This window comes from Treponema primitia, from assembly GCF_046533075.1.
In the GTDB taxonomy this organism is placed as follows: domain Bacteria; phylum Spirochaetota; class Spirochaetia; order Treponematales; family Breznakiellaceae; genus Termitinema; species Termitinema primitia_B.
Genome location: NZ_JAJQRB010000042.1, coordinates 1 through 51874 on the forward strand (window position 1 = coordinate 1; position 51874 = coordinate 51874).

The 51874-nt window shown below is 51.3% G+C and carries 37 protein-coding genes, 1 tRNA gene and 1 pseudogene; 11 read left to right on the forward strand and 28 right to left on the reverse strand.

The features are described from left to right. The first annotated feature begins 299 nt into the window (after window positions 1-299). The 3 genes from LQZ19_RS07575 (at window position 300) to istB (ending at window position 3028) form a co-directional block, all read left to right on the forward strand. Window positions 300-482, forward strand: a complete 183-nt coding sequence (locus LQZ19_RS07575) for a hypothetical protein (RefSeq protein ID WP_411047065.1) — start codon at window positions 300-302, stop codon at window positions 480-482. A 268-nt stretch (window positions 483-750) separates the two neighbouring features. Beyond that, window positions 751-2298, forward strand: coding sequence for an IS21 family transposase (istA, locus tag LQZ19_RS07580; protein ID WP_411047066.1), 1548 nt, complete (start codon window positions 751-753; stop codon window positions 2296-2298). Continuing rightward, a complete protein-coding gene (gene istB, locus LQZ19_RS07585) occupies window positions 2288-3028 on the forward strand; it encodes an IS21-like element helper ATPase IstB (RefSeq protein WP_411047067.1) in 741 nt (246 codons plus the stop codon). Before istA ends, istB begins: the two co-directional genes overlap by 11 nt. Window positions 3029-3093: 65 nt before the next feature. Here istB and LQZ19_RS07590 read toward each other — a convergent pair whose 3' ends face one another. The 21 genes and pseudogenes from LQZ19_RS07590 to LQZ19_RS07690 all read right to left on the reverse strand — a co-directional run bounded on the left by LQZ19_RS07590 (window position 3094) and on the right by LQZ19_RS07690 (window position 29533). Further along, complete coding sequence (locus tag LQZ19_RS07590) at window positions 3094-3399, reverse strand: hypothetical protein (protein ID WP_411047068.1); 306 nt, start codon at window positions 3397-3399, stop codon at window positions 3094-3096. Between the two features lie 106 nt (window positions 3400-3505). Then, window positions 3506-4312 carry a leucine-rich repeat domain-containing protein gene (locus tag LQZ19_RS07595; protein ID WP_411047069.1) on the reverse strand — a complete coding sequence of 269 codons (807 nt, stop codon included), beginning with the start codon at window positions 4310-4312 and terminating at the stop codon, window positions 3506-3508. 52 nt (window positions 4313-4364) lie between these two features. After that, entirely contained in the window at window positions 4365-5030 is a 666-nt protein-coding gene (locus LQZ19_RS07600; RefSeq protein WP_411047070.1) for a hypothetical protein, read from the reverse strand. A 1018-nt stretch (window positions 5031-6048) separates the two neighbouring features. Then, window positions 6049-6222 (reverse strand): annotated as a pseudogene (locus LQZ19_RS07605) (tyrosine-type recombinase/integrase); the annotation flags it as partial. Between the two features lie 110 nt (window positions 6223-6332). Then, a complete protein-coding gene (locus LQZ19_RS07610) occupies window positions 6333-7304 on the reverse strand; it encodes a DUF4340 domain-containing protein (RefSeq protein WP_411047071.1) in 972 nt (323 codons plus the stop codon). Further along, the gene (locus LQZ19_RS07615) at window positions 7294-8910 is read right to left on the reverse strand and encodes a GldG family protein (RefSeq protein ID WP_411047072.1); all 1617 of its coding nucleotides are present in this window, start codon (window positions 8908-8910) and stop codon (window positions 7294-7296) included. Before LQZ19_RS07615 ends, LQZ19_RS07610 begins: the two co-directional genes overlap by 11 nt. 3 nt (window positions 8911-8913) lie before the next feature. Next, window positions 8914-9675: an ABC transporter permease gene (locus LQZ19_RS07620; RefSeq protein WP_411047073.1), complete on the reverse strand. Its 762-nt coding sequence runs from the start codon at window positions 9673-9675 to the stop codon at window positions 8914-8916. Then, window positions 9672-10691 (reverse strand): ABC transporter ATP-binding protein, encoded by a 1020-nt coding sequence (locus tag LQZ19_RS07625; protein WP_411047074.1) that lies wholly within the window; start codon window positions 10689-10691, stop codon window positions 9672-9674. The genes LQZ19_RS07620 and LQZ19_RS07625 overlap by 4 nt, the downstream gene beginning before the upstream one ends. 17 nt (window positions 10692-10708) lie before the next feature. Continuing rightward, complete coding sequence (locus tag LQZ19_RS07630) at window positions 10709-11635, reverse strand: ribonuclease Z (protein WP_411047075.1); 927 nt, start codon at window positions 11633-11635, stop codon at window positions 10709-10711. 89 nt (window positions 11636-11724) lie between these two features. Next, window positions 11725-13407, reverse strand: a complete 1683-nt coding sequence (locus tag LQZ19_RS07635; RefSeq protein ID WP_411047076.1) for a serine/threonine-protein kinase — start codon at window positions 13405-13407, stop codon at window positions 11725-11727. An 11-nt stretch (window positions 13408-13418) separates the two neighbouring features. After that, on the reverse strand, window positions 13419-14639 hold the full coding sequence (locus tag LQZ19_RS07640; RefSeq protein WP_411047077.1) for a zinc ribbon domain-containing protein: 1221 nt from the start codon (window positions 14637-14639) through the stop codon (window positions 13419-13421). A 2-nt stretch (window positions 14640-14641) separates the two neighbouring features. Further along, window positions 14642-15391: a PP2C family protein-serine/threonine phosphatase gene (locus tag LQZ19_RS07645; RefSeq protein WP_411047078.1), complete on the reverse strand. Its 750-nt coding sequence runs from the start codon at window positions 15389-15391 to the stop codon at window positions 14642-14644. After that, window positions 15388-15903, reverse strand: coding sequence for a double zinc ribbon and FHA domain-containing protein (locus LQZ19_RS07650; protein WP_411047079.1), 516 nt, complete (start codon window positions 15901-15903; stop codon window positions 15388-15390). The genes LQZ19_RS07645 and LQZ19_RS07650 overlap by 4 nt, the downstream gene beginning before the upstream one ends. Next, on the reverse strand, window positions 15900-19400 hold the full coding sequence (locus LQZ19_RS07655) for an AAA family ATPase (RefSeq protein ID WP_411047080.1): 3501 nt from the start codon (window positions 19398-19400) through the stop codon (window positions 15900-15902). The genes LQZ19_RS07650 and LQZ19_RS07655 overlap by 4 nt, the downstream gene beginning before the upstream one ends. Next, window positions 19393-22641, reverse strand: coding sequence for a protein kinase domain-containing protein (locus LQZ19_RS07660; protein WP_411047081.1), 3249 nt, complete (start codon window positions 22639-22641; stop codon window positions 19393-19395). The genes LQZ19_RS07655 and LQZ19_RS07660 overlap by 8 nt, the downstream gene beginning before the upstream one ends. Window positions 22642-22696: 55 nt before the next feature. Continuing rightward, window positions 22697-24586, reverse strand: coding sequence for an SUMF1/EgtB/PvdO family nonheme iron enzyme (locus LQZ19_RS07665; protein ID WP_411047082.1), 1890 nt, complete (start codon window positions 24584-24586; stop codon window positions 22697-22699). Further along, complete coding sequence (locus LQZ19_RS07670; protein WP_411047083.1) at window positions 24558-25052, reverse strand: hypothetical protein; 495 nt, start codon at window positions 25050-25052, stop codon at window positions 24558-24560. Before LQZ19_RS07670 ends, LQZ19_RS07665 begins: the two co-directional genes overlap by 29 nt. 134 nt (window positions 25053-25186) lie before the next feature. Next, window positions 25187-26548: a PFL family protein gene (locus LQZ19_RS07675; RefSeq protein WP_411047084.1), complete on the reverse strand. Its 1362-nt coding sequence runs from the start codon at window positions 26546-26548 to the stop codon at window positions 25187-25189. A gap of 2 nt (window positions 26549-26550) precedes the next feature. Then, complete coding sequence (locus tag LQZ19_RS07680) at window positions 26551-26820, reverse strand: ACT domain-containing protein (protein ID WP_411047085.1); 270 nt, start codon at window positions 26818-26820, stop codon at window positions 26551-26553. 25 nt (window positions 26821-26845) lie between these two features. Then, the gene (locus LQZ19_RS07685; protein WP_411047086.1) at window positions 26846-28786 is read right to left on the reverse strand and encodes a tetratricopeptide repeat protein; all 1941 of its coding nucleotides are present in this window, start codon (window positions 28784-28786) and stop codon (window positions 26846-26848) included. A 24-nt stretch (window positions 28787-28810) separates the two neighbouring features. Beyond that, window positions 28811-29533 (reverse strand): tetratricopeptide repeat protein, encoded by a 723-nt coding sequence (locus tag LQZ19_RS07690; RefSeq protein WP_411047099.1) that lies wholly within the window; start codon window positions 29531-29533, stop codon window positions 28811-28813. A gap of 165 nt (window positions 29534-29698) precedes the next feature. Here LQZ19_RS07690 and LQZ19_RS07695 point away from each other — a divergent pair, with 165 nt between their 5' ends. The 3 genes from LQZ19_RS07695 to pdxY are packed head-to-tail and all read left to right on the forward strand — an operon-like array spanning window position 29699 to window position 32167. Continuing rightward, window positions 29699-30346 (forward strand): metallophosphoesterase, encoded by a 648-nt coding sequence (locus tag LQZ19_RS07695; RefSeq protein WP_411047087.1) that lies wholly within the window; start codon window positions 29699-29701, stop codon window positions 30344-30346. Beyond that, window positions 30343-31269, forward strand: a complete 927-nt coding sequence (locus LQZ19_RS07700) for a transcriptional regulator (RefSeq protein ID WP_411047088.1) — start codon at window positions 30343-30345, stop codon at window positions 31267-31269. The genes LQZ19_RS07695 and LQZ19_RS07700 overlap by 4 nt, the downstream gene beginning before the upstream one ends. Window positions 31270-31312: 43 nt before the next feature. Next, the gene (gene pdxY / locus LQZ19_RS07705) at window positions 31313-32167 is read left to right on the forward strand and encodes a pyridoxal kinase PdxY (RefSeq protein WP_411047089.1); all 855 of its coding nucleotides are present in this window, start codon (window positions 31313-31315) and stop codon (window positions 32165-32167) included. 4 nt (window positions 32168-32171) lie between these two features. Here pdxY and LQZ19_RS07710 read toward each other — a convergent pair whose 3' ends face one another. The 5 genes from LQZ19_RS07710 to LQZ19_RS07730 form a co-directional block, all read right to left on the reverse strand. After that, on the reverse strand, window positions 32172-32912 hold the full coding sequence (locus tag LQZ19_RS07710; RefSeq protein ID WP_411047090.1) for a ComFC family protein: 741 nt from the start codon (window positions 32910-32912) through the stop codon (window positions 32172-32174). A gap of 361 nt (window positions 32913-33273) precedes the next feature. Continuing rightward, the gene (gene mutS, locus LQZ19_RS07715) at window positions 33274-35991 is read right to left on the reverse strand and encodes a DNA mismatch repair protein MutS (RefSeq protein WP_411047100.1); all 2718 of its coding nucleotides are present in this window, start codon (window positions 35989-35991) and stop codon (window positions 33274-33276) included. Window positions 35992-36033: 42 nt separating this feature from the next. Continuing rightward, window positions 36034-36579 (reverse strand): OmpH/Skp family outer membrane protein, encoded by a 546-nt coding sequence (locus LQZ19_RS07720; RefSeq protein WP_411047091.1) that lies wholly within the window; start codon window positions 36577-36579, stop codon window positions 36034-36036. Window positions 36580-36591: 12 nt separating this feature from the next. Next, complete coding sequence (bamA, locus tag LQZ19_RS07725; RefSeq protein ID WP_411047092.1) at window positions 36592-39108, reverse strand: outer membrane protein assembly factor BamA; 2517 nt, start codon at window positions 39106-39108, stop codon at window positions 36592-36594. Next, on the reverse strand, window positions 39108-43577 hold the full coding sequence (locus LQZ19_RS07730; RefSeq protein WP_411047093.1) for a translocation/assembly module TamB domain-containing protein: 4470 nt from the start codon (window positions 43575-43577) through the stop codon (window positions 39108-39110). Before LQZ19_RS07730 ends, bamA begins: the two co-directional genes overlap by 1 nt. Window positions 43578-43684: 107 nt before the next feature. On the opposite strand from LQZ19_RS07730, the gene tmk reads away from it, so the two are divergent. From tmk to LQZ19_RS07745, 3 genes are all read left to right on the forward strand, one after another. Further along, the gene (tmk, locus tag LQZ19_RS07735; protein WP_411047094.1) at window positions 43685-44338 is read left to right on the forward strand and encodes a dTMP kinase; all 654 of its coding nucleotides are present in this window, start codon (window positions 43685-43687) and stop codon (window positions 44336-44338) included. Window positions 44339-44376: 38 nt separating this feature from the next. Beyond that, window positions 44377-44973 carry a hypothetical protein gene (locus tag LQZ19_RS07740; protein ID WP_411047101.1) on the forward strand — a complete coding sequence of 199 codons (597 nt, stop codon included), beginning with the start codon at window positions 44377-44379 and terminating at the stop codon, window positions 44971-44973. 62 nt (window positions 44974-45035) lie between these two features. Next, window positions 45036-45120: transfer RNA gene (locus tag LQZ19_RS07745), tRNA-Ser, on the forward strand. A gap of 216 nt (window positions 45121-45336) precedes the next feature. On the opposite strand, the gene LQZ19_RS07750 is transcribed toward LQZ19_RS07745, so the two are convergent. Further along, the gene (locus tag LQZ19_RS07750) at window positions 45337-45480 is read right to left on the reverse strand and encodes a hypothetical protein (protein ID WP_411047095.1); all 144 of its coding nucleotides are present in this window, start codon (window positions 45478-45480) and stop codon (window positions 45337-45339) included. Window positions 45481-45483: 3 nt separating this feature from the next. Continuing rightward, entirely contained in the window at window positions 45484-48015 is a 2532-nt protein-coding gene (hrpB, locus tag LQZ19_RS07755; RefSeq protein WP_411047096.1) for an ATP-dependent helicase HrpB, read from the reverse strand. Between the two features lie 478 nt (window positions 48016-48493). On the opposite strand from hrpB, the gene LQZ19_RS07760 reads away from it, so the two are divergent. Together LQZ19_RS07760 and LQZ19_RS07765 are read left to right on the forward strand one after the other, a co-directional pair. Next, window positions 48494-50935 carry a fibronectin type III domain-containing protein gene (locus LQZ19_RS07760; protein WP_411047097.1) on the forward strand — a complete coding sequence of 814 codons (2442 nt, stop codon included), beginning with the start codon at window positions 48494-48496 and terminating at the stop codon, window positions 50933-50935. A 6-nt stretch (window positions 50936-50941) separates the two neighbouring features. Further along, window positions 50942-51874, forward strand: a 933-nt coding sequence (locus tag LQZ19_RS07765; protein WP_411047098.1) for a hypothetical protein, incomplete at its 3' end; no start/stop codon positions are given.

Below are 51874 nucleotides of genomic sequence, written 5' to 3' on the forward strand. Positions count from 1 at the left end.
AAATTTACAGATTTCTGCTTGACTTTTCTCATAGACGTTCCGGCTGTATACGAAGGTTTTTATGGCGCAATTAAAAAATGCGTAGCATTTTGCGCCATAAAAACTTTGGGTGAAGTGAGCCGTGGGAAGGAGCGAAGCGACTGACCTAGGCGAACGGAACCCCGAGGGCCTTTAGGCCCGAAGCGTATACAGACCTGTTATGCGCAGTTGGTTTTGCTTTTATATTTTTTTAGTTTTTATTCTTGTATTATATTTTCTGTGCTTTATGTTTTTTGCTTTAATAATTTTATATAACAATTATGATGGATAATTTATTTACTATATTTCTATTGTTATTATTTTTAATTATATTGATATGCAACAAATTTATACTGGCAAAAAATACAGCAGGGTCTATTGCGGCGGCATTTATGCCGAGGCAACTGTCCCTGCCGTTTGTTACTGTTCAAAAAACAGTGCCTGGCGCCATAGGCGCATACTGATTCCATTGCGTCTATATTACTTTAGCCTCCAGCTTTTAACGTTGGTTTTGCCGTTTTCTGTATAATAATAATGGATGGTTTTGGTAATGCCTTTCCATTCATCGGTCATTTGAATATTCCAGCCTGAAAGATCCGCATGTCCGCTTAAAGTGATCCATTGGTCCGACGAAACTGATCCAGAGCTCCGAAGGGAGAGCCAGAAAAAAAAGACCTTACTAAAATAAGCAAGGTATCCATTTGGGTACAAAACTATTTTAGGAGGTCAATAATGACCAAGTATCGAGAGATTCTGAGGCTACACAGTCAAGGGATCAGCAACCGGAGTATTGCGGTAAGTTTAGAGTGTTCCCGCAATACCATACGGAAGGTTCTCGGGCGGGCAGAGGAAGAAGCTATCTCCTGGCCGCTGCCGGAAAAGATGACTGACAAGGCGCTGGAACAAGCCTTGTTTGGTAATCGCCGGAGTACCCAGGACCGCAAGCAGCCTGACTTCGAGTACATCCACCGGGAAATGGCTAAAAACGGGGTTACGCTCAGCCTGCTGTGGAATGAGTATTGCGAAACATGCCGCCGGGAAGGCAGCCATGCCTTCATGTACTCCCGGTTCTGCGACATGTACCAGCAATTTGCGGCAACAACCAAAGCGACCCTGCATGTTGAACACAAGCCCGGTGAACGCATGGAGGTGGATTGGGCTGGCGACACTACGGCGGTACAGGACATCATTACCGGGAAACCGATTCCCGTGTATGTATTTGTTGCGGTACTTCCCTGTAGCGGGTATGCATATGTGGAAGGGTTTCTCTCTCAAAATCAGGAAAGTTGGGTAACAGCCCACGTTCATGCGTACCAGTTCTTCGGCGGGGTTACCCGTATCCTGGTACCGGACAACCTGAAAACAGGGGTCCAGAAGGCCGACTGGTATTCACCAGTTATTAACAAAACCTACCACGAGTTAGCGGAACATTATGGGACGGCGGTTATCCCTGCCGGGGTTCGGAAGCCAAGAGAGAAACCAAGCGTGGAGGCAACCGTAGGGAACATCTCTACCTGGATTATCGCCGCCCTGCGGAACCGTCAGTTTCTCTCTCTTCCGGAATTAAACGGGGCGATATGGAATAAGCTGTCCGAATTCAACCGCAAGCCATTTCAGAAGAAACCGGGAAGCCGGGAGAGCGCCTTCGCCGAGGAACGGCTATTCCTCATGGCGCTTCCGGCCAAGCCGTTTGAAATGTCCGCCTGGAAGGTTGCAACGGTCCAATTTAATTACCATATCGCCACTGACAAGATGTATTATAGCGTACCCTACGAGTATATCAAGCATACGGTTGACATCAGGCTTACCGGAAGTATGGTTGAGGTATTCTACCAGGGGAAGCGGATCGCCTCTCACAGACGGCTCCATGGGTATCCTGGGCAGTATAGCACGGTTGCGGAACATATGCCGGAGAAACACCGACAGTATACCCAATGGAACGCCGAGCGGTTTATCCGGTGGGCTGCCGATATTGGACCCAATACCGAACAGGCCGTTAAAGCCCTTATCGCCTCCCGTAAAGTGGAACAGCAAAGCTACAAATCATGCATTGCCCTCTTGAAGCTTGCCGACACTCACCCGGTCACTAGCCTGGAGGCCGCCTGTAAAAAGGCGCTTGCGTATTCTATCCGGCCCAGTTTCCGGAGTATCAGAACTATTCTGACTGCCGGTCAGAGCAACCGGGGTGGGGAAACGGCAGAACCTGAAAACAAAGAGGGTTCAACCTACGGGTTTACCCGGGGAAAAGTCTATTACGGAGGAACCACTGATGGTGAATGAAACAACTATACATAAACTGTATGAGATGCGGCTGTCTGCCATGGCCCAGGCGTACCGGCAACACATGGAGGACCCCTCTTTGCAAAGCCTCTCATTTGAAGATCGTTTTGGTCTTCTGGTGGACACTGAATGGACTACCCGCAAAAACAGCCGTCTGGCCCGCCTTATCCATGTCGCGGACTTCCCCATCTCAGGCGCATGCATTGAGGACATTGAATATCATGCAGACCGCAAGCTTAACCGGGAACAGATACTCCAATTATCTACCTGCTCGTATATCAGCGAAAAGCATAATATCATCCTTCTCGGCGCTACTGGTGCCGGGAAAACGTATCTGAGCTGCGCACTTGGCATGGCCGCATGTAAAAACTTTTACTCGGTTAAATACATCCGCTTGCCGGATCTTCTTGATGAACTTGCGGTGTCCAGGGGCGAGGGTATATTCAGAAAAGTCATGCGTACTTATAAAAAGATCAGCTTGCTTATCCTTGATGAATGGCTGCTGACTCCACTTTCTGAAACTGAAACTCGTGACCTCCTGGAAATAATTGAAGCCCGATACAAACATTGCTCAACTATTTTCTCCTCTCAATTTTCCCCTGCCGGTTGGATAGGGAAGATTGGCGAGGGACCGCTTGCGGATGCTATCCTTGATCGCATAGTCCACAACTCTTATACCATTTTCATGGACGGCACTGAATCTATGCGGAAACGTAAAGGCATTTGTTAGTCGTCTTTTGAAGGTTAATAACCTTCCCTCCGGGGTGGATCACTTCCCGGAGGTATGGATCATTTTTACCGGACGCCTGGATCAGTTTCATCGGACACCTGGGTCTTTTGGGCTGGAATATTCATCATTGTTTGCGGGTCATAGTGAAATCGTTCTATCTCAAATTGAGGGGTGATTTTATTGCCGCCTTCATATATGCCCCCATAAAAGATACTGTCGTTTGGCAGTTTGTCTTTTATTGATTTATACCGGTCATCCGCTTCCTTGCCAAAAATAGTTTCGTTCTTGAACAGCATTTTTTTACCGAATTGTATTCCGAATAAAACTATAATGAGTGCGGCAACAGATGTTACGGTATTGATAATTTCCATAATGAAAACCCCATTTTCCAATTTTGCCTCCAAAAAATTATTTTTACGGGATACACATCCCCCCCCCATTGGGAGATGTGTATATAATTCCGCGCCTGGCGGGCCTCTAAAACTCGCCGGTGTAGCCGAGGTTTTTGAGTTTCTGCCGTGTTGCCACCTTGAGCTTCCCACAACCCTCAAAGTTGCTTATACCTGAAAAAGTAATTGCCGTTATACTGTCAGGGATCGAGAGGTTATAAAGGTCTCCGCAACCCAGAAATGCAAGTCCCACTATGGTTCTTATTCCTGCGGGAATATTAACTGTATGCAGTTTTGAACAATTTGCAAAAGCACCAGATCCAATTTCCTCAAGCGTATCAGGCAAAATGACCGTTGTCAGGTTTTTACATTCAAAAAACACCTCTATACCAATTTTTTTTACACCCGCAGGGACGACCACAGATGTAACTTTATCCCCCTGGCCGCCATGCCTGTTCCCATCTAACCTCGATGTATAACTCCCCTCGAAAGCTTTTCTAGCAATTTCCACTACCGGAATGTCTTCGATGGCTGCGGGAATTACCACTACGCCGCCGGCGCCGCTATATTTTTTTATGACGATGCCATCTCCGCTTGCGTTCAGGTCGTAGGAAAAATCCCCGCCGGGAGAACCGCTGCTTGAAGCCAATGCCGCCAGCACCGCCGGGTCTAGCGCGGCGAGGGCTTGTTCCATTGCGGCGGCGTTACCACCGGCCAATGTCTTCAATAGGGCTGCGGCGGCCTTTACGTCCGACGAAGCGGTTTTAGCCGCCGGGCCGCCGGAAGCGGCGCCCCCCGATCCGCCGTCCTTCTTGCCGCCGCAGGCGGCAAAAACCAATCCGAATGTCAGCAATACCGCCGCCATTCCCAACAGAAAAAACTTGTTTTTGTTCATGTGAACAACTCCTTTTCGGGTTTTATTACCCGTAGTTTCTCTATCGTTATCCTTACGGAATTAACGCCTGTACCATTGGCCCCCAAGGGCCTTTCTTTCCCTCATTTTCTATCTGCACGGCGAACCATGCAGTTTTGCCGCTGTCGTCAAAGTCGAATTCGATTACGTCCTTTTTCCGTTTGGTGTAGAAGGACTCGTGTAATTCTTTGGGGTTGGTCGGCGGTGTAACGCTTGGGGCAACCACGGTGTACCATATCCGATAGCCTTTGTTGGCGGGGTCGGTGACGGTTCCGGTAACGTAGATGATTTTTATGCCAAGTTCGTGGCGCCCGGAAAGGAAGGTTTCTACCGTTACCTGTGCCGTGGGGGTTCCGCTGGGGGTGGGGATGTTGTCATGGGGTTTGAGGCCTAAACTTATGAGGTCGGCTTCGGTGAGTGGCGGTACATAGAAATAACGTTTCTTTATGTCCCGCATTTTTTCTTCAAGGGCTTTAAAGGCTTCCCGGCATTGGGCGGTTGCTACCGGGGTTCGGCTGGATTCGTCCTTCGCTATAGAAAGGGTGGATTCGGCAGCACTTACCAACGGGGAGAATGCCGCCTGAACATTGGTGGGTATATTCCATGTGGTGCTCTGATTGACGAGGGCGGTATTCCAGATAAAACCCATTGAAAGCTGTTCGTCCCGGGTTTTTGGAAACCAGTCTTTGTTTGTTGCCATTATTCGTTCTCCTTATATGGTATTGGGGTGCAAGGGCTCCCCTTCGGGATAAAGGGGCTTCTCTTTAAGGCGGCGGGGTTCCCCGGTGAGGTAACGGGGGTTCCCTGCACTGTAACGGGGATCCCCTTTAACATGGAGGGGGTTCTCTTTAGGGCGCAGGGGAACCCCATCGGAGTAACGGGGCTTCTCTTTAAGGTGTAGGGGTTCCCCTTTAGGGCGTAGAAACTCCCCTCTGGGGTAAATTTACCCAAATTTGCTATGGGTTTACGTGAAAATGGGGGATTAACTATTGGGTACTTGACACTCGGGGTTTTTGCTAAAGTATAATATGAGCCGTGAGCCGTGAGCCGTGAGCCGTGAGCCGTGAGCCGTGAGCCGTGAGCCGTGAGCCGTGAGCCGTGAGCCGTTGCGGGAAGTCTGCGTTTATGTTTGTCGTTGCCTGAAACATGAGTTTATTTTAATACTTTTTGAAAAATTTTGTCAATAACTTCCAAAAATATGAAAAATCAATGTTTGCCCGCCGTAGGCGGGTGGAGGTTTGGGGGCGATTGCCCCCAAGTTAATGGTGGGCGGTAGCCCGCCTTCCTACTATTCTTTGGGGGGTGGATTGTTTGGGGCGGTGGGGCGGCGAAGCCGTCTCTCCGCCCTTTTTTAGTGGGAATTTTTTGGAGATTTTATATTCCAATTTGCGCCAAAGGCGCATTATATAATTTTTTACCGAATATTTTATTTATTGCGTTTTATTTTACAAAAAGTATTTATACAATTATTTTGTATTCTATGTTTTATGTATAGAAAATATTTTATGTCTATTATTATATTTTTATATTATTTTTCTTATGTTTTATATTGCCGACACATTCAAAACCAATTGCGCATAACTTATTATATACGAAATACGCTTAAATCTCCGCCCCTGTTATATAAGCGAATGCGTATATATCTCTTTTCGTGGTAAATATGTGCACCAAATTGCGTATATATCGTTGCTTTGGTAGTATAGGCGCATAGAGGCAAGTTAGTTTTCTTGGTCAATCGTATCCAGGGGGCTCTGGATTTTAAGAGTTGCGCGGCGGGCTACATGGGTATATCGTTCGGTGGTTCTTATAGATCGGTGGCCTAAAAGTTCTTGGATATATCGGGCATCAGTACCATTTTCCAACAGATGAGTAGCAAAGGTGTGACGCTGAGTGAACCAGCATAGTTTTACGGACCGGATCAATGTCAGACCGTTTTAACGATACTACTTCACTCATAAAAAAGATACACCACATCCATTATTCGCCGTCCTTTATATCCAAACTACTTCGAGAAGTATGATCGATCCCGGAACAGGCGGGTAAGGGTCCAGTCCGCCAGGGTGTATACATAATTTGATCCGCTGGCCGTGGCGCCCTTCTTGTCTTCGGGCAGGGTTCCTACATTAATGGTTAAGGAAGTACCGTTGCCCAGTTCAAGAACGATCCGGCCATCGCTTAAAGCTGTAGAAGCGGCGGTAAGACCGGGGACAAAATTTTCACCCTCAGCATCCAGGATGCCCCTGACATAGTTATCAACCCGCTGGGAATCCACCAATTCATTATCCAACCCATCTATGGTCCAGCCGCCGCCATTCCTGGTAATGACCATAGGATCAGCCTGCTCGCCTCCGTCCTCAGGCGGTAATGCAAACACCGTAAGACGCTGAACAAGGGCGGTATCTGTGGAGAGCTGGGAACCGAATAGCCTTAGGTTATACCAAGAAGTTTCGGCGCCGTCTATGTAGACCGAAAACTTATCCTCACCGGAACGGACTTCGTTCTGGCCGTTCTTCCGCAAATAGATCTCCTGACCCGCAGCATCCCTGCCGCCTATGAGGAGGTCTAAAAGAGATAATCCCGCTCCGCCCTTGAGTAAAATACGGGAGGCATTGTTTTCAGCGAGTCCTAAACGCTCATGGGAAGAAGCGGCGGAACCACGTACCGGATATGCGCTGCGGATGGTAAGCGTCCGCAGGAGATCTTCCACCCGGGCAGATTTAGCGGGGAATTCACCCTCCCCTATCAGGGCATACCAGTTATTACTACGACGAATGAGTTTAATAGGGGTGTTCCATTCACCGGCTTTTGATATTTCTATTCCATCCACCTGATCCTGTAGTTTTGCATCAAGCCACAGGAATGCTGCGTTCCTGGTATTTATCCGTTCGGGATCGAAAAAAATAGTTAACAGATATACTATAGCCAGCAAACCGACTAAACCGGATAATACTATGAGTTTCCTTTTATATACCATTGGAAGATTCCTTTTCTTGCCGCTCTAATGAACGGCGCCGCTGCAATGAACGTAAAACCCCAAGGGCAATAACCATCAGGGGAATAAGTATTACATTTAAGTACCGGGCAAAGACCATAGCCTTAAGCCGTTTTTCACTATCCGTGATCTTATCCAGCCGACCCGTCTGAGACCGGTGACTGCGAATACTAATGATATCATCGTCATTCCCAAGCCAATCCGCAGCGGTGAGGAAGAAATCGTAGTTACGATCGCTTCGGCTAAATTGAGTAATAGTCGATGCAAGATCCGTATCACCAATGACGATAATCCGGGACTCCTTAGGCTCCGCGGGCATATCCGGCAGTTCCTCCCCGGAACCTTCCCGTATCGGCTTTGGTAACCCGGCGAACCAGCTTGGAAATTTTCCCGACAGGGCAGCGCCTAACAGTTTTTCTCCCTTAGTTTCGTTAATCTCCGCCTGGAACTGATAGCTCATCTCGGGGTTTGCAACAAAATTCTTTGTCATGGACCATGCATCCCGGGTTGTATAAAACAGGGGTACTGCGTTTACGCTTTCCGGAGGATTAAGCTCCAGCGGACTTGCCCAATATACATCAATGCCGTTAAAGGCCGATGTTACGGGATGACCGGAGTTACCGTTCTGGGCCAGTATGCCGATCCACAGGGGATACCGAACAACCCGGTAGACCCGGGAACCATTGGGGTCAACCGACTGGTAGGAAAGGCTTAGAGCGGAAACATCCAGAACCAGCTCCGGTTTGACCGTGGCTCCGTAAAAAGACACCATAGCCTGGAGTCCACGGTCTATCATGATACGGCTCTGAAGTCCGTTGTTCCCATCAACAAATATTCCATCCAAGGCAAAGAGAACTTTACCGCCGCCCTGGATATACCGGTCTATGCGATATAAGGCCCAATCATCAAGGTCCTCAACTCCGCCTAACACAAAAAGTGAGGGCATGGTGTCGGGAATCTCTTCACCGGGGTTTATCATCCTTATCCGGAAGCCGGATTGGGTAAAGGCCTGATTAAGAATACTGTAATCCCTGGACCATTGTTTTCCCGTATCCCCTACCAGAAAAGCTGCTTCACGCTGGGTACCCCGAATAAGGTTCCGGATACGGGAAGTTAAATCGTATTCCAGGGTCTCCAAATTAAAAGCAAAGGGGATCACATCTGTCTGGTCCAGGTATTCAATAACGATACCGGAATAAACCTGGGCGATATTTGCCTGATCCTGTTCCACCACCTCGATCTGCTGGGGGATGATCCCCAGGGACTCCACTTCCCGGCTTAGCCCGGCCTTTTGGGGGTCCCGAACCGTAAGGCGAATTCTGCCATGGGAATAGGCGGCATATTCCCGGAGAAGATCCTCCAGCTGAGCGGGCGCCGGATGAATGGCGGATAGTTTTTTCGAAATATAATAGGTAATCCGCACCTGATCGGGTATTTCGGTATAAAGGTTCCGGGAAACCGGTGAAATGGTATAGGCCTTGCTTTTCGTTAAATCAAGGCGGAACCATAAACGCTGGCTAATCAGAATAACCAGAAACATTGCGGCGATAGACAGGACGGTAATAATAGTAACTTGTCGCTTTGTCATCCCCTACCTCCACTTCCGGTACAGAATTACCCGGGTATTGAGGAAAAGAAACAATACCGTGGCCAGGATAAAGAAGACCAGATCCCGTGAGTCGATGAGGCCCTTGGAAAAGCTTTCAAAATGAAATGCAAGGGAAATAAAGTTGATCCCCGCCGCAAGCCAGTCGGGTAAATCAAAACTAAAGGTAATCTGCTGTATCAGCATTACTGCCATAAGTACCACGGCGCTTCCAAGAAATGCTCCGGCCTGATTCTTTGACAGTGCGGAAAGAAAGAGCCCCAGAGCTATGGCGGCGGACCCTAACAGGAGGGTTCCGATATACTCGGCAATGATAACACCGCCGTCAAAATATCCCAGCGGGAGGAGGCTTAGAGGAAGAGGAATAGTCAGAAGGATGATAAAAACCAAAACCCCAAGGGAGGAAAGATACTTCCCCACCACCAGTTCCCATTCAGAGAAGGGCATGGTTAGAAGCAGTTCTACGCTCCCCAGCTTCCGTTCCTCCGCCCAGCCTTTCATGGTAATCACCGGAATGACCAGGATAAAGACCAGGGGAAAAGCGGCGAAGTATACCCGCAGGGATGCCAGATCCTGGCTAAAGAAACGCTGAATGTAGAACAGCCAGATAGAGGAAAAGAGCAGAAAAAATACCGCTATTCCGTAGAAGGCAGGAGAGTTGCTGTGGGAGTAAAGCTCCTTCCGGGCCAGAGCCAAGGCCCTGGGGAGGAAAGGAAGCGGGGCTGCTGCCCCATGAAACAGTTTCATGATTTTGCCTCCTCGTGAGACAGCTGCTGACCAACTTCGTTAGACAGCTGCTGACCAACTTCGTTGGTCAGCTTTACAAATATATCTTCCAGGCTCAGGCGTTTCCGGTTCATCCTGAGGATCTTATAACCCTGGGCTACCGCCCAATCAAAAATCCTTTCTCCTTCAGCGGACTCCCCTTCCGGGTTTTTCTCGGCGGAACCGGGGAGGAAGAAACTCAGATTTATCGTTGCGTCATCCTGCTCTTCCAGGATTGCCGGGGCGATTCCCGCCCCCAACTGCAAAAGCCGTTCCGGCAGAGTATGGGCATAGGCGCCCTTCAGGGTCAATTCCCAGCTGTCGCCGCCCTTCATGGTACCGGCGATTTCTTCGGGGGTCCCCTGGGCGGCTATGCGCCCATCGTTTAGTATCAGTACCCGGGAGCAGACTGCCTCCACTTCCTGGAGTATATGGGTAGACAGTATTACTGTTTTTCGTTTCCCAAGCTCCTTTATAAGACTGCGGATTTCGATAATCTGATTCGGGTCCAGCCCGCTGGTAGGTTCGTCCAGGATCAGGATGGGGGGATCGTGGATGATGGCCTGGGCAAGGCCAACCCGCTGTTTATAGCCCTTGGAAAGGTTTTCGATCCGTTTGGACCGTACCTGGGAGAGGCCGCAGGCGTCGATGGCTTCCTCAAGCCGCTTGTGCCTATCCTCCCTGGGGATAAGCCGGGCTTCGGCAATAAAGTTCAGGTACTCCGTGGGGCTTAGATCGCCGTAGAGGGGTACGCTTTCCGGGAGGTAGCCGATGCGTTTTTTTACCTCCACCGGATCATCCTCCACGGAAATTCCGTCTACCAGGGCTTTTCCCCCGGAGGGAAAGTGGTATCCCGTGAGGATCTTCATGATGGTGGTCTTCCCCGCGCCGTTGGGGCCGAGGAAACCCAGGACCTGGTCTTTACCTACGGAAAAGGATACATCCTTTACCGCCTCGACCGGGCCGTACCGTTTTGTAAGTCCATTCACTTCAATCATTGGGCTGATACTTCTCCTTAATCAATATACTCTATTGGATACACCATTCTATCCCGGGACAGTATCGTTCCGGGAAATATACTTTGAGCCTCTTTAAGAAGCTGTTTAAGATCGTATTCCGTGTACCGTGGGCTGTAATGGATCAGGGCCATCTTTTTGACCTCCGCAGCTTTGGCAAGATAGGCGGCCTGCTCGGCGGTCATGTGCTTCTTCTCCCGGGCGCTCTCTTCCAGAGCCCGTTCAAACATCCCCTCGCAGACAAAAAAGTCTGACCCATGCACCTCATCGGCGATTTCCGGAAAGGCCAAAGAATCGGTTACAAAGGAAAACTTTCTCCCGGACCGTATTTCCCCTAAAACCTGTTCCGGCCGTACTTCACCGCCACTCGGCGTTGTCACGGTTTCCCCGGACTGGAGCTTTGACCACAGGGGCCCCCGGGGCACCCCCAGGGCATCGGCCTTTTCCGGGTGAAATATCCCCGGCCGCTTATCTTCCTCTAAGGTATATCCCAAACAGGGTTTGGTATGCCGCAGATTAAAGGCCCGGACGTGGAAGCCATCACCCTGGTAGACGATACCCGGTTCGGTTACTTCCTTTATGACGATCTCGTAGTTGATATACATATCCAACACCCGGCGGCTGGTTTCAATATACTCCGCAATTCGGGGGGGGCCGATGATGTACAGGGGATCATCCCGATCCACCTGGGAAGACAGCATGAGGAGCCCGGGTATGCCCGTAACGTGGTCTGCGTGGGTATGGCTGACAAATATGACGGATATCTTCTTCCACCGGAGGTTGAGCTTCCGCAGGGAAACCTGGGTGCCCTCCCCCCCGTCAAACAGGAACAACTCCCCTTCCCGCCTTAGCAACACCGATGTAAGATGACGGTTCGGCAAGGGCATCATGCCGCCGGAACCGAGGATAAATGCTTCAAGGTTCATTAAGGTGAATATACCAAAAATCTACAAAAATGACAATGCGAAGAAGCGTTGTTTGTGATTGTAATACAGTTTGTATTACAATGGGTTTGTTATACCTTTATGCTCTCCAAAAATTCCTGCCAGGTGCCGGTTTTCATATCCTCTATTCTACAATCCGGGGTCATCATATCAAGCCAAGGGAGGAAATTACCTTCATAACTTTTTTCCGCAACCAGATTGAGAATATGGCTTTGCATATCCTTGGGGATATGCAGCATTTGTTCCAGCGTAGAAAGCTCAAAATCAGCATAACGGGCCAGCTTGAATGGTTTTATGGTATAGCCTTTCAGGACAACGATTGTCTTACTGATAAGCTGAGCGTTTTTTTCACTGATATAATCAAGCGCCGGGATGTCTTTCCATAATTCCCAAATTGATTTTGCCTGTTCGCCAAATCCGATGATTTCCAGATAGGTGTAGAGTTTTGCTCCGGAAGTTTTTAACAGGGGCAGCATGGTTTCGGGGGCATTTTCAAGAAGAAACAAGACCTCGTCAATGTTGGAAACAGAGAAACCATTGCCCGCTTTGAATGGCAGAGAGGGATTTAAGATATAGGCGATCTTCATTAAACTATTGTAATAGTCCTTCGCAGAAGAGCTGCTGTCGACAATTTCAGTGATCTTTGCTGCAATATCGGAATAATCGTCCTCAAGAAAACCTCCTAAAAGCCCCCTAAAAACATACTTTTGCGCCGCATCGGGGTTATCAATAATAGCGGCCCCCAAGGATTCCAATGTGCTGCAGGAAGTTTCACCGATGGTAAAATTCCAGGCCTTTTTTTGTTTCTGAAAAACATCTACCTGTTCTCCCGCCAGATGGCGGGTTACTTCCTCGTAGCCCCAGCGCTTATCCGCCGCGATAACCAAAAGGCCGCGGATTAACCGCTGCATGGATTGGCTTAATTGCGGTTCTTTGCTCAAAAGGTCATCGGCGATACGGCCTTCGATAGTATCCCTGATAAGGTGGGCGTCGTTGCGGCGTTTGCCATTTTCAAGAACAAAGGGGTCTTTTCCGGTCAAAAGTTCCCACAGGGTAATGCCCAGGGCATAGTAATCCATCTTGGACGAGATAATACCGCTTAATACTTCCGGCGCCGCGTAACCGGTGGTTCGAGAGGCGGTCTGTGTTTTATGGGTGTTCGTCCTTTCATCTTCACCTTTAATGCTGGATATACCGAAGTCACCGATTACGATATCCTGCCCTTCAAATTTTCCCAAGGACGTTTCTATTCTGGCGCGGTAATACAGGTTAGCCGGTTTTATGTCCCGGTGAAATATGCCTTTTTCGTGGAAAGTTTTATATGAATTGATTACCTCTTTGCAAATCTGAACCGCCTGTTCTTCCGATAACGGTAAATACAAGTAGGTTCCATCAGGGTTCTTTGAATCCAGAGACCCGCCTTCAGCGTATTCCATGATTTCGTAAAAACGATCCTTGTAATTACCATATTCATACACATTAACAATATCAGGATGATTAAGTCCTTTGAGACTTTCCAGTATAGCGGTTTTTGGCTTTACGGTACTCCGGTAGTGTTTGATAACACTTTTTGTACCGTCCTTTGCGGCGATGTACAAATCAGCCTCGCCTGAGAGGACGTTAATTTTACTATCCACAATCCAGCCGGAGATAAATTCTCCTTTTTGAAGCAGCCCGCCGGTAAAGTTTCCGCCGCTTTCTGTGCTTGCATTGGAAAGGACCTGTGTGCCCTGATTTAGAATTTGTGTTGACATGGTTTAGCTCCTTAGATTTTACAAAAACGCAGATAGCCGCCGCCGTACAAATTACCGTTCATTATTGTGCCGGTATTATTGATAGTACCGCTGAAATAGTCCATATGCTCATATTCGCTAAAGGTACAACGCGATCCGGTTCGGTACTGGGCGGATAATTTTATACGATTGCCATCAAAATCAACATCATATTGAATCCGTGAACCACCGCAGTGAGTACATATATATATACAGTCCGCTTTTCTTTTGCTGCTAATCTGTATTTTTATGGTAAGCATCCCACTATAATTGGTATGATACCAGGTACCGAATAAACGATTCATAAACATTTCCTGCTCAAGCCGTTGGCGTTCTTCCCGCCTGAGACGTTCTTCCTCTTTCCGTTTTTCCTCTGCGATATGAAAGGCTTCTATTTCATTGTCAACCTGAGATAACAAGAGCTGGTATTTCCTTTCCATTTCTTCACGTTTGCGGTCCAGTTCCGCAAGGCGGTTTTCTTCATCTACCTGGGTCTGATTTTTCACCGGTAAAACAGAATCCTGTTGTATGGGGATCTTTTTTTCTTCCGGGAAAAGCCTTTCCCATTTTTCCTGTAATAATTCTTCCTGCCGTTTTATAACTACCTTTTCCAGTGCGGCGTAGGCCCTTATCCTAAAGGCTTCTTCTGTTGGATCGGGCAGTTCCAGTTTAAAAGGCAGGGCGCCAAATACCTTAATTATCCGTTTTTCCCGTTTGTTAAAATAGTCCCGTTCTTCCAGAAAAATTTGCCGCTCAACCAGCTTTTTTTCAAAATTTTTGAATTCCGGTGATGCAGACTGTTGATTGAATACTTCTTCTATTCTTTTCTCTTCCGCTGCGCTCATTGCCGCCGGTTCTTCAATTTTTTTATTTAAGAATACTTCAAATTCCGGGCTTAATACGGCGCCGCATTTTTCACAATAATCGTATAGATTTTCTGTTCCGCATTGGGGACATACCAGAGGAATAACACGGTTTCCGCATTCGGGGCAAAATTCTGCGGTGGTTTTTTCTTTGCAGATGGGACATTCACGTTTTTCACCGCCAAACTTTTCGCCGCACTCCGGGCAAAACAGCGCACCGGCTTCAAGGGTTGCGCCGCATTTTTCGCACCTTATACCATCGGCACCCGCAACTTGCGGCTGTTCCGCCGCCCGTTGTTGTTCCGCCGCCCGGGCCGCTGCTTGTTGTTCCGCCGTGTATTGCTCTGCCATTACTACTCTCCATCCATTAGTTTCACGACAAGCGCTGTGCAGTTGTCATCTGAATTGTTTGCTATAGCCTGTTTTACTATTCTATAGGTAATTTCCTCCGGCGTGCCGCTTTCCAAAAGCATCTTTTCCAGAACTTCATCATATACCGCGCCGTGAACACCGTCGCTGCACAAGAAAAAAATATCACCCGGGACGGCTATGTTTGCCGAAAAACGGGATTCCACAGTAACCGTAGGAAGGCCCGCGCCCAGAGCATTGGTAATGATGTTCTTTGCCGCGCCGGGAACAATTGCCGAAAGGGAATCGTCACGGGAAAGCTGCTGCAAAAAACCATTCCGCAACCGATAAACACGGCTGTCTCCCGCGTTGAAAAAACCGCAATTGCCGTTTTGCAAAACAAGACCGGTTAGGGTTGAACCCATGTTTGGGGCGTTAATCCGCGCAGCTTCCTTCAGCAGGTCCGCGTGTATGCTTTTTATCGTTTCTTCAAGAACGGCGGAATTAATACCGGGTATATTTTGTATTCGCCGCAAAAGCTGCTGTACCACAAATTGACTTGCCTTATCCCCTGCCGAATGCCCTCCCATGCCATCGGCAACGGCAAAAACCGTACTTTTCATTACATTGCCGTTAAACGAAGCAAGGGTATCATCAACACCGGTTCCGCCGGTTTCTTCTCCCAGCAGGAATGAGTCCTCGTTGAGTGGCCGCACGGAACCTTTTGACGAATACGCACCGGCGCTTATATTCATTGTTCCCTCACTATAAATTTGACGTTGGCAAGCTGTATAACATCGTTATTCTTGATCGCTACAGATACATCGGGTTGAAGTTGTTCGCTTCCAACATAGGTTTTATTGGTCGATTTTAGGTCGGTGATAAACCACCGGTCATTTTCGCAGGTAATTTTTGCGTGGGTGCCGGAAATTACCGTAATTGCCCCCAGGCGGTCAACGTGGTTTCCGTTGGTACGGCCCAGAATGTCACCGCCTGAAACTTCCATGTTCCAGCCGTCGGGATGGCACAGTAACAGTTTTTTGGCGTTTATTGACGGCATGATGATAGTGGCTGCGGCCGGTACCGGAGTTTCTTCGGCCCCGGGGCTTAATTCCTTGAAGACCATAGCACCGCCGCATTTCACGCAGAATTTACTTACACCCGGTGTACCGCATTTCGAACAGCGTAAAATTTGTATCCTGCACTGGTCGCAGTAAAGCGAATCATCATGAATTTCGGCCAGACACATTTTATTCGGACAAATCACGGTACATCCTCCTCGGTTATTACCAGCAGGGCATCGTCCAGTTCCGCCATGGGCAGCGACATCACCCGGCTTGACTGATTGGTGGTGATCTGTTCAAAAAAGCTGCGAACCGCTCCGGCGTTGCCGAAGGTGGGGCCCTTGTTCGCTACCATCTCCTCTATAGCCTTCCGCGCTTTTGCCTGCGCCCCTTCTGTCAGCGTAAAACCCGCCTTCTTCACATTGAAGCGCTCGAAAATCTCGATAAGTTCCTCCGGACTGTAGTCCGGCAGGGTGATGTAATGCTTGAAGCGGCGCTCCATGCCGGGGTTACTTTTCTTGATGAAGGTATCCATCTGCGCCGGGTAACCTGCGACAATGCCGACAAAGCGGTCCCGCTCGTTTTCCAGGCGGGCCATCAGTACATCAATTGACTCGGTGGCGAAGCCGTCTATGGGCCCCCGCTCGTTAACCAGGGCGTATGCCTCATCGATAAAGAGTACGCCGCCCATAGCCTGGCGGCAGTATTCGTTCACCTTATCCTTGGACTGGCCAAGGTATGAACCTTTAAGGTCGTTACCCTGAATCTCAAGCACCTTCTCCGAGGGCAATAGTCCTATGGCCTTAAATAACTTTCCCAGGGTGCGGACTATGGTTGTCTTGCCCGTGCCCGGATTCCCCATGATAACCATGTGGTTACCCTCTCCTGCGGCCTGTTTCCCCGTCTTCGCCTCTATCAGTTTCTGAGCCTGGAGTTTAGTAGCGATGCCGCGTACCGCCTGCTTCACCTCTTTCATGCCAACCATATCGTCCAGTTCGGCCAGCACATCGTCCACGGTCACGGTCTTTTCCGCGTCGCCGATATCGGATGCCTCAATCGTCCTGGTACCCACAGCTTCCTGTTCAGCTTCCGAAAGTTTGGCCATGCGCGATGCAAGGCGGCTGGTGGTCCTTTCAAAGAAGATGCGGATGTCCCCGGCGTTGCCGAAATGTTCACCCTTCTGTGCCACCATGTCGCGTATCACTTCCCTTGCCCGTTTCTGCGCTTCCGGTGTCAGGGTATAGCCTTCTTTCCGCACATTGAAGCGTTCGAAAATTTCGATAAGTTCATCGGCGGTATAATCGGGCAGATTGAGGTAATGCTTAAAACGCCGCCGCATACCGGGATTTATCTTGTCCAGAAAATAGTCCATTTCTTTTGGGTAACCGGCAACAACGCAGACAAATTTTGTACGATCATTCTCAAGCGGAACCATCAGCGTTACTGCGGCTTCATTGGCAAAAGAATCCACAGGGCCGCGCTCATCCGCAAGGGTGTAAGCCTCGTCCACAAAGAGAATAGCGCCCCTTGCCTCGTCAACTTTATCCATCACCCTGTCTTTGGACTGGCCAAGGTAGGAACCCTTTAGCGCGTTTGCCTGAACCTCGATAACATCGGCCCGGGGGAGAAGCCCCACGGCGTTGAAGAGTTTACCAAGGGTACGTACAATCGTTGTCTTACCCGTACCCGGATTACCTGTTATAACAATATTGTTGCCCTCGCCCTTATAGTCCTTGCCAAGCTTTTTCACTTCCTTCTGTTCGTACTGCACCTTTTCCGCAATTTCGCGTACCGTTTTTTTGATGTCCGTCATGCCCACCATTGCGTCAAGTTCAGCCAGTATCTGATCAACCGAAAACACCTCCGGTTTTTCCCATGCAATATCCGCTTCCGTAATCGTATTGAGGCTGCGCATTTGTTCCGCCTCGTCTAACGATGCAAGACGCGAAGCAAGACGGCTCGTTGTTTGTTCAAAGAACTTGCGGATATCTCCGGCGTTGCCGAAATTTTTGGTTTTTCGCGCTACCATATCTTCAATAGCCTTATGTGCGGTAACAGCGGCTTCTTCTGACAGTGTGTAGTTTTCCTTCTTTGCCATGCCGTCAAATATTTGGCAGAGTTCCTCCGCCGTATAATCGGGAATATTGATGTAATGCTTAAAGCGCCGCCTCATACCGGGGTTGATCTTGTCAAGGAAGAACTGCATTTCGTCATAATAGCCCGCTGCAACACCGACAAATTTATCACGGTCATTTTCCAGACGGGCCATAAGCGTAACTGCGGCTTCATCCGCAAAGGAATCCACCGCGCCCTGCTCGTTGGCAAGCACATACGCCTCGTCCACAAAAAGAATACCCCCCATGGCCTCATCGCAGACACGGTTCACATTATCCTTGGACTGCCCGACATAACCGGCCTTTAAGCCCGTACCGTTTACTTCCACCAGTTTGTCGCTGGGGAGGAGTTTCAGCGCTTTAAACAATGCGCCCAGGGTGCGGACAATCGTTGTCTTGCCCGTACCGGGATTTCCGGTAACCACGATGTTGTTACCCTCGCCCGCTGCCTTCTTGCCGGAAAGTTTTTCAATCTTTTTCTGCATGGCAATTTTGGCGGCAATTTCGCGCACCATTTTCTTCACATCCCTAAGGCCGACCATCGCGTCAAGCTCGGCGAGAATCTCATCGGTGGTCCGCGGCTTGTTCACCAGGGGCACATCGGCGGCGCTTATTTTTATAAGGTCGTCACCGGACACTTCCGGCATTATGCTTAAACGGGATGTCTGCTTATTGAGGATAAGCGGGATACAGTCATTGACAATGAGCCAGCCGTTCTTGTGGCTGCCCTTTGGATCATGGCGGCGCTCAATCACATAGTCAGGGAAAAGGTCCGCCGCATCATCGTCAACCATATAGGACCTGCGAAGCTGCTGTTCCAGAATAAGCGTCAGATTTTCGTTTGACGGATCGGGGAAATCGAAGTAACGCGCCCGCTGTTCATCTTCGGGATATTTTTTGAGGAATTCGGCTATGTCTGCGGGAAGACCCGTAAGTATGGCGACACAATGCCGATCCAATTTACTCAAAGCCAGAATGATTTCATGCAGATAATCGACATTTTCCGTAGCGGGGTCGATAATGATTGCACCCGGTTTCGTACCCTTAAGATGATCCAGTAGTTCAAATTCGGTGTTGAATTTTTGCTTGAGGGCCTTCGCGCTGGTGTTGACAATCGTATCAGGCTCAAGACATTTCGCGTTCCGCAATTCGCAGCTCCACACCCCGGCTACATGAGTCTTGCCTACGCCGGTATTTCCGCGAAACACGTAGATTTTCGCCTTTCGCGCCTCGGGGTTTACCATCATGCCCTTTTCTTCCTGGGCTTTCGCCGTGTTCTGCAGCATTTTGATACGGCCCTTTTCCGTGGCCAGCGCCGCCCGTATCGCATCCAGCCCGATGTAATCCGCCTCAAGCGCCGCTGCGTTGCTGCCCATGACCACAGGCAGCGCAAGTTCGGCCTTTGGTATAGCTTCACTGCAAAACCGGCAATAGATTGCCTCGGCGCGGTTCTCGCGGCGGCAGGCCGGACATACCGTTGTACCGGAAGCAGCGTGGGTCTGCGCCGAACCCGCCGCAGCAGCCGCTGAATTTTGTGTCATGGCCTGTGTATCCAGCCCCATGGCGTCCTGATTTTTTTCATTCATATTTTTTTGCTTCCCGATAATCCTCATTTGCCCTGTCCTGCAAACCAAGGGCTTTATAGGCATTTCCACGGTTATTATAAAATATTTTTTTACCCTCCCCCTCTTTTGCACTTTCAATTGCTAATGTGTAAGAAGCGGCCGCATCTTTGCTGCGATTAAGATAATATAGGGCATCTCCCTTTCTGTTTAACAACCATGCATCATCCGGTTCAAACTCAAGGGATTTATCAAAATGCTGCAACGCCTTTTTATAATTTTTTAGTTCAAGATAACAATCGCCGCAGCGCCAGTTGTACCAATGCTTATCGGAATCTTTCTTGTCGGGGTTTTGTTTTATAGCGTCTTCGTAAAATTCAACGGCGTCTTCATAATCTTTCTGATTTTCCAAGGTTTGCGCAATTTTAGCGCGGTAACAATCGTAGGTTTTTGAAAGGTTTTCAAAATTATCCGCTCTGATAAAAAACAGTAGCCTACGGGCGGTTTCCCAGTCCTTCTTTTCGTAGAAATATTCCCATGTACTATTAACAAGGGCGTTCATTTCGGGGATTTTGTTTTGCTTTTTCAGGTTATTTATCATTTTCCAAAGTTGGCTGCTGTCGATATGCTCAAGAAGCTGGTCAACTTCACCGTCCTTCAATGAATACCGTAGTTCCGGCTGTAAGTCGTTTATTTTTTCCGGATTGATAGAGATAAAATTAGTCCCATCAAAACAGGACAACTTACCACAATCTGTAAAGGCAGTGGTTGAATACCCATTTTCATCGTAGTCCCGCGCAAAATTGACAATATAGAGTATATTGGCCGTGATTTTCCCCTCAAGATTCGTAAATTGATAATGATCCTGAACCGCCTGTATTTTACACAACAATTCGATTTTACCGTCCTTACAGCGGTATAACTCGTGAACATTTTCTTTTTTCAGCAAAGCGTATCCTGCGTAATACTGCAAAACATCAAACTCAACCGGTAATAATACTGTACCGTCAGGGGATGCGGCGCCAAATTTATGGCCAATTCTTACAAGGAACAACCCACCTTCCGCATAAAAATTGTAATAGGGGAGTTCTTTTTGGATTGTACCATTACCATCACAAATGTATGTTTTGTGAACTTCTTTTACCCACACATAATTTATGTTGTTACTGTCCTTAACGGTTATTTCCTGCGCGTTTATGAGTATTTTTAATTCTTTTGAAAAGAGTTTAGTTTCATTATAAATAACATCAAAGGGTTTGCCCGGAACTGATTCTACAGAGAGCCGATCTCCCTCATAGAGAATAGTATTCCCTGAATCTATAACTTTATATACATCACCCTCAATGGCCTTGTATAATCCATTCTCCTCGTTAAACAACTCTAAACAACCGTATTGTAATGGTATTATTTCAGACCCGTCCTGTTTTACCACTCCCCATTTACCATTTTTTTCAACAATAAATGTGCCGGTAATAGATTCCTTACGCACATTTTCCCATATTGGCGGCAATGGAAGAGTACCGATGGGATCTTTATATCCATAATATTTACAGCCCTCCTTTTCTTCGTAAAAAACATCCCCTCCCTGAACGTCCTTACCTTCCAAAAACAGGGTAAAATATTTCCATTTGCCCCAGGCCTCCAGTTTGCCGGTTTGACCGGTTAATTTCCAAACCCATAAGTCTAAATCCTTTCCGGTAATATTTTCGATCCATGGTGTAATAAAGCTTTTTTTCATTTCGATAAACAACAAAACCCGCTCCCGCAAATATTCCGGCAGATTGTAGAGCTGTTCGATAGTTTCCAGTTTCAAATCGTTATTAACCCCATCCTGAAAGGGTTGAATGCTGTTACCTTGCAGAGCCACCAGCACTCTGGGCGCCAGCCTGGAATCACCGCTTACGGCTTTAACAACGGCGTTTACTTTTTTGCTAATCTCTTTAAGCCCCGCTACCTCAAGGTAGGTGTAAAGACCCCTTGTTTCGTCCCGGAGGCAGGGGATAATCGCCCGCGAATCGGTTTCTAAAAGAGAAATAATATCCCCCAATGACGCGATATTTTTTTCGTTATCAACCGCAAAGGGAAGATTGGGGCAAAGCGAATAGGCGACATGAATAAGCCCGCGATTTAATTGATTAGCAGCGCTAAACGTGTCGATGTCATCAAGCAGTCTTTCTGCAAGCTTTTGATCGATTTTTATCAGATAGGCTATCAGCTTCCCTTTATAAATAAAGTTTTTGCCTTCTTCGCTGTGGTTCATAAGGGCCTGAGCTATCTCCTTATAGGAGGCGCAGGATTCCCCGGCTATTTCTAAAATAGGCAAATCCCGAATTTCAGCGAACACCTCGACATCTTCACCCGCGAAGAAGCGGCTTACTTCTTTATGCCCCCAGCGCTTGTCGTGACGGACCACAAGAAGGCCGCGGATGAGCTTTTGCATACGTGCGCTTAGACCGGGGGAACGGGCCAGGATGGCATCGGCGGCTTTACCCTGCATGGTATCCAGGGCGATTTGTCCAGGGTAAAGGGGTTGTCCTTTTTCGTTAACAAAGGGATCCTGCGCGGTAAGCAATTCCCAGAGGGTTATGCCCAATGAATAGTAGTCCACCTCCGGGCCGATGATGCCTGAGTAGGCTTCCGGCGCGGCATAGCCTTCCGTGCGGGCGCTTGTCTGGGTAAGGTGCTTACTCATACCCTGGTCGGTTTCGTAGTAACTGGAAATACCAAAGTCGCCCACCAAAATATCGCTGCCATCTATGTTTTTGTAAAAGAGGTTGCCGGGTTTTATGTCCCGGTGGATAATACCGGCGGTGTGGCAGGCGTCAAAGGCATTGATCACTTCCTTTACGATTTGTTCCGCATCTTCTTCACTAACGGGCAGATATTTGTATCTGCCTTCCGCGTTTTTTTCGTCCAGGGCGCCGCCTTTAGCATATTCAAGAATCTCATAAAAACGGTCACGATAATCTCCGTATTCGATGAGGGACACAATATCGGAGTGCCGAAACGTTTTTAGCTTTTCGATAACCTCAGCTTTGGGCCGTGTGGTATAGTAATATTTGAGAACAAACTGTTCCGCATCCCTTGAGCAGATGTAAATTTCCGCTTCTCCGGAGGCGGTTGCCATGCGGTTTACAATTTTATAACCGGATATTTCTTCGTTTACCTGCAATAAGCCGCCGATTGACATGGCTTGGGCGTTCTTGTCCTGTTCCGCCTGTTCTTTAATTTGGTCTGTGGGTGATTTCAATATTTCGGTTTGCACATAGCCCTCTCTTTGGTTAAAATTTACGCCAGTCTTCCTGCAGGTTAGGAGTTCTTCATTGCCGCACAAGCCGAAAACCGTAGGTACTGTCCACGTCCGTCGGTTCCACGCCGCCCCGATAGGCCGATCGCAGGAACCCCGCGCTGTTGTACCAACTGCCGCCGCGAAGGACACGCTTCGATCCGGAAGCGGGTCCTTCAGGGTCAGTCTGGGATTCGCCGCTATATTTCCCGTACCAGTCCCAGCACCACTCTTTCACATTGCCATGCATATCGTACAAACCCCACTCGTTAGCGGCGCCGCTCCCCACACTCCAGGTCTTCTCCAGGAATTTCCCCGTTGCACCGCCGTTGTAGGAATAATTTCCATCATAATTTGCCTGGGCTGTTGAAATAATGCCGATGCCGAAGGGACCGTTTGTTCCCGCTCGACAGGCGTATTCCCACTCCGCTTCCGTAGGCAGACGGTAGCCGTTCATATTCCTGTCCCACGTAACATTTTTACCATCGATTGTATAGGCAAGGTTCAAGCCCTCCGCCTGACTCCGTTCGTTGCAATATTTTACCGCGTCAAGCCAGCTTACCTTTTCTACCGGCAGATTATCTCCCTTGAATTCGCTGGGATTATTCCCCATTAGCTCCTGGTATTCCTTTTGTCTTACTTCGTACTTCCCCATATAAAAGGGGCCCACCGTTACCTGGTGCTGCACTTCCTCATCATTATGGTTAGCTTCCGAGGCAGGACTCCCCATGGTAAAGGCACCGCCCTGAATACGTACAAAGCCGGCCTCCGCCATCGCGGTCTCTGCTGTCCGCCTTTGGACAGTTTCCACTACCTGTTCCGCCGCTTTTGACACCTGCGGATAAAAACCCGCCGCCAACAGCAGCGTTGCCGCTGCAATCAGCGCATTTCGCGTTATGTACTTTGACTTTCCCGCTTTGCCGCATCGTTCTAATAATGCACTGCTGATTGAAAACCCTTTAGACATTATTTTGACATACAAAATCCCCGCACCGGCCAGTACTAAAATAAGCAATATTATTTTTACCATGGGGATGATCAACAACCACAGGATTAACCGGCCCAGGAAAAAACCGGCGGTTGCCCCGATGCCTCCGCCGAGGATTATCCCGAAGATTAACCAGCCGCCTATTGCCCCGACGACCAGCCCGCCCAATGTCCACCCAATACCAACGTTGCCGAAATCGTTGCGTATTGCACCGGCGATAAAAATGGCGCCGATTGCCCCGCCTATTGCCCCGAGAATTCTCCCAAGACATCCCGAAGTACTTACCGTGCCGATAAACGCTATGAAAGTAAAAACTATTGCTGTCAGCCCCACAATAACTGCGAAACCTATAGAAAGCGCATTTTTCAGCGCTTCATCGGAGTCCGTTGAAAAAGGTAAAAAGGTAACTATTCCCCAGACTATCGCGGCAAAAACTGAAAAATACACCAGCGAAAATACTACGCTGCTTATATATATTCCCCACAATTTCGCCTGCGCTGATTTTTTGTCCCTTGCCTTTTCCCGGGCAGCTTCCCGCTGTCTTGCTTCTTCCGCTTTTCTTCCGCTTTCCGCCAGCTCCGCTACCGCCCGCAGCCTTGCTTCTTTCGCCTTCTGTTCCGCCTGAAGGATATTCACATTCAACTTTTCTGTCTCAACACCAAGGGTATCATACCCCCGCTGATTCTCGCCCTGGAATTCATTGGTAAGTTGCTTTATTTCCGCTGCTTTATTGTATAAGGTTTTGGCGCCCGGTATATCGGCAATTTCTGAACCGTTGGTCCTCTTCAGTCTTAAGAGAATTTCCGACAACTCACGGAAAGCATCCTCCGCCGCCTTGCCCTTACCGAGAAGAAGCTCCGGAATTGACGAGCCGCAAGAGAGACAAATCTTTTTTATATCCGTCGATTCACCGCAGACTGGACAGGTGATCTTCATAGGAAACTCCTTTTACCAGTTTCAGTGTTTCGTCCCCCACCCCGCCACCTTCAAGGGTAAGCATCTTATCGGGGTATGCCCCGCCTGCTTTCCAGAACCTGCATTGGATGGGGCTTTGCCATACGCCTTTGTCTTTGATATAAAGTAGGTAGAGATACACATCCTCGCCGGTTTCGACGCCCTCGACATCTTCGGTGTATGTTTCCAGGACGGTATTGCGGGTAATTCCCTGTAAATGCGTTATGGGGTCGGTGATAGTAATGGTGTCCGCATCCAACACGAGACGGCCTATTGCGCTTGTTTTGGTTTGTCCCGCAGGCCAAAAAACGGCATCGGTACGTACCCAAGTACCGCGAAGGCCGACATCAACCTCTTTGTAATCCTTGTGGTTGTAGGTCCCATCGCAGGAAACAAGTAACAGGGCGAGTATGGCTGCACTCATGATGAGTATGCGGCTTTTGCTCATCAATTCCCCCTATGGTTGGGTGACTCAACAATATTTCCGCTCTATATTAGGCTTTGCGGGAAATTTTGTCAAGGCCAGCATGGACGGCAATTCTTGCATTGTGAGAAAAGGGTATTCAAGCCAGACCCGCCTGATTAGTTTCTGAAACTGTGTATAGGCGCAGGAATCCTGCCGCCCCGGCTGATAAACACATCGCTTTTGGCGCTGTTTACCGCCATAATAGGGGCGCCCCCCAGAAGACCGCCGAACTCCGCCCAGTCGCCGGCTTTTTTGCCCGGTACGGGGATGACACGAACTGCGGTAGTTTTGTTGTTCACCATACCTATGGCCATCTCGTCGGCGATGATGGCGGCAATGGTGGCGGCGGAGGTATCACCGGGAAGGGCTATCATGTCCAGGCCTACGGAACAGACAGAGGTCATGGCTTCCAGTTTGTCCAGGCTGATGGTTCCGGCTTTAACGGCGGCTACCATGCCCTCGTCTTCGGAGACCGGGATAAAGGCGCCGGAAAAGCCGCCTACGTGGGTAGAGGCCATGACACCGCCCTTCTTGACCATGTCGGTGAGCATGGCCAGGGCGGCGGTGGTCCCGTGGGCGCCGGCGGATTCAAGGCCCATTTCTTCCAGGATACGGGCCACCGAATCGCCGACCGCGGGAGTAGGCGCCAGGGATAGATCCAGGATGCCGAAGGGGACCCCAAGACGTTTGGCCGCCTCCATCCCAACCAACTGACCCATCCGGGTTATCTTAAAGGAGGTTTTCTTGATAGTGTCCGCCAGTTCGTCAAAGCTGGCGCCCCGGTGGGATTCCAGGGCGGCCTTAATTACACCGGGACCGGAAACACCAACGTTGAGGCAGCTCTCCCCTTCCCCGGGGCCGTGGAAGGCGCCGGCCATGAAGGGGTTATCCTCGGGGGCGTTACAGAACACCACCAGCTTTGCACAACCCAGGCCATCCCTATCCGCAGTTAGTTCCGCTGCGGCCTTCACAATTTCTCCCATACGGCGTACGGCGTCCATATTGATACCGCTCTTGGTACTCGCCACGTTTACCGACGCGCAAACACGATCGGTGCTCGACAGCGCCTCGGGGATGGAATCCACCAGGCGGCGGTCCCCGGCGGAAAAGCCCTTCTGGACCAGGGCGGAAAAACCGCCAACAAAGTCGATGCCAAGTTCCTTGGCAACATCATCCAGTACCTTTGCATAGGGGGTGTAGTTTTCATCATCCGATGATGCTGCAATGAGCGCCATGGGGGTAACCGAGACCCGCTTGTTTATAATAGGGATACCATATTCAAGCTCAATCTCCCGGCCCACCTTGACCAGGGGACCCGCCACCGTAAGGAGCTTCTCCCGTATACGGCGGCGGGTTTCGGTTCCCGATGCAGCGGCGCAGTCCAGGAGAGAAACACCCAGGGTGATGGCCCGTATGTCCAATTTATACCGGAGGAACATGTCCACGGTTTCTTTAACTTCATAGGGGGTAAATAACATTACTATATCCTATGCATGGCGCTGAAAACCCGTTCGTGCATAACGCTGATGGAAACTTCCATCGACTTGCCCAGAACAGACAGTTCTTCTTTAATCACTTCCAGGGGTTTGCTGCCCTGGGAAAGATCCACCATCATCATCATTACAAAGTTTCCGGACAAAACAGTTTGGCTGATATCCTCAATATTAATACTCCGCTCCGATAAAAAAGCGCTGACCTTGGCAATGATACCGACCTGATCGGTACCCACCACGGTGATAATCGCGTTCATAAACTCCTCCACTTTTACAGTAATACTACAGACCAGAAAGTATTCGTTCCGCCTCGGCCTTGCCGCTATAGTTCGGATTACGGCTAATAAGTTCACGGAGGGAACGTTTTGCCGAATCGGGATCTCCCAGGCTTACATAGGTCTTGCCCAGTTCCAGTTGGGCATCCCAGTTTGCAGCGTCAATCTTCAGGCATTCCAGATAGGCGTCCCGGGCTTTTTGAAGATCCCCGGAGCCCGCCAGAGCCCGGGCCAGATTTATCCTGACCGTAGAATTTTTCGGCTCCGATTGCAGGGCCTTTTCGTAGTGTTCTACACTTTGGGGCCATTGTTCAAGACGGGCGTAGGCTGATCCCAGGTTATTATTCACCTCAAAGGACCGGGGCTCCTGGTTGTAGGCCGCAGAAAGAAGGTTTACCGCCTGTTCAGAAAACCCATTGGCCAAATAGAGGCTTCCCAGGTTGATCCTGGGACGTATGTAGGTCCCGTCCAGGGAAACCGCCCGGCCATAGGCGGCTACGGCGCCTTCAAAGTCATCGGTGGCCTCGTAGGCAAGCCCCAGGGTATAGGCATAAACGGCGTTTGAGGGGGCTGCATCCACCGCTTGCTTGGCATAATCCAGGGCTTCAGCGCCCTTGTCCTGGTTGATTTTAACCACCGCCATGTTGTAATTGGTCTGATCATCCTTGGGGGAAGACTTGAGCGCCTTGGCAAAGGAAGCTTCGGCGGAAACAAAATCGCCGGAAGCCATCTGGGCTACCCCCAGTTCTCTCACCGAAGCCAGATCGTTGGGGGCATACTGCAGGGCCTTGGTAAAGGCGTCTGCAGCGCCCCGGGGATCACCCTGGGCGGCGAGTATGCGCCCGATTTCCCGGTGGGCAGTTGGGTAATCCGGTTTTACCCCCACCGCTCTCCGGTAGGCGGTAAGGGCATCGTTGGGCCGGCCCAGGGCGCGGAAAGTACCTCCTAAATTGTACCAGGCGGATTCAAAATTCCGGTTCAGGGTTGTTGCATTTTCAAAGTACTGCCGGGCGCCGGCATAATCCCGGTTGGTAAAATAAGCCCTGCCCAAATCAAAGGAATAAATGTAATTGTTAGGATCCAGACGTACCGCTTCCTTTAGTTCGGCGATGGCGGCGTCCGTTTGGCGAAGATCCCGGTTCAGTTTGCCCAGGGTATAATGGGGCAAAGCCTGGGTGGGATCCTTCTGAACAGCCGAACGTGCATGGGCAGCCGCTTCCTGGGCAGCCTCACGGCCTTCGGGGGTATCGGGCTGTTTGGAAAAGACCTCGTAGTAGGCTTCTGCGATCTCCGCCAGTTCCTGGGCTTCAAAACGGTTTTCTCCGTCGGGCATCTTTCCCAGGGCTTCGTTAAAGGCCTCCCGGGCGGCGTTTAAATCATTCCGGCTTATGGCTTCCCGCCCCCTGGCAACCAGGCTCTGTACTTCCCGCATCTGCGTCTGGAGAGCCGCAGATTTCCGGGCCATCTCTTCTTCCTGGACCTTACGGCGCTCCGCCTCTGCGGCGATCTCGGCCTGACGCTCCGCCTCTGCGGCAGCTTGAGCGGCGGATCTTTCCTCCATCCGGGCCAACTCCGCAGCTCGGCGCTCTTCTTCCAACTTTGCCTGGGCGCTTGTTTCCTCCGGGCTTGGGATTGAACTTGGGATTGGGATTGGGTTTTGGAGGGCGTCATTTTCCGCAGCCAAGCGCTGGAACCGGAGAATTTCATCACGTAATTCCCGGGCTTCCGGATCTTCGGAATTTTCAATCAGCAACCGGTCCAAAATATCCAGAGCCCGCTGGTATTCTCCCTGGGCTATATATTCCCGGGCCAGGGAAAAAGAATTTTCCCGGATCATGTTAGGCCCTTCGGCGGGTTTACGCATAAATACGAAATACGATACGGCTAAAAGGATAAGCGCCACTGCCGCCGCCGAGATACCGATGATAATTTTCTTATTCTTTTTCATACTGGATATATACTCCTCGTTAAATCATTCCAATTCAAATTCGCCCTCATACCCCAGAACATCCTCACTGCCCGAGGAAAGCCCCTTGGTATCCTCCGCTGCGGACTGGAGAGATGCGGTAACCTCGTCAAGAATTCGCTTTTTTCGCTCCGCCTCTGCGGCGGCCTTAGCTTCCTCTATGATACGCTGCCGTTCTGCGGCTGCAAAGTCCGAACGGATTGCCGATAGGAGCTGTTCTATCCGGCTTCGCTTGGCAGAACCGGGTTCGAGGTTTAGGTAAGCTTCGTAATCATAGACGGCATCCTGCAGAGCTTGTCTGGTAAGCTTGGCATTCGCCCGGTTAAGATAGGCCGAAGCATAGCCGGGGTTCGCCTCCAAAGCCTGGGTATAGAAATCTTCGGCTACGGAGATATTTCCCTTAGCATAATAGACATTGCCCAGATTATAGGCGATAAGGGCGGTGTCCGTATCGGCCTGGGGAAGGACACGGCGGAATATTATGATAGCTTCATCCAGGCGGTTTAGCTGCTGGTAGGCAAGCCCCAGGTAGAGGAAGGCCCGGGTATTCTCCGGAGTCTCCGCTACCGCCGCTTCAAGGAAGACCAGGGCATCCTGGGGTTTATTCCGAAGAAACTGCTCCTCTCCCTGGGTAAAGGAACTCTGCCCGTAAACTCCGCCAAAGGACATATATAAAAAAACAAGGGCTAAAAAAGCCTTTTTCCCCGAAAACATCCGCAGTTCCTCCATTTTTCCCACTCGCCATACATCGTTTATATATATATACTTGAGTTGGTTCCAATTGGAACTGGCTCACTTAATAAAATATATCATTACTTTATTGGAAAACATAATGATCATTGTTATTATCGGCATTTTGCAAGAAAGTCCTCTGTGCAAAATTGAAGGGCGATTATGAAAATCCTCTGTATTTCCGACCAAATTGATCCTCTGGTCTATTCATCCGCCATCAAGGAACGTTTCAAAGATGTTGATATGGTCCTCTCTGCGGGGGATTTGCCCATGGATTACCTGGATTTTATAATTTCCAGCCTGAATAGGCCTCTTCTTTTTGTATTCGGAAATCATAACCTGGAGGATTTGAATTTTTTTAATAAGGAGATGAATCTCCCGGCCGGCCGCGGTTTTGGGGCTACCCATATCGGTTCCCGGATAGTCATTGAAGAGGGAATGATCGTTGCCGGATTGGGGGGCTCCATGCGGTACAACCGGGGAGAAAATCAGTTCACCAATTTTCAAATGTACATGGAAATATTCAAGTTGATCCCGGCTATGCTTTTTAACCGTCTTTTCCGGGGGCGTTTTCTGGATGTGCTCCTGACCCATGCCTCCCCAATGGACATCCATGATCGGGATGATCCCTGCCACCGGGGATTCAAAGCCTTTCTATGGTTCATGCGGGTATTTAAACCGAAATATCTTGTCCATGGACACATTCATTTGTACGATTTATCCGCGGTGCGTACCACGGGGTATAATAAAACCCAGGTGATCAACGCCTATAGCCATTACATCATTGATACAGGGGAAAACAAACTATGAGCAGCAGCCACCATCTGCAAGCGGCGGAAGACTTTTCTAAGGCCCGGGGGAAGGCTCTACTCTCCCGTATACAGCACTTTATGAATGTAGATAGGGATAATCTCCTGTCCTTTAATGATGTTAAGGAGATCCTTCGGCCTAGAAATGAAACCTATCGGGGTATGCAGGCTATACCCATCGATCTTATCGTGGGAAGCGAAGGGCGGTACCGGGATTTTAACAAATACTTTCTCCCCCGGGCGGAACATCTCCGGTCACGGTGGGAGCGGGTGGACATGGCCCGGCTTAAGGATATTATCCTACCCCCTATACAGCTATACGAAATCGGTGGAGTGTACTTTGTACGGGACGGCAACCACCGGGTATCCGTAGCGCGAACCCAGGGGATGGAGATTATTGATGCGGAGGTTACCAGCCTTTCCAGCGAAATCACCATTAATCCTTCCATGACCAAGGATGAACTCCGCATAGCCCTGATCGGTTATGAGAAAAAACTTTTTTATGAAAAAACAAATTTTGGGGAACTCACCGCTTGTAAGGATCTTGATTTCAGCGCCACCGGACGGTATGACGTGGTTTATAACCACATCCTGGTACATAAGTATTATATGAATCAGAAGGTGTCCGGGGAAATACCCTTTTCAGAGGCCCTGGTTTCCTGGTATAATAATGTTTATCTGCCGATTGTGGAGATTATCCGGGAAGAGCGTCTCTACTTAAATTTTCCCGGGAGAACCCCCAGCGATCTCTATGTCTGGATCGTAAAACATTGGGATTTTCTCAAAAAAAAATACGGCGTGAGTTTTTCCGTATCCGAGGCGGCCAGGGATTTTTCCCAAAAATACGGTACCGTCAAAAAAGGACCCTTCACCTTTATTGCATACCTGATTGACCGCATGTTCAAGCGATCGCATGAGCAGTAAGGATTATTCGCTGGTTCATTGTTTTATAAAAGGAACGTAGATTATGGCTATTCTGTCAATTCAATCTCATGTAGCGTACGGGTATGCGGGTAATACCGCGGCTGTTTTCCCTCTCCAGCGTCTGGGCCGGGAGGTCTGGGCGGTAAACACCGTTGAATTTTCTAACCACACAGGTTACGGGGCCTGGCGCGGCAAGGTCCTTGATGTAAGTTTGGCGGAAGAGCTGGTGGCGGGCATTGAAGACCGTGGTGTCCTGGGGAACTGCGAGGCGGTTCTTTCGGGCTATATGGGAGACGCCGGGGTTGGTCATGCGGTAATCGGCGCCGTCCAAAAGGTCAAGGCGGTCTCCCCAAGGGCTATCTACTGCTGCGATCCCGTAATGGGGGATCTGGGCCGCGGATTCTATGTCCACCCGGATATCCCGGATATGTTTAAAAACGAAGTAATTCCCCGGGCGGACATCATCACCCCCAACCAGTTTGAGCTGGAGGCGCTCACGGGGCTGGACACCTCAGGCCTGGTCGACGTACGGAAAGCCATAGACCAGCTCCACGCTGTGGGCCCCAAGGTGGTACTGGTAACCAGTTACCGGGAAAATGGGGGCGTTGAAAACCACATCGACATGCTGGCCTCCGACGGCAGTTCGATCTACCGTGTCCGCACCCCGGAACTCCCCATGGGCGCCGGGATGGCAGGCTCCGGAGACGTGACCACAGCCATTTTCCTGTCGCGGTACCTGGAAACCGGTAATGTCCGGGATACCCTGGAACTGACCGCAGCCTCCATCTTCGGCATCATGGATGCTACCTACAAGGCGAAGAGCCGGGAATTGCAAATAATCAAAGCCCAAGCGGAACTGGTAAATCCCAGTAATACTTTTAAGGCGGAGAAACTGTAGGAGATCAGTCGTAAAACAGACATATCCCGTACACCTTTTCTGCTCCGGCCTCCTTTAAAGCGGCGGCGCAGGCATCAAGGGTAGCCCCGGTGGTGATCACATCGTCAAAGAGGATTAGTTCCCCGCTTACCGGTTTGGTACAGAGGATTTTTCCCTTAAGGTTTGTTTTCCGGTTTGCCTTGTTCAGCTCTTTCTGACTTTTCGAGGGGAGACGCTTTAGGCAGGGATACACCTTCAAGTCCATCTTCCTGAGCCTGGCCCCCAAATAGGCCACCTGATCCCATCCTGCTTTGCGTACCTTTCCCGGGCGGGGCGGAACGGGGACAAGAACCCTTTCTGACGCTGTAAGGGGAAGCCGTTCCATCCCTTCCATGATCCGTTCCGCAAGAAAATTACCGATTGACAACTGCCTACCGAATTTATAGGCGGTCAAAAGTTTCCGGTATTTGCCGATATAAGGAAAAATGCTGAAGACGCCGTCAAAGGTATGAGCCCCTTCGGGTTCCGCCTCCCTTTCCCGGCATTGCAGACATTGCCCCTGCTCCGAGATAAGGGGCCGGCCGCAGGAGGAGCAGCGCTTTTCATCCCCCGGGAAAAGTCCCGTCATACAGGGGCGGCACAAACCGTACCAGGACTCGTCGATGTCCAAAAGTTCCCCGCCGCAGATGGGACAGTCCGCGGGGAACAGATATTCCCGGATATAGGCAGCCATCCGGGCGGCTTGGTGAATGAGGTCTTTAGTCATAGCTATCTCCTTTGGGGTTTATCCTCCAGGATAAATGCATAGAATTATTCGGCAGAGGCAAATTTTTAAGAAAAACCACAGAGATCGCAGAGGGAAGAACACAGAGATCACAGAGGAAGAAAAGGGGTTATTAATTTCCTCCTCTGTGGCCTCTGCGTTCTTCCCTCTGTGAACTCTGTGTTAAATTCTTACATATTCGTAACTTTATATAAGCTACATGAAATTAAAATTTCTATGAATTTATCCCCCAAAAAGAGCTACGGGTTCATGCGGAATTTTACTTTATCAGGACGGCATTTATCCCAGAAAAAGATACAGGTTCATGTAAAAAATTACTTTACCATGGATGATTTTTTATCATTTATTCATCATCAAACAGCGTCGGCCCGGAGTTTGGCGGATGATGCTGGAGGGGTTTGCCGGGGGATTTTGGATGGTCCTTTCCGTCGAAGAGGGCTTTCCAGGCGTGGATACGGTTCAGGGCTTCCAGGGGGGTTATGCGGTTTAAGTCCAGGGCGGCGATATCTTCGGCGATGCGCCGGACCCGGGTATTCGTTATAACCGGGCCGGCCGGTGTACCCGCAGGGGCTGTTACCGGAGGCGCCGTTTCGGGAAGGGCCTTGTGGAGAATCTCTTCGCCCTCCCTTATCCGCTCCATAATCTCCGCTGCCCGCCGAAGAACCCCTTCGCTGAGGCCCGCCAGACGGGCCACGTGGAGGCCGTAGGATTCCGCCGCGGGGCCTTCCTTGAGCTTCCGCAGAAATACTATTTCTCCGCCCCTGTCCAGGACTTCCATAGAACGGTTTGCCAGGCCCGGATGGGCCAGCATGGAAAGTTCGTGGTAGTGGGTGGCAAAGAGGGTACGGCATTTGATACGGTTCAGAAGTTCCTCGCTCACCGCCCAGGCGATGGAAAGGCCGTCATTGGTTCCCGTACCCCGGCCTACCTCGTCCATGATCACCAGGCTCTTTTCTGAGGCGGTGTTGAGGATATGGGCGGTCTCGTTCATCTCCACCAGGAAGGTACTTTCCCCCCGGGCCAGGTTGTCCGATGCACCCACCCGGCAGTAGATCCGGTCTGTAACGCCGATTTTTGCGGATGCTGCGGGGACAAAGCTTCCCGCCTGGGCCATGATGGTGATCAGCGCCGCCTGGCGGAGATAGGTGGACTTGCCGGCCATATTGGGGCCCGTGATAAGGGCGAAGAGCACCCCGCCCTCTTCCAGGAACACATCGTTGGGGATAAATTCTCCGCCGGGCAGATGGGCTTCCACCACCGGGTGACGGCCTTCGCGGATCTCCAGGCGGTTTTCAGCGTCCACCGCCGGACGTATCCAGCCCCGGACTGTGGCGGCCCTGGCCAGGGACTGGGCGTTATCCAGCTCGGCGATCCTGGCGGCTGCGGCGGATAGTTCCGGAATAAGGGCCTTAGCCTTATCCCGGATTTCCAGGAAAAGCTTTTTTTCCAGGTCCACCACCCTATCCGAGGCGCCGTTGATGTCCGATTCCAGGGCGGCAAGCCGGTCTGTGGTAAAACGCTCTCCCTGGACTATGCCCTGGCGGCGGATAAAATGGGCCGGTACCTTTGGAAGGTGCAGTTTTGTAACTTCGAAGAAATACCCGATTAGCCGGTTGTACCGAATCTTCAGGCTGCTAATGCCCGTGGCTTCACGCTCCTCCTCAAGATACTCCTCCAGGAGGAAACGGCCGTTATCCCGCAGCTTGCGGAGCTCGTCCAGATGCTTGTCATACCCATCCCGGATCAGGTTTCCCTCGGTGAGCAGGATGGAAGGGTCTTCGCAAAGCCCCTGTTCCAGCAGGTTCCGGAGTTCCAGGAGCCGGGTCAGAGCATCCCCGTCCGGGGAAGCATTGTCCAGAGACCTGGCAGCCTCGGTTTCAAAGACACAGCCCAGTTCCCCGCTTATCCCATGGACAGCGTCGTAGGCATTAAGGGAATTTTTGACCGCAAGCATATCCTTGCCGTGGGCCCTATCCATGGCAAGCCGGGAACAGAGCCGTTCCAGGTCGGGGGTTTTCCCCAGAATTTCCCTGATCCCCGTAAGCTGGCCCTGGCCATGGTAAAAGGCTTCCACCATATCAAGCCGTTTGTTAATCCGGTCAATGTCACGCAGGGGGTGGAGGATACGCCGCTTTAAAAGCCGGCGGCCCATGGCGGTTTTGGTTTCGTCCATCACTTCCAGAAGGGAGAAGCGGCCTTCACCATCCCGGAGGTTACGGACCAGTTCCAGATTCCGCTGGGAAGATTCATCGATGCCCACGAATTCCGTATCCCCATAGAGGCTGAGGGACCGGACATGGGGGATAAGGCTACGGGCGGTATCGTCCAGGTAATCCAGAACAGCTCCGGCGGAGAGGATCTCCGGGGACTTATCCTCCAGGCCGAAGCCCCGGAGGCTTGCGGTACCGAACTGCCGTTCCAGCCGTTCCCGGCTGCGGCTTAGATCGAAGAGCCAGTCCGCCCAGCGGTTCACCACCAGACTAGGCCGGTCCAAAACAGCGGCGGCAATTTCGCCGAGTTCTTCCAGGAGGGATTCCTGGACTATCAATTCCCGGATCTGGAGCCGCTCCAGCTCCCCCCGAACCCGCTGTGCCGCATCACCGTAGGCGAAGGATGTGGCATAAAATTCCCCGGTGGAAAGATCGATATAGGCAAAGGAAATCAGCCTGGCGTTACTTGGAACGGAGTTTCCCGCATATACGCTCAGGGCGCCCAGGTAATTGGAACTGCCCTTGTCCAGGAAATCTTCGTCCACCGTGGTTCCCGGGGTGATAACCTCCACCACCTTCCGTTCTACGATACCACGGCCCTTTGTAGGTTCGGAAAGCTGCTCGCAGATGGCGATTCTTTTCCCCAGTTTTAGCAGGCGGGCAATATACGAACGGGCCGCATGATAGGGGATCCCGCACATAGGAAGCCCGTTGCGGCTGGTAAGGGTGAGGTTTAGAAGAGCGGACACTTCCAGAGCATCATCTGAAAACATTTCATAGAAATCACCCAGGCGAAAAAAAAGCACATCCCCCTGATGATCCCGTTTTATCCGCCGGTATTGATCCAGCATCGGGCTCGATTCCACAGAGAATTCCCCCTTATGGGTTTTTAACTATCTGCCGGCCTTAGTTCGTAGGTTGGTAATAAGTTTTTCTGTTATATCCACGGTCGGACTGAACCAAAGTATACCCGTATTTTCCCTTTGGTTTAATACCATACTATACCCTTCGCTTTCGGCGATAAAGCGGATCTCGTCCCGGACCTGTTCCAGAAAGCTCCCGGACTGGGATAGCTTTTTCATCTGATCCTCCAGTTCGGTTTTCTTAACCTGGTAATAATCCCGGAGAAAATCCTGTTTCCGGTATACCTCATTCTGAAGCCGTAATGCCCGTTCCTCATCCCCCCGGGCCTCCGCATCCACAAGAGAACTGTGGAGGGTCTGAATTTCCGCAGTCATCCGGTCCACCTCGGTTTGAACCCTGGCGCTCCGCTCTTCCCATTCCCGAACCGCCCGGGATTCCCGGAAAAACTGGGTGTATACCCGGGAAAGATCCACCACCGCAAACCGGGTTAGCTGCTGTGCCGTTATGGACGTCAGCCCAGGCGACATCATGGCGGCTAAAAACATAACGGCGATTATTCCACATCTTTTCATCATCACGTCCTCGTCTTAATACGTTGACAGCGCAAAGGATATTATAAAATCAAGATCCCCCATGTTACCCTTTTGCCACTTAACTTCTCCATCATTAACTACGAAGCGTTTGGCAAAAATAAACCGGAAGGGAAATTGGGGTATGGCAAACCGGAGTCCGCCCCCAAGACTGAAACGCATATCTTCCATTTTGAACTCATTAAAAAAGCTATCCAGGGTCGGCTTAACCGCCGCAGCGTCAAAGAACCAGTCAATGGCAAGGATACCCGGTACAATGGGCATACGGATCTCCGCCCAATTCTCCCAGAGCGCCAAACCCCGGTTGAGCCGTTCACCGGTCCAACCACGGCCAATAAACATACCATCAACGACCAGCTTATTCGCATCATCAATCTCCGCGGTTGAATAATTCGGCTGCCGCAGAATCATGGATAACCCGGTATGAATACTAAAAACAGTCTTAAAACTATAGTTATCCGTTATAGGCAGGTTAAGGAGGGTAAAGAAATATTCCGCCTTGGAATCGGACTTTATATAATGCTCCCGTTCAATATCTCTGGGTAAGAGGCCATAGAAACCAAAGCGCTGGAAGAGATAGTACCCATTGGAAGGATCGTAATAGATATCCCGCTGATCCAGGGAAAGGCTGGTCCAGATTGAAGTGGTGGGTGTCCAATCGTTGTTCCCCTTCCGCAGGAACGGGTCAAAGGGACGGAAAATATCGGCGTCATAAATATTCTCTACCAATCCCGTCCGGATACCTCCGGCAATCCCAAGATTTCCCAGGGCGGTGACAAAGCGATACCCCGTGGTGAATCCCAGAGAAAGTCCCCACTGGTTATAATCCATAAGATAAACCGCTGGCGGGTATTTACTGTCGCTGACATAATCGTCATAGGAATCAAAACCATCCGGATAGGCCCAGGTCTCATCCCCGTTGAAGTAGGGGGCCTCGTTATCCATAGCCGCCTGGCGCGTCGTATGACGTACCGTAAAATCAAAACCCCCGGACAGGGGCAGCCCGAAGATCCATCGTTGGGTATATTCCAGGGACGCGCTCTGTGTATCCGGCGAGGCATTAAGTTCTATCCCGGCTACATTACCATAACCCAGAAAGTTACGATCGTTCCATTTGATTAAACCCGAAACAGGGAAAGCATCGGGGTCGGAAGAACCGGAAAAGGTTAAGCCAAACTGGATATCCGTAGTAGGCTGCTCTTCCACGGTAAATACCAGATCCATCAGGCTGTCACTGCTTCCCGGGACCATATCGGGGATAACGCTGGAGAAGTACTGTAAATTCATAAGATTACGATGACCATCCAGCAATTTAGTTCGGGAAAACACATCTCCGCTTTCCAGGGGAATTTCCCTAAGCAATACACGTTCCTTGGTTTTTTCATTTCCCCGGACAATAATATGCTCAATATGAGCCCTTCCCCGTTCCACAATGGAAATATTGAAGGACAGGACTCCCGTAACATTATCCCGGTTTTCATTGGGAATTATGGAGTTAAAGATATACCCGTTCTCGGCGTAAAGGCCCATTACCCGCTGAAGATCCGCCTCTACCCGCCGTGCATTAACGGTTTCCCCGACCTTGGAACGTACAAGGGCGGATAGCTGCTCAACGGTAAAGATCTCGTTCCCCTGGAAGCTGATGCCGCCAAAGGTGTAGATCCTCCCTTCATATATTTTAAAGGTGATGGTGAGGTTATTGTTACCCTTCGCATCCCGCTTTTTTTCCCTAAATACGTCGGTAACCTCGGCGTCAATATAACCCCGATCCCGGTAATACTGGGTAATGGCCGCTGTATCTGCGCTAAGCTTTGCTTCCTGGAAGGCGCCGTCATTGATAATCCCAATGGCGCCCTTGGGCTTTAAGGAGATCTGGCCCCGAAGAGCCCTGCTTGAAAAGATGTTGTTCCCCTCAAACAGTATTTCATCGATGGTTAACTTTTCTCCTTCGTTAATAAAGAAGCTAAGCTGGACAGTACCGTCCCTGCCCGGCCGGATTTCGGAGCTGACCCGTACATCGGGGAACCCCTTTTCCAGATATTTATTGATCACCGCCGTCTCATCAAGCCGCAGTTTAGCCTGGTTAGCAACATCGTTTACCTTGAGGGAAACTATATCCAGCAGATCTCCCCGGTGTATCTTATCGTTACCCACAAAGGTAATACGGGAGACCGTCGGACGTTCGACCACCCTGAACCGGATTATAACCGCGTTCCCATCGGCATCGGCAGGAACCGCGCTGGGAGTAATTGATTCAAAGTATTCCAGGGCATACATCCGCCCGTGGATTTCCCAAAAAATATCATCATTAAAGGCTTGGCCGATAAAGGGCGCCACAATTCCGTCCATTTCCGAAGAACTGACATAACGCAGCCCATCGAAAATAACATCCTTTATAGGTTTCCCCTGGTACCATTCACGGGAGCTTCCGCCTCCGGTATCACCGGGGGTCTCCTGCGCAAAGGCCGCAAACCCAAAAAATAAAATCAACGTACATGCAACACCAATGCGCATCAAGGCTCCTTCCATAAATCACTCAAATTTCTAATCGATCGTTTCCATGACAAAGTGAGAGAAAAATCTTCGACAATCCTCGGGTCCATATGCCGGGGGGCAACATTAAACTGAATATCAAACAGCGGACCGCGAATTTCAAGTCCAATATCCGCCTCCAGGGATACCCCCGCCCCGAGGTTGAAACCGTCCCGGGAAAAATCCCCAAAGCTAGTCCTGTTTTCGTCATACCGGAATGATAACATTGCCTGGCCAAAAACATCAGGCCCAAAGTACTTACCTAAGAAAACAGTCGTATTATCAAAATAGTTACCGACACTGCTAATCCTGTCAACCGGTTCCTGCAGTCCCGTAGCCTGAAATATGGCATTTTGCAGGATCTGGGTACGGACCGAGAACATATCCATGCCCAGGACATCCCGGACCGCCCGCTCTAAACGCCGGACCAGATAAAACTGCGCCAGAAAGTCTCCGCTCGCCAATACCATACTCCTAATTGAATCACTGGAGTCCTCCGAAGAAGCCCCGGTCACATTCTGCCCTAAAAGCGAAAAAATTTCAAACTGTGAAAGAGGGGGGTTAGACTCAAACCGGGGAATGAAGGATCGGAGCGGAGAACTGTCTACGATCATGGAAATGGTTACCGCCCCCTCATCGGTACGGTCCCGGGCTTCCGCGCGGGCGGAAATTTGAGGATCAAACTGTATATCGCTTTCATTGAAAGATAGAATTCCTTCCTGAATGTAAAAACTCCGCTGGAAATAGAATATTTCTCCGCTCCGGACGGCGACATCCCCTTCTACGGTAAAGCGTCCCGATCCGGTATCGGTGGTAATCCGAATTCCCGTTCCTGCTCCGGTATTTGCCCGAATCACGGGGAATTCCCGGGAGGGATACACAAATTCAACTTTAGAACCGGTGATAATGCGGAGATCGGTCACCACCGACGTTCTTGACACGGGCATGGTTCCTTCGGCGGTTTCCATAGAGAGCGCAGAAATCTGTTGGGTATCCAGGTTTATTTCCGCATTGTTGCCCGTTAAATCCCCGGAAACCTTAAAAATCATTTCTTCCATAGACAAAACGAGATGGCCTGATACATCGCCGTCCGCCTGGATTCCCGCAATATCCACGCCGAAGGGGATGGCTGTTTCATCCGGGACCCGGATATCCAGGGTAAAAATACTCGGCACCCACCGGTCAAAACGGAACCATCCGGAAGCCATGCCGGAACCGGAGCCAACCCGGGCAGGGATAGGGCCAAAACTCATTTCGTTACCCTCCAGGGTTATGGTCGTTGGTACCGGCTCTATGTCTTCCCGTATAAACTGGGGAACCTGGAGGCGCAGGCTGTTTGCCCGGATGGTTCCAAAAAATTCCGGGTCTCCCAGGCTGCCCCGAATCTCCACCGACGCCTCGGCGAAGCCCCCGGGTACATTGATAACTTCCTTCCCCGGGATAAAGCGCCAGAGCGAAGCCATGTCCACATACAGATTTGATGTCTGGGCATCAATGGTATTACCGGTAATGGTACCCACCACGGAACCCCTAAACGGGGCGGGGCTCGAAAAAGCGGCGTAAAAGGCCCCCCGATCGGAAACCTGGAGCCGGAGCATATCCCCGGGGCCGCCGGAAAGGGACAGTTGGGTATGATTGCGGGAAAATATAAAATTAAAGGGCTGCCGGGACCGTATGGCATCTAAATGGACATTCTGCACAAAGAGGGCGCCCTCGAAGCTCTCCATAGCCTTGGGCAGGTTAAACCAGGAATTGATAGGGGCAAAATTCAGCTCCGTATTAAAGACCATATCCATGTTCCGGCCCATAAAGATTCCCCCGATACGGGCTGCAGCCGTTGCATGGGCATTCCGCCGGTCTATACGGAGCTGATCAAAGTCCCCCTCCAGGGTGTTATAGTGCATACGAAATTCCTGGAGGGAGATCGTATCCTGGTCTATCATGGCGGACCCCGCAAGGGTAATATCATTATCCCCTATCCTGGCGCTCAGTTCGCTCAGATCAATATTGGCAGAATAGGAATCCAGGGATCTCCAGTGAATTTCCACTTTCCCCGACAGAAGCGTATTACGGGAATTCCTTAGAAAGCGGGCCAGTTGGACATTAGTTCCGGAGAAATTGATATCCACCGCCTCTCCGCGGTAAGACGCGTCTATACGGGCAATTTCCACCTCCTCCTGATTCCGGATAATAAGCTCCCCGGAAGGATTGGAAAAATTCTGTCCCCAGGAAGCGGTAGCCCTGCCCGTCAGAGGTCCCCGGCCGTCATCAAAGAGGATACGCCTGAATCGCAGCCCATCCTGATTAAGTTCCCCGGAAATGCCTAGGGATGTAATTGCCGACACCGGGGTAATCAGGTCCTGCACATTAAAATGGTCCACCGTAACGGACCAGTAATCGGAATCGTCGAAACGTACTGACATGAGAAAACTTAAGCGGGCAAACTGTTCATCCATGGGGATCGGAAATGAGGAGGCTTCTATATATCCGGAATATCCCCCGTAATCGGTGGTGGAAACATATACCTGGAACCCATAGGAACCATGGATACTAAGGGAACGTCTATCCAGGAATTCCCCATCCATGAAATAGAACATATCCTTATAGGATGTCTGGAAGGAAAAGGTAATATCATCGGGGTTTGAAAAATCGGCATACCCCGCAGCTTCGGCGCCCCCTTCGGCCCAGACAATCTGCCCTTCGCTTAATTCAAAACGCCGGTCCGTTCCGGATACGGATACCAGGGTTAGGATGTTCTGTTTCCCCGAATATGCCACTACCAGCCGGGGGGCATTGTAGAGAATATGCTCGAAGTCGGTAGTAACAAATACCTCGGTGGTGATCAACACATCTTCTGTAATACCCTTGGCTATTTCCGGAACCGAAGCGAGCTCCCTTAAGGGCCGAATCATATCCATCATATCCGATACGGCGAAGGAATCCAGGGCAAGGCTTCCCTGAAGATGCGCGGGATCCCGGTCATAGGAACCTTCCAGGGACAGGGTAGAGAGCTTTACATCCTCATAGGATTCTATATTGCGGAAGCGCAGCGCTGAAAGGCTAAAGGAAAAACCTTCATCCTCCCGGACAATATCACCGTCCAGGACAGAGAACTCCACCTCACCCAGGGATATGCCTTCTCCGAAAAGGTTCACGGTCCGTCCGGAACTGCTTATAGCGAAATCGCCGTTGATTCCCCCATCTCCGGTAAAGGAAAAATTCTTTACATGAAAAATCCCGCTTGGCGCCACGGGTTCCAGGCCCAGTCCGCCGGAATAAGCCAACTCTCCCTGGGGAAGTCTGAAATCGCAGCGGGTAAATCCAAAATATTTTTCATCCCCCTTACCGGCAACGGCGTAGGAAATTGGTCCCACCGTCTCATTCGGCTGCAAAGAGCCGGATAGATCGATCTCGTAGGAAACGTCCCCGTCCGGGGAATGGCTTATGGAAGCAAAACCGGTACTGCGCACATTCAGGTAGGAGTTGTACTTCCGCCAATTGCCGGTGAAGGTAAGAAAGTCCCTGGGTGTAAAATCTTCCGCCCGGAAGCTAATACCCATACGCCGCTTATCAAATGCATAGTTCAGGGAAAAATCAACCGGCAAGCGATCGTTGATCTTCCGTATTTCCAGCTCCTTTTCCGTAAGGGTCAGGTTTACCGTCATGGTTCTAAAAACAAAGAAATCCCCCGAAAGAGTGGGAATACGGAGATTAATACTGCCGTTGTTCAGATCCCGGGACAGTTCCCCATCAATCCGGCCGGACATGGCGGTAGCGAAGGATTGGTTTAAAAACCCAACCAGTTCAGCCTGGGCAGACCACTTGCCGGAAAACAGGAAGCGTCCGGCCTCCGCCCGGGTATCAAAATTGAGCCCCTCCACATGGACCGTATTCACTCCGGTCAGAACCCGGAATTCAGCCCCCCGTACCCGGAGCAGCAGATCTTCCGGTATCAGGGAGGAAATCCGCCGCACCGTATCTTTCCGGGAATCAGTTCCGGTTTGGGAGGAAAAACGGTCTTTTAGATCCGCATCCCGCTTAAAATCCAGGGTTATCACCGGCCTATCGATACGGATAGAACGGATCGAGCCGGGGATCTGCCCCCGGACCAGATCCCAGAAGGAATAGGTTAGACGGAAACGGTCTATGGTCATCACCGGTTCGGCACCCGCGGCGTATATCCGGATATTCCGTATATCCAGTGATCCGAATATGGAGGGGCCCATGGAGGCATATTCGATCCGCCGGTCCAGGAAGAGTTCCGCCTTGGACAACAGATCGTTCCGAAGCCCGTTCATCCTGGCCTGTATTTCCAACTGAAGGGGCCTGAGTAAAAGGGTACTTACCACCACCAGGGCGAGAAAAATGAGAAGTTCTATGCCGAAACGAACCAAACGGTAAACCGATTTGTTTCTGTGTTTATCGGCTTCTGTTGTTACGGGAGTATTCACAAGTCACCCCTGTGATAATCATCCCAATGTTGCATTCAATTATAGTACCTCATTATCAGTATCGACCGAATTGTCAGATAAGCCTCTATGGTATACCATATAGCATAATGAACATAATACCAAATTTTGTAGTCCTTGAGGGAGGGGATGGCAGCGGAACTTCCACCCAAATGGATTTTCTCCGCCGCCGTTTTACCGCTGCCCCGCCGACCTCGGGCGGGGAACTTCGCTGTAAGCTCCACAGTACGGTGGAGCCAACGGATGGCCCGCTGGGTAAGCTCATCCGCCAAGCCCTGGGGGGAAAACTCCCCCTTCAGCCGGAAACCCTGGCCCGGCTTTTTTCCGAGGACCGCCAGGAACACCTCTACGGACCGGGGGGTATCGCCGAACATTGTGAGCAAGGGGAGTTGGTGGTCTGTGACCGTTATGTTCTGTCCTCTCTGGTGTATCAGGGCATCACCTGTAAAACGGAACTGCCCATGCTTTTAAACCGGGACTTTCCGGGCCCGGGGCTGCTTTTTTTCTTTGATCTGGACCCGGATATTGCGGCAAAACGGCTGGAAAACCGCCCGGAAAGGGAAATCTTCGAATACCGGGACTTCCAGGTAGAGGTCCGCCAGCGCTACCGGGAATTGCTGCCATGGTATGCCGGCGAAGGGGTACGGACGGTGACCATCGACGCCTCCCAAAGCCCGGAAAAAGTGGCTGCAGATGTTTGGAGGGAGCTTGAAAAACTGCCGATACTTAAAGGAGAAATCTGAAATTCGGAGAATGGAATTTGCGGCATATCAAATTTCTGATGCTCGGCATCGTCCTACTGACAACCCTAAATCCCCTCCCCCTGGAAGCCTATTACGTGCAGTACAAGGAGCAGTTCTACCGGCTCTATCACCTGCATTATATACAGAACCCCGATGATACCATGGAAAACATCTACTGGCTGGAACAGGCCATCAAGGCGGATTTTGCCAATCCCCTCTTCGCCATGGCCCTGATAGAAAACGAGACCCAGTGGGAAAAGTACCGTTACCTCTTTATGATGCACGCCCACCTCAAACTGATAGAGCAGTACCTGTATCTGGGAAACAAGTGGAATAAACGGAACGCCTATTTCTACAACGCCCCCTGGAAGGAACAAAACCTGGAGAGCCTTGAAACCGCCGAAACCTGTTACCGCACCGCCCTCTACTACTGGCAAGCTGCCCGGGACTGGGCGGAAAAAGCCCAGGATCGCCGCTTCCGCTTCATCAACCTGCCCCGGGTGCAGTTCTGGGAGGATGAGGCCGGACGGGTAGAAGATGGAAGGCTTGATTACGAGAAGATTATTACCCGGGAGCTGAGCTTGCTGCAACAGGTTCGGGAAAAGTTCCAAGCCATGGACGAGAATACGTACTAATAAGCCCAGGATACGTGATATTGACAAAACCCCGATTTTTCGCTACCTTTTAACACTATTCTGGAGCGGTGTCCGAGTGGTTGAAGGAGGCGGTCTTGAAAACCGTTGTGCCGTAAGGTACCGGGGGTTCGAATCCCCCCTGCTCCGTAGACTATAATTCCGTTTTTTTTGTTGAACAAATTTAATCAAATAAGAGGGGATTCGAACAGGAGTCCCCGCCGACCGGAGGGAGGAAAAGGCGGCAGGATGCCGCCGGCAGGGGACGTATGCGGGTCGGAGGGAGCAAACAGGAAGTTTGCGACCGGAGACCGAATCCCCCCTGCTCCGTAGGAACCTTGTCTACAACTAAACTTGACCCACAAATCAATCATGATTACCTATCACGAAGAAATTTCTAACCGCAAGGTCGAAGAAGTCGAATAAGGCAGAGGATAAGGATCCCCATTTTTTCATTTCTTCTTCGACTTCTTCGCCTTTTTCGACTTCGCGGTTTATTACTCTTCCCAATTTCTAATTATTTGGAACTTCAGGCCAAAAGTGTTTTGGATAGCGGCCGCGCATTTCTTTCCGTACATCCGCGTATGATCCCTTCCAGAAGCCCGGCAGGTCCCGGGTAACCTGGATTGGGCGGTCCGCCGGGGATAATAAATGAAACACAATCGGTACGGATAGTATCTTTACTTCCCCTATGCCGAATGCATCCTGGAGGCGGAGCCGTAAAACCGGTTCCCCGGTACTGTAATCAATGTGACGGCGGCGGCCCTTAGGGGGAGTAAAGTATTCAGGCGCCAGCCGGTCCAGTTCTTTTTTTGTTTCCCAGCCGAGCCTTGCGGCAAGGGCGTCCGCCAGACCTTTCCCGCTGATGATTGGCCCGCTTCCGCTTTCCGCCCCGTCCCAGACAAAAGGACCCAGCCATTGAGCCGCATCGTTGATAAGGGCCGCATCGGTCCATGCTGCATCGGTGCTCCCATGAGCATGATTACTGTTGAAAAAACGTATCCGATCCAGAAGACGGCGGGGATGTCCTGCTTCGTCATCCCAGGGGAGGATGGTAATACCGGTATCTTGGAGTAAATCCGGCAGGACCGGGATAATTTCTTCACGGAGGCTGCGGCGGCGTTCTTCCAAAAGGGGTATCCGGCCCGCCAGCTTTACTGCGATGCTCCGGGGGTTAAGACCCTTCCACTCAATGCGGCTTTCTTCGCGTATTTGCCTCTCCAATAGTGTAAGGGCAGTTTCTTCCGAAACCGGCGCGGCAAGCCGTATAAAGCCCATCCGCTCTCCGGCATCCACCTCCGCTGCGGCGATCCACTCCGAAGCGGCGATCGGTCCCGGAAGCCGTCCTTCCCGGCCGGAGCTGAAACGAAAAACCCCTTCGATGCCGCCCCGTTTGTTTGCTCCGGTCTCATCCAGGCGGCGGGCAATACGGTCGGGAAAAGCTGCTCCCAAAAGCTCTCCCACACCGGCTTCCGCTTCCATGGTCCATGATAATTTTTCATCCGCCTGCCCCAGCCGTTTAAGAAGGTCCGCCGCAGTTTGGGCGCTACGCTTAACCCAGGCTTCATTTTCCGGCCTGATCTTTCCGCGCATTTTGCAACGCAGGATTGAAAGACGCAGTCTGAAATCCGGATCTTGACCAACGCCGGAACCATCACGGTCCGACAGTATTGCTGCGGCGGCACAGCCAAGAGGCGCAAGCCGCCGTTCCTTGCCGGCGATACAAAGCCTCGCAAGCCGCGGTTCAAGGCCAAGACCCGCCATGACCCTGCCTATACCGGTAGGACGCCCTTCGGTATCAATCGCATCCAGCTCTTTAAGAAGTTCTAATGCCCGGTCCCAGGAAGCAGCGGGAGGGGCTTCCAGCCAGGGAAGATCCTCCCGGTTTTTGATGCCCCATAAGAGACAGTCCAAAACCAGGGATGACAAATCGGTACGCCGGATCTCGCTTTCCGTTTCCGCCGGGCGGACATCGTTTTCCGCCCAAAGCCTTACACAGCGCCCGCGCATAAGCCGCCCCGCCCTGCCCGCCCGCTGTTCCGCGCTCTGACGGCTGATAGCTTCCATGCTCAGCCGGTTCATTCCGCTGGGGATATGGTAACGTTCCAGCCTGGCAAAACCGGAATCCACCACCATGGTGATCCCCGGGATTGTAAGCCCCGTTTCCGCAACATTGGTAGAAAGGATGATACGGCGCTTAGTATTACTGTTTGCCGAAAGAATCTCCCGCTGTTTATCCAGGGGCATGGAACCGTGCAGTGAAAATATATCAAAATCATGATCAAGCCCGGCGCTGTTTAACGCAGAACGGGCATCATCGATTTCCCGTCTCCCGGGCAGAAAAACCAGTATATCCCCTTCCCTGCCGCCGGAATTTCCCGGGTTATTCAGCATACTTCCCAGCGCCTCTCCCACAGCCTTTCCCAGTGGTTTACCCCCCGGCAGAGGATTCGCAAGGGGCCGGTACGAAATATCCACCGGAAAGACACGGCCCGGACAGTCGATAACCGGCGCATTGATAAAGGCCCCAACAGCATCGGCGTCCATGGTTGCGGACATAACAACGATATTAACAGCCGATCCCATACGCCGCAGGTCCATCACCATGGCCAGGGAAAGGTCGGTATGAACACTACGTTCATGAAATTCGTCAAAGATAACGGCAGACACACCCCTCAGTTCCGGGTCATTCTGCAGCCGCCGCACCAGGAGCCCCTCGGTAATCACCTCAATCCGTGTACGCGCCGAAACCTGCCGCAAAAGCCGCACCCCATACCCCACCACCCCTCCAACAGCTTCCCCGGCAAGCTCCGCCATACGCCCGGCGATCCCCAAAACCGCCGCCCGCCGCGGTTCCAGCACAAGTATCCTCCCCTCCCCCAAGCTCTCCATCAAAGCCAGCGGAACCAGCGTAGACTTCCCGCTCCCCGGATCGGACCGTATAACCAGCGCCCCCCCTTCCGCAACAGCAGCGCAGATATCCTGCAAACGATCCGCCAAAGGAAGTTTAGTACCAATAAGTTTTTGCATAAGCGGACTGGTCATAATGCAGACACCCCATATACCACCGGCACCCGGTCGAATCACTGATCTAAATCATTATACCATAAAACTTAGCGTTGCCAGGGGGTATGGCCACGGTTGAAAAGACCGGGATTACGGACCCGGCGCCCTTGGGTTACCCTAAAAGGGAATTCCCGGGCGAATTTTATGAAAATCGGTAAATTTCTGTTAAAAAAGGTGGAAAATAGTCACATTAGTGATATACTAGTCCTACACAAGGGTAAGTGGCGAAGATATATGTCCGATAGTCTGTATACTCAATTCCGGTTATTTTCCCATTTTTTGAGCGGCTGCACGGGCTGCGCTTGTTTCAAGGGTTTATTTACTATCCGGCTAGGGAGAATACTATGATATATACTACGCTTTTACCCCCCCCCCCCATTCCGCTAGGTTTACTCTAATATTTCCCATACTACTCAAAACCACAGCTTCATGCTGTTTCGTATTAAGGAGTTTTCTCATGAAAACAGTGCGCTTTTTTGCCCTGATCTGCGGAGCCACCCTCATGCTTGCCGGTTGCGACCTTTTTCTCAATGCCCCCGAAAAGGACGCCCGTTCTGGGGCGGAATACGAGGTATGGCTGGCCAAGGCGCCCCACCTTACGGTGCGCATGGAACTGGTTCCCGGTTCGGGAACGGCTAATCCCCCGGCGGGGCTCATTACTCTGCCGGAGAACCGGCCCAAGCTGGAAGTTCCTTTTAACGCTTCTTTTACCGTAAACCCCGGGTTCGGCTTTGTGGAATGGCGGGCCTATAGGGCCGCCGCTCCGGGCGTGCCCTTAGGAACCGAGGTGCAGTTTAAAAGCCTTAACGCTTCGGGGACCGAAGTTGAAGTGAAGATCCTTATTAACGAAGAAATAACCATTACCCCCTTTTGCGCGGCCTTGCCTACGGTAACGGACCATAACCTGCCCAACGCCACCTTTCAGCGGCTGCCCACCAACTACCCCGTGGAGATATGGTTTAACACGCCGATTGATCCGGAAAGCCTCTCCTTCCTGAATACGGCCAAGCCCCAGGGGACCATCGCCATTACCGGGAAGGCGGACCAGGGGATGAACCCGACGGTCCGGGATTTGACGGACCAGTACGATCTGCAAAAGGACCCGGCGGGGCTCTGGATACGCCTGGAGCCGGTGCGGAACGGCTTCTCCCTTTCCAATTACAATATTACCTTAGAACTGGGTACGGGCATACGCAGCAGGGACTATCCCTTGTACATGGTGGAAAGCCGGGCCTTGAGCTACGGGGCTGCGGACGGCCCGGACCTGAACTTCCCGGTGGTTGATACCAACCTTATCAAGGGAGCCCTGGGTCTTGCGGAGGGTAATGTCTTTTTCCCCGGGAGAACTATTAGCTATAACAGCGCCGGGCGGACCTGGCCGGCGGAATATGCCCTAAAAAGCGATGAAACGGGCAAGCGGACCGTGTACCTGCTTTTTGACGCCTATAAAACCTCGGCAATGATAAAGGAAATAACCATCACCGAGGAACGGGTTATGGATATTGCAGGCCGTGCGGTGACTGCCGAGATTCTGCCTTCCCCGGCCTACCCCAACGAGAATTTGCGGAACGCCGATTCCCCCCTGGCCTTGAAGTACGCGCAGGAATTCCTAAAGACGCCTTTTGTTATCGCCCACACGGTACAGACCGTCAAGGAAGGGGTCATTCGGTTTTACATACAGCCCCGGGATTCCTTCGGGATCGGGTACAGCTATGTGGATGCCAACACCCGGGGCCTGTATGTGGAAGCCCTGCTGGACCTGCCCCCGGAACCGGTAACCGGGATGGGGGGCGCCTATAACCGGGCTGCCGGGACCATCACCCTGTCCTGGACGGACCCCGCCAATGCGGATTTGGATCATATTGATATCAGTTGGGCCGGGGGTACAGCAAAAGCGAATGCGGGGGAACAGCGGGCAGTCCTGGCCGTTATGGCTCCCGGGCTTTATAACTTTACCCTTACCGCCGTAGACAAGGGCGGGAACCGCAGCCCGGTTGCGTTCTCCTTTCATGCGGACACTACAATCCCCAACCCGGTGAGTAATCTGCAGGGACACTACGATTCCAATAGCATAATCCTTTCCTGGAATAACCCCGAGGGGGACGATGAAGCGGAAAAAATAGTGATTAGCTGGACCGGTACTGACAACGGTTCAGCCACCGTAGGGTTAAGCGGCACGACTCAGAGCTATGACATATCCGGCATAGCGGCGGCTGACCGCGCGGCCTATACGATAACCGTAAAGACCGCCAATAACCTGAAAGAATCCGACGGAGCCTCGGTGACCGTCTACCCGGATCGTACGGCCCCCAGCCCGCCGCATACGGTTACCACTTCTTATGACAAAGGCACCAGGGAAATCGCGGTAAGCTGGACCGATCCGGTGGATGCGGATTTGCAGGAGATACTCCTGGAATGGGGCATCAACGGGGGGGCCATTGCGGGAACCCAGCGGGTAAGCCGGGGACAGCAAGTCTACCGAATTACCGGGGTTGTTTCGGACAGCCAGGGCTATATGGTGCGGGCCTATGCGGTTGACCGTGCGGGGAACCAGTCCACCGGGATTTCAACGACGGTGGAAACCGAAATCCTCCCCTCCGGCGGTTCTTTTACCGTAAACGGCCCGGGGGAGAAGATAAGCCTTTCCCCGTCCCCGGAAACCTCGGTAAGCCTTTCCTTTAAGAAAAACGGTTCCCGGATGTATACCGTGAGCGGCTATGATGACGCATCCTCTATACAGTGGCTGGTGGACGGCAATCCCGTCGACGGCACGGATAAAAGCTCCACCTTCACCGTAAATGCGCAGAATTACTTTGTGCGGGACTATACGCTGACGGTGATGGCGAAAAGCGGGGGACGAGTGTATTCCCTGGTTGCGGTATTTACCATAACGGAGTAAGGAAACATGAAACACATACAAAGAAAGACCGGCCTATCAGCTCTATTCAGCGCAGCCCTGATGACCCTCGCCGTGCTCAGCTCCTGCTCCACTCCCTTTACCCCGGAGCAGCACGCCCCCGCGGAAGCGCCGGTCCCCGCAGGATACGGCCGGGCCCTTATCAGCGTGGCCCTTGAAGACGGCGCGGAGCCTGAGGCCGCCCTGTCCGCCCGGACCCTGTTCCCCAGCAGCTTTACCTCCTACGAACTCACCTTTACGTACATCGGCCCCGATATCTCCGGCCTCGATGCCCCGGCCTATAACCCCAGCCCCGTACCCTGGACCGCCGTAACTACCGTGGAGCTGCTGCAAGGGACGTGGGTCATCACGGCGAGTGCCTATACCGGAGGCAAGGTACTCTCCGGCCGGGGCTCCTCGGCGGAAATAACGGTCGGGCCCGGCGCGGTTACGCCGGTAAGCATCGACATCAGCATGAACTGGGCGGGCCAGTCTGCCACCGAAAAGGCGGGGGCCCTGGGCTATTCCTTTACCGCTCCCGAAGGAACCTATACTGCCAAAACACTGACGATCAAAACCATGGACGGCGCGGATCTCGATATCCCCGATAATCCGGTAGATTTGACGGGTATAGATGACGGCCTGGCGGCGGGAACGGTTCCGGACCTTCCGCCGGGCTCGTACTCCCTGGTGGTGGAACTGGTGAACAGCCAGAACCGCGCCGCCCGGTGGGCCACGGCCTTCCATATCTACAACGGCCAGACCACCGCGGCCATCCATCCCTTTGCCGAGGCGGATTTCAGCGCCCGCGTCCCGGTGTTTGGGACCGTCGATACCGGCATGGTGGTAACCCCCACTTCCCGCACCGTGGAAGCCTTTACCGAAGCCGCCTATGATGCCGGCAATTTCAGCATCCCCCTGGCGGTCAGCGCCGTTGAGGAC

What these genes read in the sequence shown, in the direction of transcription:
- LQZ19_RS07575 (WP_411047065.1), top strand. Translation starts at nt 300, where the DNA reads ATGATGGATAATTTATTTACTATATTTCTATTGTTATTATTTTTAATT.
- istA (WP_411047066.1), top strand. Translation starts at nt 751, where the DNA reads ATGACCAAGTATCGAGAGATTCTGAGGCTACACAGTCAAGGGATCAGC.
- istB (WP_411047067.1), top strand. Translation starts at nt 2,288, where the DNA reads ATGGTGAATGAAACAACTATACATAAACTGTATGAGATGCGGCTGTCT.
- LQZ19_RS07590 (WP_411047068.1), bottom strand. Translation starts at nt 3,399, where the DNA reads ATGGAAATTATCAATACCGTAACATCTGTTGCCGCACTCATTATAGTT.
- LQZ19_RS07595 (WP_411047069.1), bottom strand. Translation starts at nt 4,312, where the DNA reads ATGAACAAAAACAAGTTTTTTCTGTTGGGAATGGCGGCGGTATTGCTG.
- LQZ19_RS07600 (WP_411047070.1), bottom strand. Translation starts at nt 5,030, where the DNA reads ATGGCAACAAACAAAGACTGGTTTCCAAAAACCCGGGACGAACAGCTT.
- LQZ19_RS07610 (WP_411047071.1), bottom strand. Translation starts at nt 7,304, where the DNA reads ATGGTATATAAAAGGAAACTCATAGTATTATCCGGTTTAGTCGGTTTG.
- LQZ19_RS07615 (WP_411047072.1), bottom strand. Translation starts at nt 8,910, where the DNA reads ATGACAAAGCGACAAGTTACTATTATTACCGTCCTGTCTATCGCCGCA.
- LQZ19_RS07620 (WP_411047073.1), bottom strand. Translation starts at nt 9,675, where the DNA reads ATGAAACTGTTTCATGGGGCAGCAGCCCCGCTTCCTTTCCTCCCCAGG.
- LQZ19_RS07625 (WP_411047074.1), bottom strand. Translation starts at nt 10,691, where the DNA reads ATGATTGAAGTGAATGGACTTACAAAACGGTACGGCCCGGTCGAGGCG.
- LQZ19_RS07630 (WP_411047075.1), bottom strand. Translation starts at nt 11,635, where the DNA reads ATGAACCTTGAAGCATTTATCCTCGGTTCCGGCGGCATGATGCCCTTG.
- LQZ19_RS07635 (WP_411047076.1), bottom strand. Translation starts at nt 13,407, where the DNA reads ATGTCAACACAAATTCTAAATCAGGGCACACAGGTCCTTTCCAATGCA.
- LQZ19_RS07640 (WP_411047077.1), bottom strand. Translation starts at nt 14,639, where the DNA reads ATGGCAGAGCAATACACGGCGGAACAACAAGCAGCGGCCCGGGCGGCG.
- LQZ19_RS07645 (WP_411047078.1), bottom strand. Translation starts at nt 15,391, where the DNA reads ATGAATATAAGCGCCGGTGCGTATTCGTCAAAAGGTTCCGTGCGGCCA.
- LQZ19_RS07655 (WP_411047080.1), bottom strand. Translation starts at nt 19,400, where the DNA reads ATGAATGAAAAAAATCAGGACGCCATGGGGCTGGATACACAGGCCATG.
- LQZ19_RS07665 (WP_411047082.1), bottom strand. Translation starts at nt 24,586, where the DNA reads ATGAAGATCACCTGTCCAGTCTGCGGTGAATCGACGGATATAAAAAAG.
- LQZ19_RS07670 (WP_411047083.1), bottom strand. Translation starts at nt 25,052, where the DNA reads ATGAGCAAAAGCCGCATACTCATCATGAGTGCAGCCATACTCGCCCTG.
- LQZ19_RS07675 (WP_411047084.1), bottom strand. Translation starts at nt 26,548, where the DNA reads ATGTTATTTACCCCCTATGAAGTTAAAGAAACCGTGGACATGTTCCTC.
- LQZ19_RS07680 (WP_411047085.1), bottom strand. Translation starts at nt 26,820, where the DNA reads ATGAACGCGATTATCACCGTGGTGGGTACCGATCAGGTCGGTATCATT.
- LQZ19_RS07685 (WP_411047086.1), bottom strand. Translation starts at nt 28,786, where the DNA reads ATGAAAAAGAATAAGAAAATTATCATCGGTATCTCGGCGGCGGCAGTG.
- LQZ19_RS07690 (WP_411047099.1), bottom strand. Translation starts at nt 29,533, where the DNA reads ATGGAGGAACTGCGGATGTTTTCGGGGAAAAAGGCTTTTTTAGCCCTT.
- LQZ19_RS07695 (WP_411047087.1), top strand. Translation starts at nt 29,699, where the DNA reads ATGAAAATCCTCTGTATTTCCGACCAAATTGATCCTCTGGTCTATTCA.
- LQZ19_RS07700 (WP_411047088.1), top strand. Translation starts at nt 30,343, where the DNA reads ATGAGCAGCAGCCACCATCTGCAAGCGGCGGAAGACTTTTCTAAGGCC.
- pdxY (WP_411047089.1), top strand. Translation starts at nt 31,313, where the DNA reads ATGGCTATTCTGTCAATTCAATCTCATGTAGCGTACGGGTATGCGGGT.
- LQZ19_RS07710 (WP_411047090.1), bottom strand. Translation starts at nt 32,912, where the DNA reads ATGACTAAAGACCTCATTCACCAAGCCGCCCGGATGGCTGCCTATATC.
- mutS (WP_411047100.1), bottom strand. Translation starts at nt 35,991, where the DNA reads ATGCTGGATCAATACCGGCGGATAAAACGGGATCATCAGGGGGATGTG.
- LQZ19_RS07720 (WP_411047091.1), bottom strand. Translation starts at nt 36,579, where the DNA reads ATGATGAAAAGATGTGGAATAATCGCCGTTATGTTTTTAGCCGCCATG.
- bamA (WP_411047092.1), bottom strand. Translation starts at nt 39,108, where the DNA reads ATGCGCATTGGTGTTGCATGTACGTTGATTTTATTTTTTGGGTTTGCG.
- tmk (WP_411047094.1), top strand. Translation starts at nt 43,685, where the DNA reads ATGAACATAATACCAAATTTTGTAGTCCTTGAGGGAGGGGATGGCAGC.
- LQZ19_RS07740 (WP_411047101.1), top strand. Translation starts at nt 44,377, where the DNA reads ATGCTCGGCATCGTCCTACTGACAACCCTAAATCCCCTCCCCCTGGAA.
- hrpB (WP_411047096.1), bottom strand. Translation starts at nt 48,015, where the DNA reads ATGACCAGTCCGCTTATGCAAAAACTTATTGGTACTAAACTTCCTTTG.
- LQZ19_RS07760 (WP_411047097.1), top strand. Translation starts at nt 48,494, where the DNA reads ATGAAAACAGTGCGCTTTTTTGCCCTGATCTGCGGAGCCACCCTCATG.